This window comes from Desulfurococcaceae archaeon (genome assembly GCA_038845865.1).
In the GTDB taxonomy this organism is placed as follows: Archaea; Thermoproteota; Thermoprotei_A; order Sulfolobales; family Desulfurococcaceae; genus UBA285.
Genome location: JAWBQJ010000001.1, coordinates 516,809 through 560,180 on the forward strand (window position 1 = coordinate 516,809; position 43,372 = coordinate 560,180).

46 protein-coding genes (1 of these 46 only partly in view) are annotated in these 43,372 nt (G+C 49.2%); 18 read left to right on the forward strand and 28 right to left on the reverse strand.

The window, feature by feature from the left end; genetic code table 11:
• The 3 genes from QXU03_02805 to QXU03_02815 all read right to left on the reverse strand — a co-directional run.
• Positions 1–687, reverse strand: the 5' portion of a protein-coding gene (locus QXU03_02805) for an L-threonylcarbamoyladenylate synthase (protein ID MEM2170667.1). Its footprint begins 378 nt before the window's first position; 687 of the gene's 1,065 nt are visible here — the first part of the coding sequence; the start codon lies at positions 685–687; the stop codon falls past the left edge of the window.
• 62 nt (positions 688–749) lie between these two features.
• Positions 750–3,209, reverse strand: coding sequence for a tRNA(Met) cytidine acetyltransferase TmcA (locus tag QXU03_02810; GenBank protein MEM2170668.1), 2,460 nt, complete (start codon positions 3,207–3,209; stop codon positions 750–752).
• Positions 3,210–3,250: 41 nt separating this feature from the next.
• Entirely contained in the window at positions 3,251–5,503 is a 2,253-nt protein-coding gene (locus QXU03_02815) for a CDC48 family AAA ATPase (protein ID MEM2170669.1), read from the reverse strand.
• Positions 5,504–5,781: 278 nt separating this feature from the next.
• Here QXU03_02815 and QXU03_02820 point away from each other — a divergent pair, with 278 nt between their 5' ends.
• Together QXU03_02820 and QXU03_02825 are read left to right on the forward strand one after the other, a co-directional pair.
• Positions 5,782–6,429, forward strand: coding sequence for a hypothetical protein (locus QXU03_02820; GenBank protein MEM2170670.1), 648 nt, complete (start codon positions 5,782–5,784; stop codon positions 6,427–6,429).
• A 323-nt stretch (positions 6,430–6,752) separates the two neighbouring features.
• Complete coding sequence (locus QXU03_02825) at positions 6,753–7,487, forward strand: KaiC domain-containing protein (GenBank protein ID MEM2170671.1); 735 nt, start codon at positions 6,753–6,755, stop codon at positions 7,485–7,487.
• On the opposite strand, the gene QXU03_02830 is transcribed toward QXU03_02825, so the two are convergent.
• Positions 7,474–8,016: a phosphoribosyltransferase family protein gene (locus QXU03_02830; protein MEM2170672.1), complete on the reverse strand. Its 543-nt coding sequence runs from the start codon at positions 8,014–8,016 to the stop codon at positions 7,474–7,476. The genes QXU03_02825 and QXU03_02830 overlap by 14 nt on opposite strands.
• A 62-nt stretch (positions 8,017–8,078) precedes the next feature.
• Here QXU03_02830 and QXU03_02835 point away from each other — a divergent pair, with 62 nt between their 5' ends.
• Both QXU03_02835 and QXU03_02840 read left to right on the forward strand, forming a co-directional pair.
• On the forward strand, positions 8,079–9,686 hold the full coding sequence (locus QXU03_02835) for a CTP synthase (GenBank protein ID MEM2170673.1): 1,608 nt from the start codon (positions 8,079–8,081) through the stop codon (positions 9,684–9,686).
• A gap of 117 nt (positions 9,687–9,803) precedes the next feature.
• A complete protein-coding gene (locus tag QXU03_02840; protein MEM2170674.1) occupies positions 9,804–10,469 on the forward strand; it encodes a transcriptional regulator in 666 nt (221 codons plus the stop codon).
• On the opposite strand, the gene QXU03_02845 is transcribed toward QXU03_02840, so the two are convergent.
• Positions 10,456–11,181 (reverse strand): TatD family hydrolase, encoded by a 726-nt coding sequence (locus QXU03_02845; protein ID MEM2170675.1) that lies wholly within the window; start codon positions 11,179–11,181, stop codon positions 10,456–10,458. The genes QXU03_02840 and QXU03_02845 overlap by 14 nt on opposite strands.
• Positions 11,175–11,690: a hypothetical protein gene (locus tag QXU03_02850; GenBank protein MEM2170676.1), complete on the reverse strand. Its 516-nt coding sequence runs from the start codon at positions 11,688–11,690 to the stop codon at positions 11,175–11,177. Before QXU03_02850 ends, QXU03_02845 begins: the two co-directional genes overlap by 7 nt.
• Before the next feature lie 161 nt (positions 11,691–11,851).
• Here QXU03_02850 and QXU03_02855 point away from each other — a divergent pair, with 161 nt between their 5' ends.
• Positions 11,852–12,523 (forward strand): HAD family hydrolase, encoded by a 672-nt coding sequence (locus tag QXU03_02855; protein MEM2170677.1) that lies wholly within the window; start codon positions 11,852–11,854, stop codon positions 12,521–12,523.
• Here the strand turns inward: QXU03_02855 and QXU03_02860 are convergent.
• On the reverse strand, positions 12,520–12,813 hold the full coding sequence (locus QXU03_02860) for an ArsR family transcriptional regulator (protein MEM2170678.1): 294 nt from the start codon (positions 12,811–12,813) through the stop codon (positions 12,520–12,522). The genes QXU03_02855 and QXU03_02860 overlap by 4 nt on opposite strands.
• Positions 12,814–12,895: 82 nt before the next feature.
• Here QXU03_02860 and QXU03_02865 point away from each other — a divergent pair, with 82 nt between their 5' ends.
• Positions 12,896–14,197: a TIGR04013 family B12-binding domain/radical SAM domain-containing protein gene (locus QXU03_02865; GenBank protein ID MEM2170679.1), complete on the forward strand. Its 1,302-nt coding sequence runs from the start codon at positions 12,896–12,898 to the stop codon at positions 14,195–14,197.
• Between the two features lie 87 nt (positions 14,198–14,284).
• Here QXU03_02865 and QXU03_02870 read toward each other — a convergent pair whose 3' ends face one another.
• The 5 genes from QXU03_02870 to QXU03_02890 form a co-directional block, all read right to left on the reverse strand.
• Positions 14,285–14,719: a MarR family winged helix-turn-helix transcriptional regulator gene (locus tag QXU03_02870; protein MEM2170680.1), complete on the reverse strand. Its 435-nt coding sequence runs from the start codon at positions 14,717–14,719 to the stop codon at positions 14,285–14,287.
• Between the two features lie 81 nt (positions 14,720–14,800).
• Positions 14,801–15,673, reverse strand: a complete 873-nt coding sequence (locus tag QXU03_02875) for a transcription initiation factor IIB family protein (GenBank protein ID MEM2170681.1) — start codon at positions 15,671–15,673, stop codon at positions 14,801–14,803.
• Positions 15,670–15,945 (reverse strand): RNA-binding protein, encoded by a 276-nt coding sequence (locus tag QXU03_02880; protein MEM2170682.1) that lies wholly within the window; start codon positions 15,943–15,945, stop codon positions 15,670–15,672. Before QXU03_02880 ends, QXU03_02875 begins: the two co-directional genes overlap by 4 nt.
• 273 nt (positions 15,946–16,218) lie before the next feature.
• Entirely contained in the window at positions 16,219–16,518 is a 300-nt protein-coding gene (locus QXU03_02885; GenBank protein MEM2170683.1) for a signal recognition particle subunit SRP19/SEC65 family protein, read from the reverse strand.
• 21 nt (positions 16,519–16,539) lie between these two features.
• Entirely contained in the window at positions 16,540–16,926 is a 387-nt protein-coding gene (locus tag QXU03_02890) for a 30S ribosomal protein S8e (GenBank protein ID MEM2170684.1), read from the reverse strand.
• Positions 16,927–17,011: 85 nt separating this feature from the next.
• Here QXU03_02890 and uppS point away from each other — a divergent pair, with 85 nt between their 5' ends.
• Entirely contained in the window at positions 17,012–17,824 is an 813-nt protein-coding gene (gene uppS, locus QXU03_02895; GenBank protein MEM2170685.1) for a polyprenyl diphosphate synthase, read from the forward strand.
• Here the strand turns inward: uppS and QXU03_02900 are convergent.
• The 3 genes from QXU03_02900 to QXU03_02910 are packed head-to-tail and all read right to left on the reverse strand — an operon-like array spanning position 17,821 to position 20,843.
• On the reverse strand, positions 17,821–18,735 hold the full coding sequence (locus QXU03_02900; GenBank protein ID MEM2170686.1) for a hypothetical protein: 915 nt from the start codon (positions 18,733–18,735) through the stop codon (positions 17,821–17,823). The genes uppS and QXU03_02900 overlap by 4 nt on opposite strands.
• A 3-nt stretch (positions 18,736–18,738) precedes the next feature.
• Positions 18,739–19,437 carry an acetate--CoA ligase family protein gene (locus QXU03_02905; GenBank protein ID MEM2170687.1) on the reverse strand — a complete coding sequence of 233 codons (699 nt, stop codon included), beginning with the start codon at positions 19,435–19,437 and terminating at the stop codon, positions 18,739–18,741.
• Positions 19,434–20,843, reverse strand: a complete 1,410-nt coding sequence (locus QXU03_02910) for a CoA-binding protein (GenBank protein MEM2170688.1) — start codon at positions 20,841–20,843, stop codon at positions 19,434–19,436. The genes QXU03_02905 and QXU03_02910 overlap by 4 nt, the downstream gene beginning before the upstream one ends.
• A gap of 270 nt (positions 20,844–21,113) precedes the next feature.
• Here QXU03_02910 and QXU03_02915 point away from each other — a divergent pair, with 270 nt between their 5' ends.
• Positions 21,114–22,553, forward strand: a complete 1,440-nt coding sequence (locus QXU03_02915) for a TldD/PmbA family protein (protein ID MEM2170689.1) — start codon at positions 21,114–21,116, stop codon at positions 22,551–22,553.
• Positions 22,550–23,878 (forward strand): TldD/PmbA family protein, encoded by a 1,329-nt coding sequence (locus tag QXU03_02920; protein ID MEM2170690.1) that lies wholly within the window; start codon positions 22,550–22,552, stop codon positions 23,876–23,878. Before QXU03_02915 ends, QXU03_02920 begins: the two co-directional genes overlap by 4 nt.
• Before the next feature lie 193 nt (positions 23,879–24,071).
• Here QXU03_02920 and QXU03_02925 read toward each other — a convergent pair whose 3' ends face one another.
• The gene (locus QXU03_02925; GenBank protein MEM2170691.1) at positions 24,072–24,758 is read right to left on the reverse strand and encodes a CdvA-like protein; all 687 of its coding nucleotides are present in this window, start codon (positions 24,756–24,758) and stop codon (positions 24,072–24,074) included.
• Positions 24,759–24,941: 183 nt separating this feature from the next.
• Here QXU03_02925 and QXU03_02930 point away from each other — a divergent pair, with 183 nt between their 5' ends.
• The gene (locus tag QXU03_02930) at positions 24,942–25,199 is read left to right on the forward strand and encodes a hypothetical protein (protein ID MEM2170692.1); all 258 of its coding nucleotides are present in this window, start codon (positions 24,942–24,944) and stop codon (positions 25,197–25,199) included.
• 73 nt (positions 25,200–25,272) lie between these two features.
• On the opposite strand, the gene eno is transcribed toward QXU03_02930, so the two are convergent.
• Complete coding sequence (eno, locus tag QXU03_02935) at positions 25,273–26,598, reverse strand: phosphopyruvate hydratase (protein MEM2170693.1); 1,326 nt, start codon at positions 26,596–26,598, stop codon at positions 25,273–25,275.
• Between the two features lie 50 nt (positions 26,599–26,648).
• Between eno and QXU03_02940 the strand changes: the two genes are divergently transcribed.
• Genes QXU03_02940 through QXU03_02950 form a run of 3 tightly spaced genes read left to right on the forward strand, consistent with a single transcriptional unit; the run spans position 26,649 to position 27,659 of the window.
• Positions 26,649–26,924, forward strand: coding sequence for a hypothetical protein (locus QXU03_02940; GenBank protein MEM2170694.1), 276 nt, complete (start codon positions 26,649–26,651; stop codon positions 26,922–26,924).
• Entirely contained in the window at positions 26,921–27,199 is a 279-nt protein-coding gene (locus QXU03_02945) for a chromatin protein Cren7 (GenBank protein ID MEM2170695.1), read from the forward strand. Before QXU03_02940 ends, QXU03_02945 begins: the two co-directional genes overlap by 4 nt.
• Positions 27,200–27,257: 58 nt before the next feature.
• Positions 27,258–27,659: a signal peptidase I gene (locus QXU03_02950; GenBank protein MEM2170696.1), complete on the forward strand. Its 402-nt coding sequence runs from the start codon at positions 27,258–27,260 to the stop codon at positions 27,657–27,659.
• Here QXU03_02950 and QXU03_02955 read toward each other — a convergent pair.
• From QXU03_02955 to thsA, 4 genes are all read right to left on the reverse strand, one after another.
• Positions 27,649–29,763 (reverse strand): DNA topoisomerase I, encoded by a 2,115-nt coding sequence (locus QXU03_02955; protein MEM2170697.1) that lies wholly within the window; start codon positions 29,761–29,763, stop codon positions 27,649–27,651. The two genes, QXU03_02950 and QXU03_02955, sit on opposite strands and share 11 nt — an antisense overlap.
• A gap of 52 nt (positions 29,764–29,815) precedes the next feature.
• Positions 29,816–30,985, reverse strand: coding sequence for a site-2 protease family protein (locus tag QXU03_02960; protein ID MEM2170698.1), 1,170 nt, complete (start codon positions 30,983–30,985; stop codon positions 29,816–29,818).
• Entirely contained in the window at positions 30,885–31,208 is a 324-nt protein-coding gene (locus tag QXU03_02965) for a DNA-directed RNA polymerase subunit K (protein MEM2170699.1), read from the reverse strand. Before QXU03_02965 ends, QXU03_02960 begins: the two co-directional genes overlap by 101 nt.
• Before the next feature lie 91 nt (positions 31,209–31,299).
• Entirely contained in the window at positions 31,300–32,952 is a 1,653-nt protein-coding gene (gene thsA, locus QXU03_02970) for a thermosome subunit alpha (protein ID MEM2170700.1), read from the reverse strand.
• Positions 32,953–33,163: 211 nt separating this feature from the next.
• Here thsA and QXU03_02975 point away from each other — a divergent pair, with 211 nt between their 5' ends.
• Positions 33,164–33,511, forward strand: coding sequence for a thioredoxin family protein (locus QXU03_02975; GenBank protein ID MEM2170701.1), 348 nt, complete (start codon positions 33,164–33,166; stop codon positions 33,509–33,511).
• A gap of 160 nt (positions 33,512–33,671) precedes the next feature.
• A complete protein-coding gene (locus QXU03_02980; protein ID MEM2170702.1) occupies positions 33,672–34,130 on the forward strand; it encodes a hypothetical protein in 459 nt (152 codons plus the stop codon).
• 20 nt (positions 34,131–34,150) lie between these two features.
• Here QXU03_02980 and QXU03_02985 read toward each other — a convergent pair whose 3' ends face one another.
• The 7 genes from QXU03_02985 to QXU03_03015 all read right to left on the reverse strand — a co-directional run bounded on the left by QXU03_02985 (position 34,151) and on the right by QXU03_03015 (position 41,092).
• The gene (locus tag QXU03_02985; protein MEM2170703.1) at positions 34,151–34,858 is read right to left on the reverse strand and encodes a hypothetical protein; all 708 of its coding nucleotides are present in this window, start codon (positions 34,856–34,858) and stop codon (positions 34,151–34,153) included.
• A gap of 243 nt (positions 34,859–35,101) precedes the next feature.
• The gene (locus QXU03_02990; protein MEM2170704.1) at positions 35,102–35,389 is read right to left on the reverse strand and encodes a hypothetical protein; all 288 of its coding nucleotides are present in this window, start codon (positions 35,387–35,389) and stop codon (positions 35,102–35,104) included.
• A 35-nt stretch (positions 35,390–35,424) separates the two neighbouring features.
• On the reverse strand, positions 35,425–36,381 hold the full coding sequence (locus QXU03_02995; GenBank protein ID MEM2170705.1) for a metallophosphoesterase family protein: 957 nt from the start codon (positions 36,379–36,381) through the stop codon (positions 35,425–35,427).
• Positions 36,362–37,291: a hypothetical protein gene (locus QXU03_03000; protein ID MEM2170706.1), complete on the reverse strand. Its 930-nt coding sequence runs from the start codon at positions 37,289–37,291 to the stop codon at positions 36,362–36,364. Before QXU03_03000 ends, QXU03_02995 begins: the two co-directional genes overlap by 20 nt.
• 247 nt (positions 37,292–37,538) lie before the next feature.
• The gene (gatE, locus tag QXU03_03005) at positions 37,539–39,464 is read right to left on the reverse strand and encodes a Glu-tRNA(Gln) amidotransferase subunit GatE (GenBank protein MEM2170707.1); all 1,926 of its coding nucleotides are present in this window, start codon (positions 39,462–39,464) and stop codon (positions 37,539–37,541) included.
• Positions 39,457–40,809: a Glu-tRNA(Gln) amidotransferase subunit GatD gene (gene gatD / locus QXU03_03010; protein MEM2170708.1), complete on the reverse strand. Its 1,353-nt coding sequence runs from the start codon at positions 40,807–40,809 to the stop codon at positions 39,457–39,459. The genes gatE and gatD overlap by 8 nt, the downstream gene beginning before the upstream one ends.
• Positions 40,810–40,927: 118 nt before the next feature.
• The gene (locus tag QXU03_03015; protein ID MEM2170709.1) at positions 40,928–41,092 is read right to left on the reverse strand and encodes a 30S ribosomal protein S30e; all 165 of its coding nucleotides are present in this window, start codon (positions 41,090–41,092) and stop codon (positions 40,928–40,930) included.
• A gap of 92 nt (positions 41,093–41,184) precedes the next feature.
• Here QXU03_03015 and QXU03_03020 point away from each other — a divergent pair, with 92 nt between their 5' ends.
• From QXU03_03020 to QXU03_03030, 3 genes are all read left to right on the forward strand, one after another.
• Positions 41,185–42,411, forward strand: a complete 1,227-nt coding sequence (locus QXU03_03020; GenBank protein ID MEM2170710.1) for a C/D box methylation guide ribonucleoprotein complex aNOP56 subunit — start codon at positions 41,185–41,187, stop codon at positions 42,409–42,411.
• Positions 42,412–42,426: 15 nt separating this feature from the next.
• Positions 42,427–43,134, forward strand: a complete 708-nt coding sequence (locus QXU03_03025; protein ID MEM2170711.1) for a fibrillarin-like rRNA/tRNA 2'-O-methyltransferase — start codon at positions 42,427–42,429, stop codon at positions 43,132–43,134.
• 56 nt (positions 43,135–43,190) lie between these two features.
• Positions 43,191–43,372, forward strand: a 182-nt coding sequence (locus QXU03_03030) for a hypothetical protein (protein MEM2170712.1), incomplete at its 3' end; no start/stop codon positions are given.

The following is a 43,372-nucleotide window of genomic DNA, read 5'->3' on the forward strand; positions in this document are numbered from 1 at the left end:
AAGTGCTATATCGGCTTCTCGGTATCCACGGGCGAACTCGGGAACCGCTATCTTTTCTCCTAAAACTTTCTCAATGTCCTCTACGGCATACGCGCCAGGTCTGAGCAGCACCGGGGGTTCTGCGAGGATGTCTATTATCGTGGACTCCACGCCGTGAACTGTTTCCCCGGCATCTATGATGGCATCTATTCTATTGTAGAGGTCCCTAATTACGTGTTCGGCGCTTGTAGGGCTAGGCTTACCTGCGAGGTTTGCGCTAGGGGCAGCTATGGGTGCCCTTGTTTCTCTAATTAAGCCCAACGCCACGGGGTGTGCCGGCATTCTCACGGCTACTGTGTCAAGCCCGCTCGTAACTATTTTTGGAACGCGTGGATGTCTTGGTAGAATCAACGTGAGGGGGCCCGGCCAAAACGCCTCCATTAACCTACGGGCTTTGTCGGGTATATCTACAGCGACCTCATTGAGCATGTTTACATCGCATATGTGTATAATGAGGGGGTTATCGGGCGGCCTCAGCTTAGCCCAGAAGATCTTTTTAACGGCCTCTTCATTAAAGACAACCGCGCCTAGACCGTAAACGGTTTCCGTTGGAAACGCCACGATTCCTCCTCTCCGTAGAATTTCGGCGGCCTTGGCTAGAATCAGGGAATCTGGTTGTTGCGGGTCGAGTTTAAACACGACGGTCATGACTATAGCCCATTACTCGGTGTCTGGTGGGCTTTACTGTAAGTACGGGTTACAGAGTCCACCTAGTAGCTTGGTATTCCGGGCTTATATGATGAGATGGACACCCCGGGCTTATATGCTTCGCGTTTGAGACCAGTGAAATATTCAAAGTATATGCATGCTATCTCGTGACCGGCTTCTTGAAGGGTCTTTACGGGTTTTTTGAGCATGCTGGCGGCTTCATCCCAGGATAGCCCTTGAAGGGCCCTTGTGATCAGTAGTAGTTCCTGTAACCTGTTAAGTTGAGGTCTGGCTTCTTTGCTTACAAGCCAGTGAAGCTTTGCAATGGTGTACATCAAGTCAGCGGCCGCTTCAAACGTCATAGGGCCTGTGCAGTAAGTCCAGAGCCTGTCAATGGCTATTAGTGAGGGTGCCGGGGGCCTTTCATGGTAAAAATAGGGATCGGCATCTAGCATTAAGTAAGCTACCTCGGGTTCAAGCTCTCTGTAGTTTACCGAGATACTGTTAAGCAGTTTCAACTTGAACTCTAACTTAGCTATTTCGACGAGTTTTGCAGCTTTTTCGTTAGCAGGCTTTATCACCAGCACCGTGTACTCTCCACTAACGGGGTTTCTGTCAGGGCTTATGTGAACAACGCTAAATCCGTTTTTAATCCAGAATTTTAAGAGCTCCTCCGTAACCCCGAACCCTGAACCCAACCAGTCTAGGCCCCTCTCTTTAACCTCCTCGAATACCTTTTCCAATGCCCAACTACCTACACCCTTACCTTGTACGGCTGGGTGTGTAGCTATTCTCACTATGCGCCAGCCAGCGGTATTCGCGAACTCTATCAACCTCGCGTGTTTAAGAAACCTGTCCGGTATGATGTTGCCGGGGATCTTGCCTCCCCGCAACAACTCGCCGATCATTTTCGGGTCTATGGGACCTTCCTGCGCTATTTGCACCGCGCAGACTACCTTACCCGAAGTCGTCTTAATAGCCCTTACTATGTGGTGTGGTGCATCTGCCAGCATTCCGAGGTCGTCGGGTTCGTTTCTGTAATGTGCGAGCACGTATATGCCGAATAGTTGCCTGAGCTCTTCTTCGTTTTCAAATAGCTCCCCGGGTTCGTACCTCGTGTACACTAGCCTCTTAGCTTCGATGTCTTTCAAGTCTTCCTCATCTAGTCCTACGGGCTCCGCATCTAGTAGTAGGGCTTTAAACAGCCACTCTTCTACGGGGTCATCGTAGTTGTAGCGTATTGGCTCGCTCATCTCGTATTGATACAGCTCCACGCCTTCCATGCTTTTCAGTCTTCTCAAAAACCTGACGGAAAAACCCCTACCCGCGCCTTCGTAACCGTGTATGGTGGTGGAAAATACTACCCTATTGTGGGCTTCGAGGATCTTGTATAGTAGAGGTACATGTATACCTGCCGCTTCATCAACCACGACTATGTCGCCTTTAAGTTTCGGTATCACTAATGGTTCCCAGTACTCTATGCTAAATCTCTCTCCGCGTACTTCAACCACGTTTCCTCCCCGTTTTACTACGTCATACTTGTATCCAAGCTTGTCGAGGACCTTCATTGCGAGGCTCATGAGGGATTGAACGTTGCCCGGCTCAGGTGACGTTACAAGAACTCTAAAACGGGGTTTAACTTTGCGGAATAAACATAATAGCCCGACTACTCCTATTCCCACGGCGCAACTCTTACCTCGACCTCTATCGGCTGTCAAGACGAAGACCTTCTTCGCGCCTTTTTTTGGCTTCTCGTAGAAGTATTCTAAGACTTTAATCACGTTAACCTGGTCGATCGTTAGCGCATGCTCGTAAACTTCGCTCGGAAAACTCCTTTCTTTCGGTATGTTCACCGTTCTAGTATAGGGTTTAAGTTCCCTCCTGAGTTCTAGTTTCTTGATGACCCTGTTGTTATCAGCATCGTATACCCCTATACCATCATGATCTAGGAGCTTTTTCTTGATCCACGTTATGAACACGTGTCTAGGCTCCGGGAACTGAGGCACGGTAAGGGTTTCCTTAAATATCGTCTTGTGGGTGTCCCACGTCTCCCATGGAGGGGTGAGAAACACGATAATGCCTCCACCTTCAACGATGCCCACCAATCTACCAACGTCATTGGGCTTCAGGTCCTTGGTTAAATCCATCACCAAGAACTGTACTGTCACGCCGAGGTACTTCTCGCTCTTTTCATATACAGAGTACTCAAAGTCCACTGAGTTCACGCTAGAAACCTCGGCCTCGAAGACCTCTTTAATCTTAACCGCATCTGGGAATTCGTCGTGATAGACGTAAAGACCGGTTAGTTCTTTTTTGCTCTCGAGCTTATACCACTTACCAGCATAATAGTTCACTAGTTTTGATGCGAGAACCCCCAGCTTGGTGGGATCGGAGCCTGATAGGGCTATGAGCACCCGTACCCTAGCTCTAATGAGCCTCTCAGATAGCTTGCCCAGATCGCGCATAAATCTTTTAAAAGAGGAGGGCAGGCTCCTGCTCGTGAAGCGGTAATCGCTCTTCAATAGGCTCGGCACCGGGAAGAGCGTTTTCACTAAAGGGTGCACTAACCATAAGGTAGCTGTATGCGCTTAAAGCCCCCGCTCGTACTAACCCTTTTCAACTCTTTAGCTAGCTTATCGTACATTTCGATGTCAGCCCTATTCAGACTAGGCGGTATTTTATTCAATGCATCGGTAAAGTGCCTTATTTCAACCCGCGTTACCTGTAACGAGCCTGATCTAGCGAACGTTTCCCGAAGAGCCAGCATGGCTGCTTCTTTACAGACGGCAGCTATATCTGCACCCGTATACCCCTCCGTTCTCTTGGCGAGTTCCTGGAGGTCTACGTCTTCGGCTAACGGCACTTTTCTGGTGTGTACTTTAAAGATCTCCACTCGAGCCTTGTAATCCGGTGGAGGCACGTAGACGAGTTTGTCAAACCGCCCAGGCCTCAGTAGCGCGGGGTCGAGTAGGTCCGGTCTATTGGTAGCAGCGATGACTATTACTCTGCGAAGCGGTTGAATTCCGTCGAGCTCCGTAAGTAGCTGGTTAACGATCCTGTCAATAACACCGCTAGGATCGCTACCTCTAACGCCAGCTATAGAGTCGATCTCGTCGAAGAAGACTATCGCGGGCGCCACCATACGGGCCCTCCTGAATATTTCTCTTATTGCTCTTTCGGATTCTCCGACCCACTTGCTCAGTATTTCGGGGCCTCTAATAGCTATGAAGTTAGCACCACTCTCAGTAGCCACAGCCTTCGCCAGCAGGGTCTTACCCGTGCCGGGCGGGCCGAAGAGTAAAATGCCCTTTGGAGGCTCGATGCCCATTTTTTCGAAGACGTGGGGGTACCTCATGGGCCACTCAATGCTCTCTCTGAGTTCTTGCTTAACGTCATCGAGGCCGCCGATGTCGCTCCACCTAACTTCGGGTATTTCAACTATTACCTCCCTCATTAGTGATGGCTGGATCGACTTCATCGCTATTAGGAAGTCCTCCATAGTAACTCCGAGTTTTTCAAGCTTCTCAGCCGGTATTGTAGGCTGGTTCAAGTCAATGTTTTCCTGCTGTATAAACCGCCTAAGAGCGCTCATGGCTGCTTCTTTAACCAGTGCTGCGATGTCCGCGCCAGTATAACCGTGCGTCATTTCCGCTATCTTATCCAAGTCCACATCCTCCGCTAACGGCATGTTCCTAGTGTGTACTGCTAAGATCTCCCTCCTAGCCCTCTTATCGGGCGGTGGTATTTCTATTTCCCTATCAAACCTTCCCGGCCTCCTCAGCGCGGGGTCGAGTGCTTCAGGCCTATTAGTTGCGCCTATAACAACTACCTTACCGCGCTCCTTTAATCCGTCCATTAGGGCTAGTAGCTGAGCTACTACCCTCTTCTCAACTTCGCCAACCACCTCCTCCCTCTTAGGCGCAATGCTATCTATTTCGTCAATGAATATTATTGCCGGGGCGTTTGCTTGGGCTTCTTCGAATATCTTTCTGAGCCTTTCTTCTGATTCGCCGTAGAACTTGCTCATTATTTCGGGGCCGTTAATGCTGGTGAAGTGCGCACCTATCTCATTGGCGAGGGCTTTTGCTAATAAGGTCTTACCCGTTCCCGGGGGGCCATACAGGAGTATCCCCTTCGGCGGCTCAATGCCGAGCCTTTCAAAGAGCTCGGGGTGTTTCATCGGTAGCTCAACGATCTCCCTGATTTTCTGCTTCACCTCCTCCAGATCACCTATATCCTCCCACGTTACGGGGGGCACACCCTCGCCTAAGAGCTCTGGTCTCACGGGCTGCCATCTAACTTCGATAAAGGTTTCATCGGTAACGTAAACTACGGCAGATGGCTGTACACTCGTAATAACAAATCTCAAGACCATGCCGTAAAATGGTATGTCAATCACGTCCCCGCGCTTAACCGGGTTTCCATGTAGGTACTTCTTGATTACCTGCGCGAAGTATTCGGGGTCAGCACCAACCCGGGGCATGTGCTCGACGGGGGCAACGACAATCCGGGACGCCGGATCCACCCTGATCGGCCTTACGGTAACGTAGTCTCCGGGTGACGCCCCTATGATCTTCCTCACCGTGCCATCTATCCTAACAAGCCCGGTGCCTTCGTCTTCGGGGTACGCTGGCCAGACCTTTAATACCTCCCTGCCCTTCGGCCCCACGATCTCGATGAAGTCCCCTATTTCGACTCCAAGCCTCTTCATAGCTTCTTTGTCTATTCTAGCTATTTTCCTACCAACATCTCGCGATTTCGCCTCGGCAACTCTCAGTTTAACGACTCTCTCCGTGCGATTGGATCCTTGGGACATTTAGCACCCTCTCGCTTACTTTTAGTATAGTTAGCGGGTAATAAAATCTAGGTTCAAGTCGTAATTCACAGCTTCGTTACACGACCTTACTCCTTACGTTCACAGTGAGGGTTACTTGGAGGAGCTTAATTGGGCTCATTGAAGTTCCGTGGATCCCCCCGTAGAAGGATCATACTATAAGCTTTATAAATGGATCTATTCGTAAAAAATGCAGAGGAATTTACTTCACCTAACTGAAAGTTTTATGAGCCTAGAGCGCTGAGCGGGGTGCCGGTTACATGACTATGGAGATGAGAACTCGGGTCGTATTCATAGGGTTAGTGGTAGCGTCACTCGTAGGAATTATAGGAATGTACACGTGGGTAGAAGTAACAGAGACGCCACTAGTAACCAGCACGCACACGAACTCAATACCAATTAAGAGCTTAGCGTGCGCAGGGTTTTACAGTAGCTCAGAACAGTTCGGCATAAACCTACCACTTGCCGGTACAAACTACAACGCCTTAACGTATAGTACAAGGTTAAGCGTAGCTCACAGAGACACCACGTGTAACTGGGTATATGGTGGACGTACCTTTAGCCTCTACGGGTCTATAGAGGTAACAGTCCCCGTCACGGGTGGACTGGTTTACATACAGGACTTCTACGGGTTCGGTTACAAGGGTAACACGAACAAAGACCCAGACATATACGTCTGGTTCAAGTTAAACCAAACAACGATGAATTCTATAGCTTCATCCGCATACATTAGAATGTATTACTACAAGGGGGAGCCCTATTGGGAACTAGACTTGATAAACGGCACCATGATCGGGCCTATACGGCTATCGCCGGGACAGGCATTAAGGCTAGACCTATTCGTAAAGGCGAATGCAACGGGCACTGGGAAGTTCGTTATTGAACTCTACGCTATACGAGTAGAATAACCGAGAAGCAGTGTACGTGAGAGAGCCCGGTTCTCGTGATAACCGGTATTACCGCTTCACCCCAGTTCTCCTACACCGGTCCCGGGCTCAGCCACCCTTCTATCCTCAAGAGCGTCTGGGATACCGAGGCTTCACGCCTCCCGGAAACTAGTTAAAGTTAAGAAGCATGAATGCGTGCTTTTCACCGATGAAAGAACAGCATTAACGAACATGAAGTAGTGTAAAACCTGAAAATACGCCGAAGGGGAGGCGCCCTTTCCCCGAAGAATCCTTATAAGCTTTATACAAGGTACCACTATATTCTAACTCAGGGGTGCGTGGCAGTGGTTGAGCGCGTAAAGACCGGTATACCTGGATTTGATGAGATATTGGGTGGTGGAATACCCAAGAGAAGCGTGGTCTTACTGAGTGGAGGTCCAGGTACGGGTAAGAGCATTCTTTCAATGCAGTTTTTATGGAATGGCTTACAGGTAGGAGAACCCGGAATATACGTTACACTAGAAGAGCACCCCGTTCAGGTAAGAGTGAACATGAAGAATTTTGGGTGGGATATTAGGCAGTATGAGCATGAAGGTAAGTTCGCGATCGTAGACGCTTTCACAGCTGGTATTGGCGAGTCCGCGAGGAGGGAGAAATACGTTGTCAAAGACCCTGACAGTGTTGATGAGCTAGTAGATGTGCTCAGGATGGCGATTAGGGAGACGAGCGCTCAGAGGGTAGCCATAGACAGTGTCTCAACGCTGTACCTGACAAAGCCCTCGGTGGCGAGAGCCATTGTCCTGCAACTAAAGAGGGTTCTCTCCGGTATGGGCACTACCAGTATCCTGGTCTCCCAGGTTTCAGTAACAGAGCGCGGTTTCGGCGGGCCGGGCGTAGAGCATGCCGCAGACGGTATTGTTAGGCTGGACTTGGATGAAGTCGAGGGCGAGCTGGTAAGAAGCATTGTAGTGTGGAAAATGAGAGGTACAAGTCACAGCATGAAAAGGCACGTCTTTGAAATAACAGATAAGGGCATCGTGATCTACCCGGACAGGGTTTTTAAAGCTAGTCGCTACTAGCGGCAACGCAGTACTTACTGGTATCTACGAACTCCTCGTCGCGTATTAAAACCCCCTCGTTCAGAGCCTCACAGACCTCCCACGGAAACACGATCCACTCGTTTGCGACGGCGTAGAAGTAATCCGGGGTATAGGTACTCCAAGGCTTCAAGTACAGGACGGCCGATTTCAGCGCCTTGGGTGCTTGAACGGCTAGTGTGTCTATGACTAGCTGTATTGTTCTACCGCTGTCAACCACATCATCGACTACTAGTACGCTCCTACCCTGTATTCGGGGCAGGGCGAGGGACTTTATGAACGGTTTATCCCCCCTAATGGCGACACCCCTATAGAACTTGGCTTCCACGAGGCCGATCTCGTCCACCCCTAGGAGATCCGAGAGCACCCTAGCCGGCACTAGCCCACCCTTGGCTATTGCCACTATGACTTCCGGCTTATACTCTTTAGCAACGCGCTTGGCGAGCTCGTTAAGTGCTCCCCGTACAGCATTCCACGAGATGTACTTTACCTTCGCTGTCTCGCTGTCCATGTGTTAACCTATATGGTTCTGGGTTTAAAACCTCGCAAAGAGGTTAGTGTAATGTGGGCACGTTGCCCAAGTACATATTCGTAACGGGAGGCGTTCTTTCAGGGCTAGGTAAGGGGACAATAGCGGCGTCGATAGGTTTCCTAGTCAAAAGCGCAGGGTTCAGCGTGACGGCCATTAAGATAGACCCCTATATAAACGTGGATGCCGGCACGATGAGCCCTTACGCGCACGGTGAAGTCTTCGTCACAGAAGACGGTGGGGAGACGGACATGGACATTGGCCACTACGAGAGGTTCCTACATACTGATCTATCGAAAAAACACAACATCACGTCAGGTCAGATATACTACTCCGTAATATTGAAAGAGCGTAAAGGGGAGTATCTAGGTCAGTGTGTACAGATAATACCTCACGTTACAAACGAGATCAAGGAGAAGATCCGGGAGATCGGGAAGGAGGACGGTGCTGACATCGTAATAGTCGAGATCGGGGGCACGGTGGGAGACATTGAAGGGCTGCCCTTCCAAGAGGCTGCTAGACAGATGAAGTTCGAAGAAGGAGAATCAGGTACATTCTACGTGCACGTGGCATTAGCGCCTATTCTCCCCTCCGGCGAGCTTAAAACGAAGCCCATTCAGCACAGCGTTCAAGAGCTACGGAGAATAGGAATCCAGCCGGATGCTATAGTAGCGAGATCTCACAGAAACCTCGACCATGAAGCGAGGCAGAAAATAGCCCTTCATTGTAATGTTCCACTGAATGGTGTGTATAGTTGCCCCTATACCGAGACGCCTTATGAGGTACCGCTCATACTCCACGAACAGGGGTTCACCAAGTACTTGCTCGAAAAACTAAAACTACCTGTCAAAGAGCCTCAATTACGGGAATGGGTGGGCTTCGTTACCAACCTGAAAAACAGTAGCAAATGGGTAAAAATAGCAATGATCGGCAAGTACACGAAGATCAAGGACAGTTACGTTAGCATAATTGAAGCGCTAAGACACGCGTCAGCTTGGAACAACGTTAAAGTAGACCTGGTGTGGCTTGAATCTACGGATATCGAGCAGAAGCAGGGATTATTGAAAGAACTGGATGAAGTTAGCGGCGCAATTATATTACCCGGTTTCGGTAGGCGGGGGTCCGAGGGCAAGATAGCGGCGATAAAGCATTTACGTGAAAGCGGTAAGCCTGTTCTTGGAATATGCTTCGGCATGCAATTAATGGTCGTAGAGGCGGCCAGGAATCTCGCGGGGCTTAGTAGTGCTAACAGTACCGAGCTCGATCCCAACACGCCTCACCCCGTTGTAGATCTCTTACCTGAACAGGTGGGCATCACGGAAATAGGGGGTACCCTGAGACTAGGCGCTAAGAAGATAGTGATCGAGCTGGGAACGCTCGCATGGAGAATATACGGTAAACGCGAGGTGCTTGAAAGGCATAGGCACAGGTATGGCGTAAACTTAAAGTACGTAGACGTCCTCGAATCCTCGGGTATTAGGATATCAGGCTATAGCGAGGAAGGATACCCAGAGATAATAGAGCTCGAAGACCCGGGTAGATTTTACTTCGGGATACTAGCACACCCGGAATTTAAGAGTAGGCCGCTACAGCCGAGCCCCGTATTTATGAACTTTATAAAGTATGTAGTTGAAGCCGGAAAGGTTAACTAATTAGCGTAGCGATCTCGTCAAGTGGCGATCCAACGTAACGATTAACACCCATTCACCATACTCGGTGAACATGCATATTTAAGGCCATATAGATAGTTTATAGCAGGGTTGATCTGCATGGAAGAAGAGATCGTGATAGACCTCACGAATGTGCCGCTCAAGCCTATAGGTAAAAAGGAGATTAGCCAGCTAGAAGCGGCGCTAATGATAGGTACTCTCTACAGGCCGGAGGTCTTAGAATTAATTAAAGACCCTATAGAGAGGGCTACGTGGATAGATAGTCTAGCAATAGCAGCCGCTGCTTTTGCAAGATATAAAGCAGGTACGCCTATTCCGGAGATAGCCGAGGAGCTCGGTAGATCGGAGACCACTATAAGGAGCCACCTCGGCCAGAAAACCAAGGCTGGAAAGCTTGTAGCGGAGACTTACGAGAAGATCAGGAGGGGCGAACTAAAAATACCGCTTCCACTCATTGGGGCACCCAAGATCAGTACCGAGGAAGAACTCAGAGCTCTCAAAGGCGAAGTAGAGGCCCTAAAAGAACGTAACAGGGCTCTAGAGGAGGAGGTGGGAGAACTCAAGCGTGAAATAGAAAACTTGAGAGGCCAGCTCAGCGCGAAAGAGGCCGAAATAACCGATCTTAGACAAAGACTAGAGAATGCTGATAAAGAGAAAGAGCGTGTCTTAAAGAAGTGTAGTGAGGTATTAGAGGGGGTTAAGAGGGTAAAGTCAATAATTTCCGAGGCCCTAAGCGTCGTGGAGGGGCTCACTACCTCTTACTAAACAGTTTCCTAAAGTTGCTGTATACGCGCTCCTCCACGTCGGTAACGCTTAGCTTTCTAATGTCAGCAAGGTACTTTACGGTGAGCTCGACGAGGCTGGGAGTCATTAGTAGCCCCCTATAGTTGTAAGGGGCGTCGCTCTCTGTTAACACGTTCTCGAGGCTGACCTCTTCAAGAATGTTTCTGTGCCTTTGCTGAATCTGCCACGCTGGGTTAGCCCCTATGTAGTAGCCTACGCTTTCAATTTGGTGTAACAATTCTATGGAGCCTGTATACCAGTGGAAATAAGCTCTATCTACGCCTCTCTTATATATAAGCTCGAACACCTCAACCCAAGCATCGGCTGCATGTAAATTCAAAACGAGGTCGTACTCCCTCGCGTAGTCGACGAATAACTCGAAGAGTTTCAATTGCCTTTTAAATGTACCTGGTCTAAACTTCTTATCTAGACCTACTTCGCCAAGACACTTCACCTTGCTACTACCAACATGCCTATCCAGTAGGTTCACGACGTCCCTGATACCGTACTCGTGTGCTTGCCAGGGATGTAGCCCGATGCAGGGCTCTATGACAGCGTGCTGGGTTGACGCCCTTACCACTTCATCGCTTGACTGAGGATCGTCGGCAACGCAAACCAGCACCAGCCTGCCTCCACGTATGTACGTGTCAAGGTCTCGAAGCTCCGCGCAGTGAACGTGAGCGTCGACTAGCAGGCCAGATCACCCGGTCGCGGAGACAACTTACTCTTTAGCTCGAGAAGCCTCGCAAAGCACCGGTCTTCAGCGCCATCGTAGGGTATAACGTTCACCGGTAGGATACCCGGTGGCTCCACATCCAGCAAAATAAAGACTGGTACCTTGAGCGCGTTAGCGAGTTTTAGTAATTTGCGTTTACAAGGTGAACGGGAAACTACACTACATGCATTGGGTGTTTTAGAAACGGCGTAAACGTAGTTACTACAGGGATCAAGGAAGACGCCGCTCAGCGTAATGCAATGGTTAATGCCCGGCGGTAAAAGCCACAGTACATGCTTCTCCAGCCCCCAAACATGCACCTGGAATTCTACGCCGGAGCATATGGTGGTCTCGTTAGCGGCGTGAACGAATAAGACGAACATCTTTTCCTCCAATCGCGCCTCGAGAACACCATTACACATTTTCAAATGATCGCGATTGGTGCACCTGATCGACCCGTTCTCCTTGGTGCATTGAATGATGTTCACACTGCTCACCGGTTAAAGCGGCTACTTTCGGGCTAGTTTGTAAACTCCAAGATTTAAAGCGCAGTATACGGTAAAATTAGTTTGAGAGCACTAATATGCCTGATGATGTGTTTGCCGAAGTCGGAAACGTGAAGAGTCTCCCGAAAACTGAGGGACCCTGAGTGACGAGGTTAGAACTTCTAGTACTAGACTACGATGAAACCGCCGTAGAAAACACGGTAGACTTTTACGAGGCATACTGCGAGGCCTTAAAAATACATGGAAAAAAGTGCGTGAGCTTTGATAGGTTTATTGCATTGTTGAGTACAGACGAGCTTGGAGAGGAAATACCGGTGGGAGCAGATGAAGTGGGGTTTTGGAGGGTATTTAGGAGAGTGTACGGGTCCAGGCACTCCACACTACGGCGCGGCTTAAGGGAACTTCTCATCGCGGTGAAAACACTCAATGTAAAAGTAGTGGTGATATCGGGTAGGGAGACTCCACCATACCACATTGAGTTTGATTTGAGGAAGCACGGCATCTCCGAGTTCGTGGATGGAGTCTACACGCTTTACAACTTGCTGTTAGTTGGCGAAAGGGAAGAGTTCTTATTCGACAAGTCACCGTTAATAAGGTATGCAAAGAGAAAGCACGGTATAAGTGGAGAGGTTATCTGCATTGGAGACTACGTAACAGACTACTATAGCTGTAGGAAAGCGGGCGGAGTCTTTGTTGGTATTGCCAGCGTATCGGAAAGAGGTGAAAGCCTTAAAAAAGCCGGCGTGGAGTTCCTAGTAAAAGACTTTTACGAGGCATTACTCTGCTTACACTACCTTGGACTACTAAGGGGTTAAACAGATGATGCAACATACTTGCCGTCGTTGTCTAAGTAAACCTCGCTCCGTTCGAGTAGGGTGTTAAGGGCTTTGCGTATCTTGTCCTCACTAGCTATGCCCGAGAGTATTTGGTGTATTTCCTTCAAGTTCATGGACCTGTAGCTTAGTAGCTCCTTCACTATTATGGTAAGCTCCTCGTCGTTTGGCGCTGTAACGAGGATCACCTCATCATCTTCATGCAGTATCCTAAGCCTAATTCTTCTGCTTAGTTCTTGTACTTGATTCTGGTCAAAGCTATTAGCCTTCAATTAAAGCACACCTTCATGCATGCTATCGCTACTGTTTGTTATTAAGGGTTACAGTAAGTTTTAAGCGTTTAGGGTAAGCAAGTTGGCCGTCCACCTGGTTTTCCTGTACGATAAGAACGTCAAGTACAGCGTAAACGCGGTCGTGGCGTCCATAGACCGTTTAGAAGGGATACGAGTCCACCTAGCGAAGGGTATTGAAGACCTCGTGACGGTCTCGTCAACGGTCAGGTCAAGGGGATTTAAGTGCATCTCGGCCATTAGCCTACTCACTACAATGCTTGCTAGTAACGGCTTCTACGAGGTACTGAAAAGCACCGTTAACAAGCTAAAGAACATGGGCTGTATAACAGTGTGCGGAGGTCCTCACCCTTCTGGAGATCCGCTGGGCACACTAAGTTTCTTCAACTTCGACTACGCATTCGTCGGGGAGGCCGAAGAGTCGTTCAAGGAATTCGTACTGGCTGTGAGGGACGGCCTGGACCCGCGCAGTAGTAAAGGACTTGCATACCTCGAGAATGGGGGGAAATTTGTGTACACAGGCCGCCGAAAACCTATAAGCTTAGACGACCACGACCCGTTTCCCTACTGGCGAGGGATCTTCGGCCCGGTGGAGATCACCCGCGGATGCCCGTACGGCTGTTTCTATTGCCAGGTTTCATATATCCATGGCTTCCAGTATAGACATCGAAGCGTCGACAAAATAGTGTTTTACGTCGAGGAGTACATGAAGAGAGGCGGTAGAGATGTACGCTTCCTATCGCCTGATAGCCTCGCCTACGGCGCTCGGAGTGCTACCAGGGAGGTTAATATTGGCTCTGTGGAAGAACTGCTCTCTAATGTCAGGAGTATCGTGGAAAAGCACGGTGGAAGGGTCTTTCTCGGAAGCTTTCCCAGCGAAGTGAGGCCTGAACACGTGACCAGCGAAGTGATGAGAGTATTAAAGAAATACATATCTAATAAAGCAATAATAGTCGGCGCCCAATCGGGTAGTCAACGCTTATTAAAAGCTATTAAGAGACAGCACTCAGTCGACGACGTGGTGAACGCAGTCAAAACTATAAGGGAATGGGGGTTCGTGCCCGTAGTAGACCTCATAGTGGGTTTTCCGGGTGAAAACCCAGAAGACATGGATTCGACGATAGAACTCGCCAAGAAAGTCGTAGAACTCGGTGGTAAAGTTCACTTACACCACTACATACCCTTACCGGGTTCGCCGCTGGGAACGCGGCCTCCTTCAACAGTACCACAGAGAGCCAAAAAAGAGCTATCCCGGATCGTAGGTATGGGTAAAGGCTACGGTAACTGGATTCAGCAGGAGAAGCTTGCATGGAGCATCGTAGAACTGCATAGGAGGGGGGTGATATTACCGAGCACGCGGTCCTAAGCGCCCGGTTTCATCAACGGGCTCAGTATGGGGTTCGTGGTCATCCCGGTATGCATATCTCTAGCGAATCCCATATATTCCTTTCCTTTACCTGTTGGCTCGTTTTCTGTTTGATCTATGCGGCTCGCTACCGAGTAGTACAATATAGTTTGCTAGTAACTGGCAGAACAGGGGATCGTAAAAACCACCTTCATAGCACCTGAATATGTTCTGGCACGTTATACACGGTAAATCCGCTATTTGCGTGAAAAGTTCCTGTACACTTAAAATAGACTCGCCCAGCTCTTCGAGCACTTTAGTGACCTTGTCCCTGTCTACCTTGACGAGGTAAGTTCTCCTCTTGTGGTGTACTGCGGGCTCTCTCTGCACGAGCCCTATCTTTTCAAGTTTGTAAAGTGTCTTAGTGACGACTTTCAAGTCCATGTTCGTTAATTTGGGGAGGTCGTTTTGGTATACTGGCTGGCTTACTCTACACAGAAATTTTAAGATCGCGAGGTCGTGCTTACTCAGCGACTTTGACATCGCGTAAACACCACACTAGTTAATGTTTCGGCTTAAAGGTATAATATACTTTAAATAGGGGCTACTCGGCACTTACGTGGATCAGAGGAGAACTTCTATGTCAAGAGACCTTACCAGTACATCATAGGAATTTCTGACAGCTACGTCTGTCTGACCAATAACACTGCCCACCTCTAACTGGTTTCTCCTATGATTTGCCAAAATACCGGCCAAATACACGGCGGCTGCTGCAAGGCCTGCAGGGCTCTTACCGCTAATAGTGAGGCCCTCTTTCAGGTTGGCTAGAAGCTCGCTAGCTAGAGCGGCCACTTCCGACGGCATGCTAAGTTTCGTGACAATGTAGTTAACGTAGTACCTAGGCTCAAACGCCTCCGGCTGTATTTTTGCATCGCTGTAAACTTCCCTGATTTTCCTTATGCCTTCCCATAAATCGCTCTCCTCCGCGCCGACTTCTTTTACGAAGATTTTTGCAGGTCTTGGCAGGCCACATACTTTATACGCCATGTATAACGAGGCGATGACGATCTTCCTCAGTGTTTGTTCTTTGACATTCAGGTTCTTTATAACTTTCTGCAGGATCTCCCCTGCCGTTTCACTAACGGATTTCGGGGGTTTAACGCGCTTTACGAGGTCATTGAGCTCTTTCAGCGCCTTGACTACTTTTCTATTCTCCTTGTTAATTCTCGCATCGATGTTTCTCGCAACCCAGGTCCTACCCTGTTTGATATGGTACTTTATACTTCCCGAGATCTCCGTACTGCCCACTCCGTGGTCGTGTACGCGGTGTGTAAAGCTCCCACTATACCTGGGCACGTGACCGTCCTTGTCGAACGACTCATGGCCCTGGTAGAACGGTTTTTCATCAATTACTAGTCCGCAACTGGGACACACGTACGCTTGGAGCTCTGCGTCGAACAGTATGCTGGTGTTCTTGCAAACATGACACCTTATCATGGTCTCCCGCCCCTACCTCTTCTTTCTCGCGGTAACAGCGCGTAAAGTCTTTCTTTGCGGGAAAGGAGGAGTTCTCCGAGATCCCTACAGTCAAGCTTAGCTACGATCCGGGGATTATCTACGCGTCCAATAACGTCGGTTACTACCCCTACGCGGCGGCCGGAGCTGTCATAGACTATCGCGCCAACGTACTTCAATACGTCTTTCACATAGGGTCTTACGATCAGGTGTCCGTTCTTAGTCCAGTTTTCAGTGATCCCCAGTAGCTTCACGGAGAAACACCTGGATGTCAATCTAGGTATTACCAGGTTACGCATTTAAAAGGTTCCGCGGATGCTCTCGCAAATGTAACTAGTTACAAGTTATACTGCTCTTTAATTAGCGGCATCCATGATCTCGTAATGCCCAACCGTAATCACCTTCATGCAGAGGTTAACCTGTACATATAAATGAGCTCGCCGTCAGTACGGTAAATAATACAGTACAATGTAATCTTTACAGCCGAAAGGCTTGTCGTTTAGGACGAGAACTAAAAGAGGGGGCCTTCACGGGCCTCTCCTGTACGTTCTTCTAAGCTCGTTCGCCACTAGATATAGTGTCTTTAACTTGCTACCGCGTTTATCAATGATTATTCTTCCCTTCGCGTTAATGCACCGTGGATATGTTTTATCGGGCTCTAATTCAGGGTTAAGCCCTAGAGTTTTGCACGTGCTAAAAATATGTTCTAATGAGGGGCTGGGTACGGCGAGGTGTAAAGGCACTCGCCTACCTTCTTTCCTGGTTAAGTTCGCGTCAAAATACGCAGGGTAGACAACTATCCGGTTGAAGCGGAGGTCACGGCTCAATTAAAACCCCGAACTGGGGGATCATGTTTTTTGCAGTAAAACACCGTTCAAGGTACCGTCTTGACCAGGCCTTGACGTTACCTTCACGAGTCCCAACTCGGTCTTTACAACCGATCCCTTTGATATTACTTTAGACCTGGCATTTTGAGGGTTTTCGGGGGTCTCAACAACGTCCAACACCTTCACGCGTTTAACCGTCCCATCGCTCAGTGCTACATTAATGTAGAGGGCTTTTTTCAACTTAGTTTTCACGTTTCCACCAAATGCTCTTTCAACTTTCCTTTCCTCCTCGTTCGCTAGCACGGTCCTCGTAGGCGGGGATCCGAGTTCATACTTTCTCCTCTTCCGGTGTCTTCCTTTAAGCCCGCCTGTGGGTTTTCTCAAGTCATTACCCTGATAGAACGACATCGTCTTGCACCAGTGCTAAAAACAATTAATTTTAAGCCTTTAAAATATTAACCAACGACCCGGAAGACTAAGTTATGTGGTGTAAATGAAGTTGGGAAAACGTGGAGAGTCGCTGTTTTTAAAGCTCTTACCCAGGCTCCTTAGCCCGGTGTACAGGATCTACGAAAGTTATTTACGATTACAAATAAAGAATGGCCCGTTTCCTAGACACATTGGTATAATACCTGATGGGAATAGAAGGTGGGCATGGGAACGGGGGCTTAATCCCTGGGAGGGGCACGGCTTTGGCTACGAAAAGGTGAAAGAGGTGCTCAGGTGGATATGGGAGTTGAAGATACCCTTCGTGACGGTCTTTGCTATGAGTGCAGAAAACTGCGTACATAGAGACCTCGAGGAAAGGGAAAACCTATTTAACATTGTAAGACGCGGGTTGAAAGAGGTTCTTTCAATGCCCGAAATACACAAAAACATGGTAAAGATACTGGTGGTGGGAAGGCTAAGCCACGTTCCGGAAGATATCAAAGAGCTGGCAGAAGCTGTTACGGAGAGAACCGCTAACTACGGCAACTACGTACTCACAATAGCGCTGTGCTACGGAGGGCGACAAGAAATCGTTGACGCTGTCAAGGCCATTGCGATGGATGTTGAGCGTGGACTGCTAAAGGCCGAGGACATCCATGAAGAGACTTTCGCGAAGTACCTGCAGACGGGCGCGATCCCCGACCTGGACCTGATCATTAGGACCAGCGGCGAAGAGAGAATAAGCAACTTCTTGCTATGGCATTCAGCCTATAGCGAGCTGTACTTTTGCGACGCATACTGGCCGGATTTCAGAAAAATAGACTTTTGGAGGGCGATAAGAAGCTACCAGAGGAGGGAAAGGAGGTTTGGACGTTAGTGCTCCTCGAGATCTTCCAGCCCCCCGTACATTATCTTAAGTTCCTCGATCGTAAGCCTCTTCTTGGCTCTCCTTTCAACGTCGTGCTTTACTTTGGCTTTCTTCGCACTCAGCATTTCTAGGGATTTCGCCTTCTCGATGTCTCTAAGTATTTCCTGGTATTTCTCTCTGAGCGCGTTGAGCCTCGATGTCAACAAGGCCATCTCGTTGATGCAGGCCTCTAGTTCCCTTTTCCTGTCTTCAAGTGCCTTCTTTGTTTTCATGTAGCTCGATAAGACGTTACTTAGCTGGGCTTTAAGGTTGTTCACCGCGTTGCTTTTTTCATTTATGGTATTTCCGAGCTTGCTGATCACTTCCGACAGTTCTTTTATTTTAGCCCGTGTTGACAAATAGAGTGCTCTTAGTTCAAGTGCTTCCTCTTTACTCTTTTTAGCTACAATAGCCTTGTTTAAAAGAGAGTTGTACGCTTTCAGTTTTCTAACTAGCTCATTCTCCTCTTCTAGCGTTAACACGTTCGTCTGAATGGTCCACTCTATTTCTTCGATTTTTTGCTTCAAGGAGCTAATCGGTAACCTTACTTCCTTTGAGAGTTCTCGCGACTCCGCTTGTTTGCTATTTATCATGTCTCTGAGTACCTTGGCTTGGAGGACCTCCTCCCTGCGGTTTTCAACGACCTTCTTGTATTCTTCAATTAGTTTCTTGCGTTCCTCTCTTAGTGCCCGTATCTGGTTTTTTATGGATCGGATCTCCTGTAAGAGCCTCGCTTTCTCCTCGCGTAACCTACCGATCTCGGATTGCAGGGACTCGCGCTTCTCTTTGAGCAATTTAAGTGATTCGCGTACTTCGAATAGTTCACGTGAGACCTTCTCGGCTATCTGTGTAAGTTCGTTAACGTCCGTGGTACTGGCCATTAGTTAACCCTTCTTCAATATAACTCTCACGTCGACGGCTACTGCACCTTGTGGATAGACTATTACCGGGTTTAAGTCAACCGACTCTATCTCTTCATTATCTAGTAAGAGGTTAGACGTTTTTACTATTATGTCAGCTAACGCCTGTTTATCAACGGGTGGTTGTCCGCGGTAACCACCGAGTATTCTGGCGGACTTTATTTCCTCGATCATTTCGAGCGCTTCACCGTACGATACTGGGGATATCCTGAATGAAACGTCTTTCAGCACTTCTACGAATATTCCGCCGAGTCCGAACATCACCGCTGCACCGAATACGCTGTCCCTTATGCCTCCGACTATGACCTCAAGTCCTGCCGGGGCCATCTTGTACATTACTACACCCACTATCCGAGCCTGGGGGACTTTAGTGGAAACCGTCTTGAGCATTTCAGCGACGGACTTAGCAGCTTCTTCACGGTTCATTAAACCGAGCTTCACACCGCCTACATCACTTTTGTGCGTTATGTCCGGGGAAACTATCTTCAGCGCTATCGGGTATCCTATGCTGTCTGCTGTTTCATGGGCTTCTTCGGGAGACTTTACAAGGACGGCTTTTGGTGTGGGGATTCCATAATACCTTGCCAGCTCGAACGCCTCGTGCTCCAGTAACTTAATTCGATTCTCTTCTAGCGCTTGTCTAATTATGTCCTTGGGGCTCATTTGGCGGGCACCAAGCCCTTACTTATAAATAAGCTATAGGTTCTAAGAGCTTTTAAGGCCTTTGCAAGCCTCTCCGGCGATTCAAATACCGTAACGCCTCCTTCTTGCAGTCTTCTTGCGGTTTCAATGGCAACATCGCTACCAATGGTAAGGGCTACTATGGGCTTATTGTACTCTTTTTTCAGTTTTATCACGTAGTCTACAAAAGTGCCTTTTATTCCGGGTACCTGGGGTAACGCAACAACCACTATCGCGTCAACATCACTACGCTGGGATAGGAGTTCAAGTACTTTAATATACCTCTCGTCATCAGTATCGCCTGTTAAATCTATTGGGTTCTCTACGATGCAGTGAGGTGGCAGTATCCTCTGCAACTGCTCTCTCAAGTCTGGGGGGGTAAGGGGTAACTCGAATCCCGCACTTGCGAGAGCATCCGTTAACATCACCCCTACACCACCGGCATCCGTCAATATGTAAACCCTATTACCCTTCATTAGTGGCTGGTCAAGGAGTATTCTAACGATGTCCATCATCTCGTCAAAGCTTTCCGCCTCAAGAACGCCTGCTTGTTTAAACGCAGCCCTGTAAACGGCATAGTCGCCCGCCATGGCAGCGGTGTGGCTTGCCGCGGCCTTACTGCCCCGGGCCGTTCTACCCGCTTTGTACACTACAATTGGTTTTTTCATGGACACCCTCCTAGCGGCCTCCATGAAGAGTTTACCGCGCCCCTCCTTGAATCCCTCAATGTACATTAAGATGACCTTAGTCTTGTCGTCCTCGCCTAGGAACTCGAGAAGCTCTACATCGTCTACGTCAACTTTGTTACCGTAGCTGATTGCCCTTGAAACGCCAATTCCGTGGTAGGCCATCCAGTCCATTAGTGCTGATGCAAAAGCGCCGCTCTGGCTTATAAACGCTACGTGGCCTCGTGGAGGTCTTTTCATTTTACTAACGAAAAAGGTATCCACGCCGCTCCAATTATCGAATATGCCAATGCAGTTCGGCCCAATGATTCTCACACCGTAATCTCTAGCGACCCTTACCAACTCGTCCTCTAGCGCGGCCCCTTCTGGCGTGCCGGTCTCCCTAAAGCCCCCACTAATTACTATCGCTGCCTTACACCCCTTTTCGCCAAGCTCTTTAATGGCAGCTGATACGAGGGGGGCCGGTATTGCAATTACTGCTAGGTCAGGTATTTCGGGAAGGTCTTTTATACTCCTATAGCACTTCAACCCCAATACCTCGTCGTAATGGGGGTTCACCGGGTATATTCGTCCCTTGAACCTGGCAATGAAATTCTCTAGTATGGCCCTCCCGACTTTTCCTTCCTTGGGGGTTGCACCGACCACTACTATGCTCTCCGGCTGGAAGAACTTAGAGAGCCCATTTACAGACACAGTATTCACCGAGACTATTCTTTAAACCTCGAGCTTATATTGATGTTGATTGGTGCTGCGAACCCGGGTATTGGAGCGGGCAGGGCTTTTGGGTCGTTCAGGGTTGGCTACTAGGTACCACCAATCGGTCACCGCGCAACTCCCGATCACGTAATCCCCACGACGCTGAACCCGGTTTGTAGTAGTGCCGTGGAACCGGCTGGCCGCTAGCAGGGCTCGTAAGGGGGTCGCGACTCAAGCTTTTTAACTTCACGGTGTATGCCTTAATAGGGTGATTGATTGGTTTTTGATGAATCCCTCTTAATCAGAATTGCTGATCAGGGCAGGGACCTGGGCGCGAGCTACGTGGAGGTGAGGTTTCAAGACGACTACGGTTATGACATCACTCTCAGGAACGGCAAAGTCATAGGTGTGTCATTTAACAGGGACCGTGGCGTTGGTATAAGGGCGCTAATTAATGGCTCGCTCGGTTTCGCCTCAACCAATAATATGGGCTTTGAAAGCCTCTTAGAGGCGCTTGAAAAAGCCGTTTCTAGGGCTAGAACTCTGAGCAGGCTCAGGAAAACCCCGATAGAGTTCTCGGAGGAGAGACCGGGTAAGGCGAGGTACGTAGCAGTCGAGAAAACCCCTCTCCAAGAACTATCTCCAGAAGTTGCAATCAAACTCATAAGTGAAATTTACAAGTCAGCACAGGAAGCCCTAAGAGAGGCCAAGCTAGCATCGATGATCACCGTTCTCCGAGTGCGTGTCCAGGAAAAGCTGATAATAACCTCTGAAGGAGGGTTCGTAGAGTCCAGGATACCAAGGCTATACATATCTGTCGGAAGCACTCTCCTACACCAGGGTAGGGTGCTCCAGCGGTTTAAGGAGTTCGGCGCGTCGGGTGGGGCAGAACTGGTAGAGGAATGGAGGCCCGTCGAAACGGTGTCCGAAGAGTTGAAGGCGCTTGAAAGGGCCCTAGTTCACGGCATTGAACCCCCTCACGAGAAGGTAAACGTCGTTTTAGGCCCCGAAGTGGTTGGGTTAATAGTGCACGAATCCGCCGGCCACCCCATGGAGGCCGATAGGATCCTCGGACGGGAAGCAGCGCAAGCAGGCGAGTCCTACGTCAAACCAGACATGATTGGTAGCTTCAGAGTGGGCAACCAGCATGCAACGGTAATAGAGGACCCGACCATACCTGGTAGTTATGGGTTCTACCTTTACGACGATGAGTGCGTGCGTGCGAGGCCCCGTTACCTGTACAAGGAAGGGGTTATTTACGAGCCCTTACACAACAGACATACCGCGAAGATATTCAAGACGCAGAGCAATGGCGCGGCAAGGGCCATGACCTACGCATCAGAGCCGATCATAAGAATGAGCAACACCTACCTCGCACCCGGCACGATGAAATTTGAAGAGCTAATAGAAGATATAGAGTTAGGAGTGTACGTGAAGTCTTACATGGAGTGGAACATAGACGATGCCAGGTGGAATCAAAGGTATGTAGGGTTAGAAGCATATCTCATAAAGAAGGGTGAAATTGCAGAGCCCGTTAAGAACCCCGTACTGGAATTCACTACCGGGTGGTTTTACAGTAACATAGTAGGTGTCGACGACGACTTAAAGCTATATCCAGGAACGTGCGGTAAGGGCGAGCCCTCTCAGGGGGTCCCTGTATGGTTCGGTGGCCCTAACGTTAAGTTAGAAAAGATGAGAGTAGGGGTGATACCGTGAGCGCGGTAGAGCTAAGCAACGCGCTGCTCAAAGCGCTGTCTAAGCTATACGACGAAGTAGCAGTAGTGGTCGTTGAAAACGAGAAGACGATGGTTAAGCTCTGGAACACGGAGCTCTCGGTTGTCCAGACGTGGACCGAGACAGAGATAAACTTGAGGTTGGCCAAGTCGCGGAGACTGTGGACTGTATACTTGAGTGCGAGGGATCCACTGTACGTCGTGAAAAGTGCCGAAGAAATAGTGAAGCTGGCCGATAGGATCGAAGAGGCTGAGCTCTACGCCCCTCTACCGGAACCGGGTGAATGCGACCCCCTCGAAGACGCTTATGATGTTAACGTGGAGGCCCTCATGAAGGACCCGAGTAAACCAGTGGAAGCAATGGTAGATGAGGCCCTATCTAACGGTGCTGAGAGAGTTGCAGGTACCCTAACGCTGGCTAAAACCAGCAGGGTGCTTCTGACCAGTAAGGGCTTCCAGTGTACGGAGAAAACCACAAGCATCGAAGCGTACATTAGGGCGTTTAAAGGAGAATTTAGTGGTCACTGGGCGCACGGCTCAACGAGGCTATCTCTTAACGATATAAGAGCGGTGGGAAGGAAGGCCGGACTGTACGCGACGATCACGAGCAATAGGGGTGACATTTCACCTGGTACGTATAATGTGGTTATCTCCCCGCTGGTTGCTGGAAACCTGTTAAACTACATCGCCATGATGGCGTCAGCGCTGTCCGTAATGGCGGGGTTCTCGGTGTTCGCTAAGTACAAAGTAGGAGAGAAGATCGCGTCTGATGATTTCACACTCCTCGATAAACCCCGAGACCCAACTCTACCCCATGCACGGGGTTTTGATGACGAGGGTTTGAAGACGTTTAATAAACCAATCATAGAAAACGGGACTGTCAAGACACTACTACATAATAGTGGGACGGCCCTGAAAATGGGTGACAGATCCACCGGTAACGCTGGCTGGATCCGTCCAGTAGCGTGGAACCTCGAGGTCTCTGGCGGCGAAATCAAGGAAGAAGAACTGTTCTCCGAAGTACGGGAAGGAGTGGTGATAACTAACAACTGGTACACGAGGCTTCAAAACTACTATGAAGGGTTGTTCTCAACAGTTTCAAGGGATGCAACTCTGATGGTAAAGAATGGCGAGGTTACTGGGTACGTGGGAAGAGTTAGAATGGCTACAAGCTTCCCCAGGTTCTTGAGTAGCATTGTAGGTGCCAGTAGAAATAGATACGATATATGGTGGTGGGAGGTTAGAACGCCAACGAGAACGCCTTACTTCATACTGCAAAACATCCCAATAACGAAGCCCGAGGTGTAAAGTTCAACGAACCGCTTAATTAGCGGCCTTCGAGTCCGGGTAGACGGGGCCTTCCACGAACCCGTATCCATGCCGCTATGAACAGAGTTAAATCCTGGACTGAGGGTTCAAGGAGGTAGTACTGGCTTAGACGCCTCAGAGCAACGTAAAGGAGCAAAAATAAGGCAGTAATGCAGGGCAAAATTTAGATTTCTCACTCTACAACTACTACGTTAACGGGTTGTTTTTGTTCTCCGACCTCTTCTTTAATTTGCTGGATGCTGATAGCGGGAGATATCGGTAGCGCCTCTAAAGACTCGATCTTATCGATGTGCTTCCTTATACTATCCTTCTCCTTGAGGAATACCTCGAGGCTCTTTTTCATTATGTCTAGTGCTGTCAAGTACGGCCTTTCCGGTATTTCGCCGGCTATGTAGCTCGTCTTCAGTGACGTTATCGCTTTCTCTATTTCTGCGATCTGCTCTTCTACTTCATGGAGCCTAGCTCTCAGGGCGTCCTTTACTTCCTTGGCGCGGGCTTTAATGTTTGCGAGCTCGTCTTCGAGCTTCTTCTTGAAGTTTTCGTATACATGCATGGGCACGTCCTTCCTACTGTAAAGTTCCTCTAGCGATGCGAGCCTGCTCTTCACGAGTTTTAGCCTATTCTCTACTGCGATGGCGTTGTACTCGTATTCGGGTACTAGGACTATACCCTCCGGGGTTACGTTAAACCTCTCGATGGGTACTTCCTTGAACTCCTCATCGCTCGCGTTAACCTCCAAGGACTTGACCTTGCCGTCCACGTCACTGTAGAAACTCGCCACAAAGCCTATTCTTCGACCATACGGATCTACCACCGGCTTGCCGAGGCACTCTGCCACAGTTTCTATCGTACCGCACATCATGCACACCACTCAGAGAATGCTTAGAAAATTGTTTAAAAACCAGAGGAATCAGTAGCCTGGTGCCTGCCATAGCCCTTCTAAGGGCTCCGCGCTTTTAACCATCATCACCTGCTCAACGTTTACTCTTATGGTCTAACCCCTTAAAACCGGTTAATTAGCTAGGTTAGAACAGGTGAGGTCATGGTGAATGAGATGACATTGAGCAGAATATCGGATTTTGTGAGTCAACTCGGTGCACTGCTGTCAAAGGTTAGCGGTATTGGTTTCTGGCTGTTCATGCTGGGCATAGCTCTACTGGCAGTACTGCTGTTCGCGGTCGTGATAAAGCTACTAATACACCTAGTTAAAATTCTACCGAACTTGACGATAGGGCAGTTCATAAAGTTCGTCTTAGTACTCGCAGTGATATTGATAGTTGTGGGATTGTTTGTGCCGTAGTCGCGGAGGCCAATCCCGCCTCAACTATGCGTAGAGGGCAGAAAATAGCGTGTAAAGAGCGTGAAAACGCATCTCAGTGTTTTCTTGGGAAAACCGCAAAGCCTGGATATCGCGGTCTTTCGAGCTCCTCGTATATTTCGAGTAGCCTGTTGTACTTGGCTGTTCTTTCACTGCGTGCAGGGGCACCGGTCTTAATTAGCTTGGCGTTAAGACCTACAGCTATATCGGCTATGGAAGTGTCCTCGGTCTCGCCGCTTCTATGGCTTATGATGGTTTTATAATTATTCTCTTGAGCTAACTTAACCACGTCTATGGTCTCGGTTAGCGTTCCTACCTGGTTCACTTTAACTAGTATTGCGCTGGCCGCACCCACCTCTATACCCTTCTTTAACCTTTGAGGATTTGTGGTGAAAAGGTCATCTCCGACTATCAGCACCTTGGACCCGATGATCTGCGTTATTTTGCTGTATCCTTCAAAGTCGTCTTCGTGTAGTGGGTCCTCGATGCTGACGATTGGGTAGTCCCTTATGAGCTCCTCGTAAAACAGGATCATCTCGTCCCTAGTGAGCTCCCTACCTTCACCGGCCAGAACGTACACTCCCTTATCCTCCTTGTAGAGCCTCGAGCTCGCAACATCCAGTGCTAGTGCAACCTGCTTACCGGGCTCATAACCCGCCTTCTCGATCGCCTCAACTAGTAGATCGAGCGCGTCGCGGGTCTTTTCTAGTGGTGGCGCATACCCACCTTCATCGCCCACATTCACGGCCAACGGACCATACTTTTCTTTTAAGATGGTCTTTAAGGCATGGTATATTTCGACAGAAGACTTCAGGGCGTCTATAAAGTCGTTGAACCCGGCTGGCACGATCATGAACTCTTGAAAGTCGAGTCTATTCCCCGCGTGAACGCCCCCGTTAATAACGTTCAGCATGGGTACCGGTAGCGTGTCTGCGCTTTTACCTCCTAAGTACATGTAGAAAGGAATTCCAAGAGTCGAAGCGGCCGCCTTCGCCACCGCTAGACTTGTAGCTACTATGGCATTGGCTCCGAGCCTGCCTTTATTCTCCGTGCCGTCGATCTCGATCATCTTTTGATCGACTTCGCGCTGCTTCGCAGCGTTCATACCTACGAGCGCCGGAGCGATGATCTTGTTTACGTTCTCAACTGCCCGCTTAACGCCCTTACCTCCATACTCCTTACCCCCGTCTCTCAGTTCTATTGCTTCGTGTTTACCTGTAGATGCCCCACTGGGAGCGTTCGCCACCCCTACTCCATAACCTTCCGTAACCACGCGGACCTGCACAGTGGGGTTTCCGCGGCTATCTAACACCATTCGCCCGCTGACATCCCTGATTATAAGGGATTCCCAAAATATATCGGGTACAGACACCACGACCACGCCGGGATTGTACTGTGATATATTACAGCCTGATTACGGCTAATATAGTGATGTCGTATGTGGTATGGGTTCTCGTAAGCCTTGTGTTTTACGACAAGCTTAAAAATACACTAATATATGTAATTTTTCCTACAGCCCTTTACGCCATTCCCGCCGTATACTTCACCGTAGTAAGGACTTCACTACTAGCTACGTGCGCGTTAACGCTATCTACCGCTCAACTACTGCTTTTCGCGGTGACGAGGCGAAGCCCTATAAAGCTCGTTTTAATACCACTACCTTTAATACTTTGTACGGCATACGAGGTTGTGGTGAGCACTCTTTGAACGCGAAGAGATGTCCGAGGTGCGGATCCGCAAACTCCGAAGTCGTTAAGACATGGAACTTGGTATCGCCATTACCCGATAGAGCTGGACGGATAACGATTACCGTTATGGGAGTACTGAAGTGCCGTGAATGCGGTCATAGTTGGAAGGCCACGATCAGTAAGCTCAAAGTTGGTGGTGGAGTAGAGATAGAAGGCAGGAAGGAGGTAGTCGAGGAGGAGAGGCCTCCAAAGGAGATCGTACTAGACCTCGACGAGATCTTGAGGGAAGAGTAGGTGGAAGGTGTCTTCGCGCTCCATGGTGCATAGAAACGGTAGAAGATTGGCCACCACGTTGGTACTCGTTCTTATCATAGTAGCCATCGTTGTTGCGGTGAAAGTGTACTTAGCCGACGTGCCGGTAGCCGTTGTTAAGGGTAATAGCATGTTCCCGCTGCTTAGGGAAGGGGATGTGGTTTTCATAGTAAGATCGAATCCCCGCGAAATCAAAGAAGGCGATGTCATTGTTTTTTGGACACCAGATAACGCTATGCTAGTCATTCACAGAGTCATCGAGGTGGTAGAGGTGGACAGTACACCATACTACGTCACAAAGGGTGATAACAACCTATTCAGAGACGTGTACTACCCCGTTGGCGTACCTCATAGCAAGGTAGTCGGCAAGGTCGCTTCCGTGGGCAACTCCGTGTACAAGATACCGTACATGGGTTACATCACGCTGATATTTAGGCATTAGCACCTACTTTACTGCCAGCTCGCGGCATGTAGTACTTGATCACGTCCTTTACGTACTTTCCCGTAGAGCTCATTTCCGCGAGCTTAGATACGTAGTTATCAAATGAAATGCTCTTCCTAGACCTCCATTCGCTATATCCTTGTATTAGGGCCTCGTAAGCCGCGTAGTGGACTTTACACAGTTTATCCTTGTAAGCATCCCCCCTGCAACCTGGAATGATGCACTTCGCGTAATTATCAACCAGCGACAGCTTCTTCGCGAGGAGTAAGCCGGCGTCATTTATGTAAGAGTTGAACCTTGTTAACAGGTCCACTAGAACCCTCTTTGCCTCCATTATGACGTGTTCCCTTCGCCTAAGACCTTTCATGATGTCGTTCATCAATACCTCGAACGTTCTCGTCAGCTCCACGCTTACAAGGTCCGGGAAAAACCGTTCAATGACCTCAATGACCCCAATTCCGAGGTCGGAGACCTCTATGCCGGTCTTCGCATTCTTCAAGTAGCCGCGCTCGAAGAGCTTCTCGATGATAATAGCCCTCGTAGACTCCGTTCCGACACCTACGTCCTCCATCCACCTCAAAATGTCGATCTTTTTTAATCTGGGAGGAGGCTTAGTGTAGGTTTCCCTTAACGTCACCTTCACTACTTCAAGCTTCTCGCCTTGCTTAAGCGCTGGGATGGTTCTCGTTGAAGGCTTGTGGAACGGGTAGTACACCATCCAGCCGGGGTATTCTACGTTGAGGCCCGTTGCACTGAAATCGTGAAGCCCGTCAAGCGTCGTGAACGTTACCTTTACGCGCGAGATTACCGCGTGCTGTGCGAACGCGGCCAGAAACCTCCTGACAATAAGGTCGTATATTGCTGCCTGCTCTCTCGTAAGCTCTCGTGGTGTTACGCCTGTTGGGTGTATTGCCGGGTGAGCCGGGTCTTCCTTCTCGCCTTCAACGGGCTTCAACACGTTCTTCGTTTCCGCGAGTAGCCTGAGGACGAGTTCGCGGTATTTTTCGAGCCTGGCGAGCTTGTCCATGATCTCCTTGTAGTTAATGGTCGGGGGAAGTTTCTGGCTATTAGTACGCGGATAGCTAATTAGCGCGTCTAAATACAGCTGTTCAGCTATTTCTTGCGTCTTCATAGGGCTGAAACCGTATATTCTAGCCGCTTCTTCTTGCAGGTCGCTTAGATTGAATGGTGGGGGTGGGCCGTGCTTCTGACTGCTCACGCTACACTGTTTCACAACCAGGTACCCGGAGGACTCGATCCTGCTCTTCAAGGACTTAGCATCGACTTCTCTAAGAACGGGGTTCGAGGAGAACTCAGCCAGGATCGTCGTTGAGCCCTTCTTCAGGGTAACTGTTATGGAGTATTGTGGTAGGGGTATGAACAGCTTTTTCTTAATTTCGTGGTCAACCACGTATTTGAGTGTTGGCGTCTGTACACGTCCAGCACTCAAAATCACCTTTCTCCCCGTACACGTGTAAAGGGCCTTCATGAGGGCTCTACTTATGTTGATTCCCCAAATCCAATCTAATTCATGCCTGCAAAGCCCTGCCTCGATCATTTCGTAATCCAGCCGTGTTAGCTTGGTAAAAGAGCTCTTCAACTCGGGTATTGTGAGGCTTGAAAACCTGGCCCTAAGAGCCCTTTTCTCATCCCCGTGAAGCTTTATTAGCAAGTACCCGATGACGCTTCCTTCCACGTCGTAGTCGCACGCATTAACGTAATACTGACACGTCCTAAACAACGTGCTGAGTAGGTCCAAGTAGCTCTTCACGTGCTTCTTTTCCTCATTTACTATATGCGCTGGTACCCATGAATAGTCGAAAACGGGGTAACCGGGAACATCTGTGTGTAGCTCGTAAAGGTGGCCTGCAGCACTGGCTACTACTATGTAGTGATCTCCTTCCCTTATCTCGTAGTAAAGTACGTTACCGTGCTTACGTACGACGTACTTCTCTGATAGCGCTTCTGCGATTTTTCTAGCCGCTTTGGGTTTCTCCGCTATAACCAGTACCTTTCCCTCCAATTCCCATATACTGGTATAAGCCCCCCCTTCACCGTCCTCGAACGGTACCGTGGATGGGCGCGCTGGGCGCTCCCCGATCAAGGCTACCACTACGTGAACCCCGTATAAAAATCCCATTATCCAGCGCTTTAGCTTAGGAAAGCGGGATGGGCAGTGTAAGTGCTAGGAGTATAACGTAGATCAACAGGCATGTAATGCATTTCGAGTCATCGTACTGATTTGCTACGCCGGGATGTCCATGCTTGCCTATGAAGAAGTAGAGGATTAGTGACAAGAAACCAATGCTAATGAAATACAGCCCGTTTGCGCCCGAGAGGTGCAGTATTGAGCCTACTAGTACCAGGACCGGTGGTACGAGCGTGCTGATGGTGCGAAATGCTTTAGCGCTGAGAACACTTCTCACGACGTGCCCTCCATCCAATTGACCTATTGGCAATAAGTTAAGGAAGGTAACCAGGTATACAAAGTATGCTACGAATAAGATGGGGTGGATTATGATTACACCGCTTTCTAGGCTGAGGAATCTCAGTAAGTAGATCCCGAGACTCGTTACACCGACAGGCGCGATCTTCCCTGCTTCAATCAGCTGTTGCGCAAGCTCGAGTGGTATTAGTGGTGATAGGTAGAGCCCTATTACTCCAAATAACGTAGCGACAACTATGCCCATCAAAGGACCTAGTATACCGAGCTTTGCTAAGTCCTTTCTAGTAGGTGGTGGGGTCTTAGTGAATATTACGGCGCCGAGGGTACCTATAAAGCCTAGCTGTATGGGTGGGGCTGGTAAGAGTATAGGGCCCTCGGCCTCGATACCGCTTTTTCTACTAGTAATCAGGTGACCGAATTCGTGGGAAACTAGCGTAACTAGGAATGCTGTAGAGTATAGAACAGCGTCTATTATGATCGCGGTAATGCCCGTATTCGCGCCTATGGCTTTACCTATTTCCTCGCTGTGAAAACCTTGAGAAAGCCCGAGACCCGTTAAGAATACCGTTATAATGCTCGTTATTGTGAGGATCCACCTGTAGTTGTAGAGGCGTGACTTCTGCTTTAAGTAAGGTACTAGCCTTATAACGGGTAGCTCGTCTGACCTTAACTGGAACATTAGTACATTGTAGCCGTTTAAGAGGTCGTTGTAGAGCTCTTTAAATAGCTGCGAAGAGAGGGGCTTATCTACGACGAGGTCGACGAAGTTACGGTAATCCCTAAACTCTACGACTGATATTCCAGCTTTCGAGAATAGAGCTAAGATATCTTTTAACTTCTGGTGTAACGAGTTTGCTGACTGGTACAAGTTCGTATTCACCTGTTTCCCTGGGCCTTAAGATAGACATTGGAAGTAACCCGTTAATTAATTCTAACGTCGCGATGTAAACAGGGTCTCTTACTTCTATGTTTGACACGTCTATTAGTGGGGGAGCGCCCATAGATAGCTGTAACGCTCTAGCACCAATTACCCGAGCTAGTTCAAACCTGGATAGCCGTTGACTTACAGCCCTCCTATATATGTCGAGCAAAGCCTCGGTCATAGCGTAGCGCCTAGGTAGCCGAGGACAGAATAATAGAATTGTTGGGTTAAAAATAAAAATCCGTTCAGTCCGTTGCAGACACTACTCGGCCTTAAAACTCGGGCTTAGGTAACTCCTTTTCCTCCTCTTTCTTCTCCTTTTCCTTCTCTTTCTTCATCGGGCTAGCCGCGATAATGTCGTCTATTTTTAGGACCGCGAGCGCCGCCTCCGCCGCGGTCTTGATCATCGCTTCTTTGACCAGTAGAGGCTCTATCACGTTCCTCGTTGCCATGTCATTGACGATCTCGGCTGACACGACGTCTATACCGGAGTCTTTCTTCCCTTCAGCGTGGAGCTTCCTCAACTCCATTAACACCTCTAGCGGGTCCTTACCGCAGGATGCGGCGAGTATCATCGGTATTTCCTCGAGTGCCGTTGCGAATGCCTCGATAGCGAGTTGCTCCTTGCCGCCGATCTTGGCTGCGTATTCTCTTAGCTTCATTGCGACTTCGAGTTCAACCGCGCCTCCACCCGCTACAATGTAGGGTACACGCATAACGTTCCTCAAGACGTTCAGGGCGTCTTTTAAGCTCCTCTCAATCTCGTCTAACACCATGTCGCTCGCTCCGCGTACTAGTATGGTAACGGCTTTCGGGTTCTTACAGCCTTCTATGAATACCATTTTGTCATTACCGACTTTTCTCTCCTCCACGAGCTCGGCATATCCTAAGTCATCTGGTTTTAGGTCTCTAATGCTACTGACTATTTTTCCACCGGAGGCTCTTTCCAGCTTCTCCAGGTCGCTTCTCTTAACCCTTCTAACCGCCATTATCCCCCTCTTGGCTAGGAAGTGTTGTGCAACCTCGTCGATACCCTTCTGGCACACCACTACGTTTGCCCCGACATCGGCGATCTTGTCTACCATTTCCTTGAGCATCTTCGCCTCCTCGTCGAGGAATGCCTTGATCATTTCTGGGCTCGTGATGTTTATTTTAGCGGTTATTTCGGGCTTTTCAACCTCGAGGGGGGCATCGAGTAGCGCGATCTTGGCTTTTTCAACCCTCTTAGGCATGCCTGGGTGTACCACCTCCTTGTCCAGTACAATCCCGTAAACCAGTTGAGTATCGAGCACGTTTCCTCCTTTCTTCTTCTCGATCTTTACATCGTCGACTCTAAACTCCTTCGTGCCGTCTGCCTTGGGCTCTGAGACCGCTAATGCGGCATCTATAGCTATTTCGGTTAGCCTGTTAGCTATGATGTCGCCTCCAATATACTTGCTTGCAATAGCTGTTTTTACGACTTTTCTAAGGGAGTCCCTGTTCTCAGTGTCTACTGGGATGGCTATTTCGCGGAGTATTCTAAGAGCCTCTTTTAGTGCCTTGGTATAGCCTTCTATGATTATGCTTGGATGGATATCCTGATCTAGTAGCTCTTCCGCTTTTGCTAGTAACGTACCCGCTAAGACGACAGCGCTCGTCGTTCCATCACCAACTTCGGCGTCTTGGGCCTTGGCGACTTCTACTAGTAGCTTTGCAGCTGGATGTTGCACTTCCATCTCTTTAACAATTGTGGCGCCGTCATTCGTAACCGTTACGTCGCCGAAGCTGTCCACGAGCATTTTGTCCAGTCCGCGGGGGCCGAGACTGGTTTTTAATACCTCCGCTAGCGCCTTGGCTGCAGCGATGTTTGACCTTAAAGCATCACGGCCAACCGTTCTTTTCGTTCCTTCCTTCAATATTAAGACCGGTATACCGTAGAGTGCCACGGAACCCACCCTTATAAGACCGGTAAATTGATTATCTAAACGGGTTCTATATAAATTTTCTTGACATGAATATATAAATGATCTACGTGACAGGTGCTTAGGAACCCCCGATTAAGGCACGTTAATACCAGCTAGTGGAAAGCTTAATACAGGTAACCTTTTTAGCACTTATGCCCAGAGTGTAGTATGGAAGTACTGAGAGGTCCACGTGATGTATGAAATTCGGTCCAAGGAGGAGTTCGTGAGAGCTGTTAGAGGCAATGAAGTGGTACTAATAGAGTTCTACGAACCCAATAATAGAGATTGCATGGTCATGTACGAGTCCATGAAGGAGTTTTCAAAACACGCCGATAAGGATATACTGTTCTGTAGGGTAAACGTCAAGGAGCACCCGGATATAGCTAGTGTAAGTGACATACCAACTCTAAGAGTTTACTATCGGGGAGAGGTGATATTTGAACAGGTAGGCGCCCTCAGTACCGTTGAACTGAACTTAAAAGTCGTCCGTAGAAGCATTAGAGAGGTCTTTAAAGCGCATAACATCAACATAAAGGTTTAAAGACCTACCCCCTACCAGCTCACCGCGTCGGTACGTGAGCATGGTCCTGTAAAACCGAGACAGCATAAATAAGGGACAATCAGTAACATATTCGTGGGCTTTCGAAATGGATCCGTGTACATTAATTCGTAGAAACATGTACTGCAGTTATAAAATCGAAGTGCTAGTTTATGAGATGCTTTCGACGTATTCGACTCTAATAAGTAAGGACTCCCCCCTCCATGCCTACCTCAAGGTGTTACTGTACACGATAGCCCTGGACAGTAAAAAACACGCCGAGTTCTTAGAACTCGTGGGAAAGGCGTTTAATCTATTCGAAGAGGTGGAGTGTAGTCAGCTCGTAGGTGAGCCTTGGAAAGTGCTCCAAAGTACCTTAGAACACCTGCGACGCGGCGTATTCATGGATTTAAAAACATTCGTTGAAAACCAGTTGTGGATTGAAAAAGCTGTGGGTGAGGAGACCTATCAATTGCTACTATTGCCGCTGATCAAGGAGAACGCTAAAATGTGCGGTATAGAGGGCAAATCCTTAGAGCTGGTGAACACCATACTCGAAAGAATTATTCAAGACGAGCTTTTCCACGAAAACACTCTCAAGAGGATTAAAACGGCGTTCTAAGGCCGTTACCCCAGAAGCGCCTATATTAGTAGTTCTCGTGAATGCACCTCTTCGAGGATTCTCGAGAGTTCGTGCTGCTTCAAGTAGACAACGTATATGACGGGGTTTTCAACGCGGGCTCTACGGGATCGGGGGCTGTAAACCCCCCGTTTGCCGAGTAGTAGGTACCCGAACTGCAGGGCCTCGTTTAGCTCCGCTACGCTAGCTGTTTTTAAGTAAACTTCGAACTTCTCCTCGAAACTGAGACTCTCCCTGATATAATCGTCCGTTACTGCGTGACCGCATATTAAGCAGACTTTATCGGGTGTAATCGAGTTGAAGCCGCACCTTGAACATTCTAGCAGGCCTCGAGGACCGCTGGTGTTCCAAGTATGTCTTAACGCGGCGATCAGGTCTTCGCGCCCATATCTTAGTGCAAGTTTATACAACTTCTCGGCTTCGCTTAAAACGGTTTTCCCACCACGAGTTACCGCGAATTCCAGCTGACTTGGTGTAAGCTTATCGAGTTCAAGTAGCTTGGAGGCGATGAGCTCTGAGAACACGCCTGCATTCTTCTTTATCTTCTTGACCACGGACTCGGCGCTCGGCCTACTACTGTAACCCGCTACAACGCTCTCCACGATTTCCCGCACGATTTCACGAGCCTTCTCGATGCTGAGAGAGAGTTCACTCGTCAACGTGAAGGTCGAGTCAACGTAGTCGAAGACATCCTCAACGAGCTTGTCCACGTCGAGGCTCTTTGCTCTTTTGACCCGTTTAGGAGTTTTTTCTTTGGAGGTTTCTTTTTCCGGCTTCTTTTCAGTCTCTTCTACTTTTATCGGTTTCGCCCCTTTACGCTTGCCTAGTCCCGTAGCTCTTTCCGGGCTTTTAGTAGTTCGTTTCGTCCGCTGTTTGCGCTTCTTAGGAATAACTATCCCCTGAAGTGCGTGGCGAGTTGTTTATTACTAAGGGCCTGATCATCAGTTTTATACCTATCCAGGCTCTTCCTCTAGTGCCCTACTTATCATGTAACTGAGCACTAGCTTTGCAAGGTTGCGCTTTGCTCTCAGCTTGCTCAAGTATTCAATTACGTCATTGAATGCCGCTTTGTTGTCAAAGACCTCCTGTTTCACTTGGCGCGCTATTGAGTAGAGTATTCTTTCGTAGTCGTAGTCCGTTTCCACGCGCTCTCCGTAGTACTTACCTATAATGTCGCTCACCAGATCTCCTATGACGCTTTCAATGCTATCTATTAGTTTACGTCGATACTGCGTCTTCATGTCCTGTCCCTACGAGCTTTTATCCGGTTGAGGAGTTATAAAGTGTTAAGTTCTTCAGCGGTATTAGGGTGGATGCAGTATCTTGTCAAGCGTCCCACGCATTCCTCCTCGTAGTGCTCAAAAGTAGCTACCCCCCCGCACTCAAAGCCGTAGACTAGTGGCGATGTAAATACAGTAATGACCAGTCCTTCATGTGATACCTTAAAGCCGTTAACGGCCTCGTGACCCCTCACAATGAGTTTGCCGTTTATGAGCTGGAGTGCCCCTTTACTCACTGCCGCTCCGTAAAGTACTCCTGCACCTCGCGGTGAGGGCGTGTAGTAGATGTTCGAGTCAACTGGGTCGCTCCACAAGATCTCTTCCAGGGATTTTCTAGAGATCGTGTTTTTCCCGATCTCGAAGGCTTCGCGCCAATCCTTGCTACTCAGTACACTTAGAGGAGGACCTCCATGCAAGGCCAGTAGCACGTTGTTGTGGACTAGTGCAAGAGGGAGACTTTCGAACAGCTCGAGAGAAAGCTCGTAGAGGGCTTCAGCGCCGGCGCCGAATCTAGCTATTAAATGGTGAGGGTAGTCGTGGGGGTAAGGTGTAAGCCATGTGGATGGCTCATGATTGCCCCTCAGCAAGACCACGTTCCCGCAGTACTCTTGCTTCAAGTTAAGTAATAGTGAGAGGGTTTCTAGCTGCATGTAGCCCCTATCAACGTAATCCCCCAGAAACACCACAACGTACTCCTCTAACCTGCTCCACAAGCTGTTCAGCGCTGAAAGTAGCGTGTAGTAGTCTCCATGAAGATCCCCGACGAACACGTATTTTCCGCGCCCAGAAATTTCCACGACTCCCGGCTTATGGTAGGATCCAGGTCTAGGTGGTGTTTTGACCACTTCAAGCGAATTCTCTAAGAGAGTCCTATACTCTCCGTGAGTTTTACACTGCTCTATGGCCTTTTCGTGGAGCTTTCTCAGGGCGGGATCAAGCCTTCGGCATCCCATGGTATACACCGAGAATAGGGTACGTGGTGTAGGAAGTATTGTCTACGCCTTCATGTACGTACTCCGGTTCGACGAACTTGTCTACGTGTCCCCAGGCGTATATGAGGGCTATGAGAGGCGCCTTGCTGAAATAGTGGATCTGCCAAATACCCTCGATGAACTTTGTTTCAATAAGAATATTTAAGACTCGTTTCAATTCTTGGGGCGTTGGGGCGTGGATCAGCATTACCAGGAAACTACCGCCATTCCTTGTAGTGTAGCGTAGTAGGAGCATCTTATGTAAATGTTCGTAGTAGTGGTACCTAACATTGCGTATACCCAGCCTCTTCTCGACAACCTCTACGAGGTCTTTTGTTTTCCATGAATACTTAAATGGCGGATTACTTAGCCTAAAAATGTCAAGGGCTATGGCAACGTCAAACTCATCCAGCCTCCTGTTGGAGATGCTCTGCGGCGATGAGTAAGGGACCAGCTCCAGTACGTGGTCTTCACGCCCTTCTACGGGAATGACCGTCTCAACTACGCGCTCGCAGAACTCGAGCCTACAAGTAAAGGGGTCAACACCATCCTCTATTACGGTGCAATCCTCTAACGCATAGTAAATCTCCACCGGGTTACCCGCATAAGAGTAGTACTGTACTACTAGATGTAGTGGTTTTTTAAGACAGGGTTTCGCCGTCTTCTGCTGCCTAGCTAGAATCGCGGTAGATACCTTCACGGGAAGGGCCTCCAATGGCACGACTACGTGCTTACTTAAGACTCCATTTACGAGTAGTCTATGCACTAACCGGTACATTGTTTGAACGCTAATACAATCCATCTCTTCACACAGCCCAGTGACTTTCCCTCCCCTGTTCAGAGCAGCGGCGATCTTCCAGGCGCTACTGCGATTTACGGTCATCACGATCACTCGTAGCCCGATAAAGGTATTTGGAAGTGTGGTTAATAACGTGGTTCAGCGGCTACCACGACGCGCATCACAACTCAGTAGCGGCCAAGGTTCAACATCCATGTAAAGTTCCGGGGTAAGCAACCTAAATAGTTGCAATACCATGTAGTGCTGTGTTGCCGGGTAACCTGCCAGGTGACTATCCTACCACCAGGGCTCGGCCAAATGCCTTCTAATCACTACTCATTGTCGGGAGTATTCCTCATCGCTATGTTTCTATATTGAGTATTTCCCTTAATTTAGCTTTTACCCTTTCAGCAACGAGCTTGCCGTCTACTTTGCCGCGAACAGTCTTCATCACCTCGCTCATTACTATCGAGAAAGCTTTATCCCTCCTCGCGAGGATCTTTTCCTTATTAGCCTCAATGACCTTTGTCACGCTTAAGTCTAAGTCCTCCATACTTACGTACTTTATGCCCAGGGCCTCAACGGCCTTTGCAAGGTCCGTACCCGGTGTTCGTGCGAGATAGGATAGTATATCTGGCAACGCCTCCTTAGCTATGATCCCTTCCGCTAATGCTTTCACCACGTTTTCTATCATGCTCTCGTCGAGGTCATCTACGGGAATGCCCTCTCTTCTAAGTGCCGGTATTATGTTAACGAATATTGAAGCTATAACGGAGCAGGGCACACTGCTCCCATAGTTCTTCACGAGGTGCTCGTAGAGGTCTAGTCTAAGGTCGTTCAAAAGTGCCATAGCTAAGCTCCGGCTTAGACCGTGCTCCTCGAGAAGCTTTTTGTACTTTACGTCCGGGTGCTCCGGCACGTAGGCTTCCGCATTTTTGAGTAGTTCCTGGGTTATTATAATGGGTGGAATGTCCGTTTCGGGGTACATTCTGGCGGCTCCTGGACGGGGCCTCATATACCTAGTTGTCCCATCGGGATTAGCAGCCCGCGTCTCCTCGGGCACACCTATAAGGGCGTAAGACGCCCTTTCAGCTACTGAAAGTAGTGCTCTCTCGGCTCTACTCCTCGCGTCTGCGACAATTACAATAGCGTCCCTCTCGGGGTCGCCCCCTGTCTCCGAGTACAGCTTTACGACCTCATCCATCCCTATTCCATACCCTGGAAGTTCATCCGTGTGAATAATTCCTCCAACCCCGCTCCACACCTTGGCATAGTCGCTCAGCTCCGTACCGAATCTCCTTCCCGGTTGAATTTCCTTGCCTAGTAGCCCCTTGAAACCAGGTAGCTTGAGCGCGAGCACTGCTCCTTCGGGCTGTAATAGCGCCCTTCTGATCAGCTTGGACTGGGCGCCTTCAAATACCTTCGTTACATCGATGATATCGGGCTTGATGTCGTTTCGGCTCACACCACGTCTCTGTAGCTCGTCGCGTATTTCAAGTAGCTTAATCTGCCTTTCGACTTCGTACTCTACAACCCGCTGAATTAGGTAGAGGTGCTGTATTCCTTTAATTTCCACTTTTGCGCCACCACTCACACTAATATTCAGGTCTTGCCTGATACTGCCGAGACCGCGCTTAGCCTTGCCCGTTAGTCTAACCAGCTGCCCTATCTTTAGGGCGGCCTTTAATGCCAGTTCCGGCGAATCTATGTCCGGCTTGGTCGCTATTTCTATTAAAGGTATGCCTAACCGGTCTAGGCTGTAGTGAACCTCAACGTCCCTTTCCTCGACTTTTCTAGCTGCATCCTCTTCGAGACAAAGCGTTTGAATGCCTATTTTCCTGCCTTCGACGTCTATGTAGCCCCCCATGGCGATCAACGCTGTTCTCTGAAACCCGCTTACGTTACTGCCGTCAATCACGATCTTCCTCATTACGTGCACTTCGTCAACGATATTCATGTTCAGTGCTTTGGCGACGGCAAGCGCAACTACTAGTGCTTCCTCGTTTATGGGATGAGGCGGTTCTTCATCCGCCTCTACGAGGCAAGCCTGGTTTTCGGGGGCCGTGTAAACGTATAGCCTACCTCGTTTCCACTCCAAGAGGGCTGCCGGGTCTACTTCGCCTACTTCGCTCCTCGCCGGCCTGAGGTACCTCTGAAATGTAGTTTGTCTACTTTCATCGGAGGCGTGCGTGGGGCATGGACAGAACAGTTTCTTCCCGGTATTTAGCTGTATGTGTATTTCGAGGCCGACCTTTAGGCCCAGATCGGCGTAACTAGCCCTACTCATAAGCCCACCTCGGGTAGAGGCTCAGTGTGTGCCTTTCATTTACTTCTCCAACCAGGTTTGCGGTAAACCACTTTCTGACATCTTCCACCTCGCGGCTAATAGAGCCTAGAATCCAAGATAGCTTAACGTATGCTGTCTCGGGTAGCATGTCATGACCCGGTATTACTCCTATTTCGAGGAGCCTCCTCCCCGTGCTGTAGACATTCATGTTGACGCGTCCAAATAAGCACTGGCTTGTCATAACGACCGGGATGCCGCTTTCAACCGCTCTCCTGATCGAGTCCATTAGCCTATTAGGTGCGTGCCCCAGGCCGGTGCCCTCGATTACTATGCCGTGGAACCCCCTATCCACCACGAAGTCTATCACTTCTTGCTGTATGCCGGGATAAGCCTTTATCAGGGCTACTTTGCCATCGAACTCTGCCCTCAATACTGGGTCTTTCTCACCCCTGTGCTCGTATATCTTGCCGATAACCCTGATCTCACCCTTAGAAACGTCGACTACCGCTAGTGGAGTGTCGTTTATGGACTGGAATGCATCACGCCTGCTCGTATGCATCTTCCTGCACTTAACTCCCCGATGTACTAGGTTTAGGCGGTCAGAGACAGACCCGTGCATCGAGATGACGGACTCGGAAAATGGGGCCCTCGCCGCAACCATGAACGCTGCAATCAGGTTTAACGCCGCGTCTGTGCTAGGCCTATCGCTGCTCCGTTGCGCGCCGACAAACACTACTGGTACGGGCTTGTTCTGTACGGCGAAGGCGATCGCTGAAGCGGTGTAGGCCATAGTGTCCGTTCCGTGAGCCACGACAACCCCGTGCACGCCGTTTTTCATTTCCTTATATACTTCCATCGCGATAACCTTCCAGTGCTCCGGCGTCATGTCTTCGCTGAAGATGCTCATTACCTCCCTCGCAGAGATGAGGGATACGTTCTCGAGTTCGGGTATCCATTCAACTATTTCCGAGGGTTTAAGGGCGGGCGTAACAGCGCCGGTCTCGTAATCTACTTTTGACGCTATAGTACCGCCAGTGCTAATCATCGTGACGCGCGGCAATCGCGCTCTTGCCTGTACTTGCCTTGATGGCGTTTCACGGAGAGCTTTAAGCTGTTTTAGTACCTCCAGGGACTCGATGTTGTCTAGCCTTATTCCGACGTTGTAGCCGTTGTCCAGTTTAACTATTATTACCGAGGAACTGCTATACAGCTGAGGTCTGGGCATTAGGAGTCCTTGGAGAATCGTTCCATCTCTCAACTTTAAGATCACTCTGTCACCGGGTTCGGCGCCTTTAGAGATCAGGTAGCTCGCCGCGTTTCCCATATACCCGTAGTAAACTATCAAGTTGAACCCCGTAGGTTGCGTCAATCTACGTGAATGTAAAAAGTGGTACTTAACGGTATTCTAGGCTGGAAAGGTACGGAAAGCTTCATGCGGGTAAAGCGCAGAGCTGTTACCGTGCTTACGAAGGCACGGACTCGGCAACCGCTTGAGCCTTCATAAACCTCCTAACGTACTCTACCCTGTTCCTAACTCTTGGAGGTTTGTTTTTCCTGGGCTTGGGCGGTATCTTGGGCGTTTGGCTTCTAACCTTACCTGCTTTTGTAAGTGAGCCATGGGTTGGCACTTCGAGGCACCTTGCATGCTAGATTAGCTATCTGAAAAGTGATATTTAAAAATAGCTTTTTAACTTAACTCTTACTTGGCTGGGTATAAGGCATGTCTTCGCGAAGTAAGGCCTATATTGTAGAAACGGTACTGGGCATTTTCGCAGTCGCGGATGACAATAGCGTGGTGGAGTACGTTGAAGCCCCCAAGAGGCTGGACGACCTGGTGGAGTACCTAATTAGCATTGAAAAGGGGGAGTTAACACCTTACCACGAGCAGATGATGTCTAAGTTGAAGGAGAAGGGCGTGTCGGCGGTCGTTGTCGAGCACTACAGCACCGCTAAAGCGGCATCCCAGCAGGGGCTAGTACCTGAAGTCTTGCCGGGCTTTCCCCAGGCACTGTACATTAGGAGTATTGCACCGGAACTAGCAGTCAAGTACGGGTTTGCGAGCAGTAGGGAGGAGTTCTTCGAAAAGCTTCACGAAGTGATGCTAGAGTACACGAGGCGGAAGCTGAGGAGAGAAGCGCAGAAACGAGACCTCTTGGCTGTGCAGGCGATTAGAGCAATAGACGACATCGACAGGACAATAAACCTGTTCGTGGCGAGGCTTAGGGAGTGGTACAGTATACACTTCCCAGAGCTAGATGAGCTGGTTAGAGACCACGAGATGTACGCAAGGCTCGTGTACGAGCTGAGGCACCGATCCAACTTCACCAAGGAGAACTTAACAAAGCTCGAAGTGCCGGAGGACAGAGTGGAAAAGATCGCCGCGGCGGCATCTAGCAGTATCGGCGCCGATTTAGGCGATTTCGACCTAGAGTACATATCCATACTCGCTGATATCGTGCTCGGCATGTACAAGCTGAGGGAGACGCTCGAGAAATATATCGATTTCGTGATGAAAGAGGTATCGCCTAATCTGTGTGCACTCGTGGGCCCGAAACTCGGAGCCAGGTTATTGAGTATTGCAGGCGGGCTCGAAAAGCTCGCTAAATTACCAGCAAGCACCATCCAAGTACTCGGCGCCGAGAAAGCGCTATTTAGGGCGCTCAGGACGGGAGGTAAGCCGCCCAAGCACGGAGTAATCTTCCAGCATCCCGCCATACACAGAAGTCCAAGGTGGCAAAGAGGTAAAATCGCAAGAGCGCTTGCTGCGAAGCTGGCTATAGCGGCCAAGGTGGACTTCTTCACGGGTAGGCATATTGGCGACAAGTTGCTAGCAGAGTTTCAGCAAAGGGTTGAGGAGATAAAGAAGCTGTACCCGAAGCCGCCGCCGAAAGCTGAAAGGCCTCGAGCACCCGCGGAAAGGGAGAGGAAGAAGGAGAAAAGGAAATGAAGGTGGTGAGGCACCGTGAGCTCCGTTACTTCGATTAAGCACCACGACAAGTACTTTGCCGTATACGTAGTTGAACTTGATGACGGTAGCGTAAGGCTCGCCACGAGAAACCTCGTACCCGGACATAGAGTATACGGCGAGAAGCTGTTCAAATACAACAACGTTGAGTACCGTGAATGGAACGCCTTTAGGAGTAAGCTGGCTGCGGCCCTCATGAACGGGCTGGCTGAGCAGCCTATCTCGGAAGGAGACTCTATACTCTATCTCGGAGTAGCATCCGGTACAACGGCTAGTCACATATCAGACATTGTTGGACCCAGCGGTAGGATCTATGGAGTAGATGTCGCGCCTAGGGTAATGAGGGAGTTCATAATGGTAGCAGATGTAAGGAAAAACCTGTTTCCAATATTAGGTGATGCCAGGAAACCGCAGGAATACCGGCACGTAGTCGAGACGGTTGAGGGAATTTACGCCGACATCGCACAACCAGAACAAGCAGCGATAGTGACCGCTAACGCCGACATGTTCTTGAAAGATGGTGGTTACCTACTACTCGCAATTAAAGCTAGGAGCATCGACGTGACCAAGGAACCCAGCGAGATCTATAGGAAGGAGATAAATACCTTGAAGGAACGGGGGTTCGAAATAGTAGATGTGGTGCACCTGGAGCCTTACGATAAGGACCACGCAATGATATACGCGAGGTTCCATAGAGGTAAATAGTTTATCTTACCGGCTTCACTATATTTTAACGAACATGCGTTGCCGGGTATAGTGGTTTGCCCGAAGAGAGCCTCGTGGAAGAAGTACTAAGTATTGTGAAAAGAGCTGGTTATAAAGCCGACTTAATACTGTACCCGAAAACGGAGAGAAGCGTAGATGTAGTTGGGAGTTCCAAGGAAAGGGCACTCTTCATCAAAGTCGTACACGATGCCAAAGAAGTTAACAAATCTAAGATTTC

What these genes read in the sequence shown, in the direction of transcription:
- QXU03_02875 (MEM2170681.1), bottom strand. Translation starts at nt 15,673, where the DNA reads ATGATAAGGTGTCATGTTTGCAAGAACACCAGCATACTGTTCGACGCA.
- QXU03_02830 (MEM2170672.1), bottom strand. Translation starts at nt 8,016, where the DNA reads ATGGACAGCGAGACAGCGAAGGTAAAGTACATCTCGTGGAATGCTGTA.
- QXU03_02820 (MEM2170670.1), top strand. Translation starts at nt 5,782, where the DNA reads ATGACTATGGAGATGAGAACTCGGGTCGTATTCATAGGGTTAGTGGTA.
- QXU03_02995 (MEM2170705.1), bottom strand. Translation starts at nt 36,381, where the DNA reads ATGGGATGCCGAAGGCTTGATCCCGCCCTGAGAAAGCTCCACGAAAAG.
- QXU03_02975 (MEM2170701.1), top strand. Translation starts at nt 33,164, where the DNA reads ATGTATGAAATTCGGTCCAAGGAGGAGTTCGTGAGAGCTGTTAGAGGC.
- QXU03_02890 (MEM2170684.1), bottom strand. Translation starts at nt 16,926, where the DNA reads ATGTCGTTCTATCAGGGTAATGACTTGAGAAAACCCACAGGCGGGCTT.
- QXU03_02900 (MEM2170686.1), bottom strand. Translation starts at nt 18,735, where the DNA reads ATGGCCAGTACCACGGACGTTAACGAACTTACACAGATAGCCGAGAAG.
- QXU03_02930 (MEM2170692.1), top strand. Translation starts at nt 24,942, where the DNA reads ATGGTGAATGAGATGACATTGAGCAGAATATCGGATTTTGTGAGTCAA.
- uppS (MEM2170685.1), top strand. Translation starts at nt 17,012, where the DNA reads ATGAAGTTGGGAAAACGTGGAGAGTCGCTGTTTTTAAAGCTCTTACCC.
- QXU03_02925 (MEM2170691.1), bottom strand. Translation starts at nt 24,758, where the DNA reads ATGTGCGGTACGATAGAAACTGTGGCAGAGTGCCTCGGCAAGCCGGTG.
- QXU03_02870 (MEM2170680.1), bottom strand. Translation starts at nt 14,719, where the DNA reads ATGTCAAAGTCGCTGAGTAAGCACGACCTCGCGATCTTAAAATTTCTG.
- QXU03_02840 (MEM2170674.1), top strand. Translation starts at nt 9,804, where the DNA reads ATGGAAGAAGAGATCGTGATAGACCTCACGAATGTGCCGCTCAAGCCT.
- QXU03_02815 (MEM2170669.1), bottom strand. Translation starts at nt 5,503, where the DNA reads ATGTCCCAAGGATCCAATCGCACGGAGAGAGTCGTTAAACTGAGAGTT.
- QXU03_03020 (MEM2170710.1), top strand. Translation starts at nt 41,185, where the DNA reads ATGTCTTCGCGAAGTAAGGCCTATATTGTAGAAACGGTACTGGGCATT.
- QXU03_02965 (MEM2170699.1), bottom strand. Translation starts at nt 31,208, where the DNA reads ATGACCGAGGCTTTGCTCGACATATATAGGAGGGCTGTAAGTCAACGG.
- QXU03_02990 (MEM2170704.1), bottom strand. Translation starts at nt 35,389, where the DNA reads ATGAAGACGCAGTATCGACGTAAACTAATAGATAGCATTGAAAGCGTC.
- QXU03_02905 (MEM2170687.1), bottom strand. Translation starts at nt 19,437, where the DNA reads ATGAGCCCCAAGGACATAATTAGACAAGCGCTAGAAGAGAATCGAATT.
- QXU03_02940 (MEM2170694.1), top strand. Translation starts at nt 26,649, where the DNA reads ATGTCGTATGTGGTATGGGTTCTCGTAAGCCTTGTGTTTTACGACAAG.
- gatE (MEM2170707.1), bottom strand. Translation starts at nt 39,464, where the DNA reads ATGAGTAGGGCTAGTTACGCCGATCTGGGCCTAAAGGTCGGCCTCGAA.